Origin of the sequence: Halomonas saccharevitans, from assembly GCF_032333995.1 — a bacterium.
Taxonomy (GTDB): Bacteria; Pseudomonadota; Gammaproteobacteria; order Pseudomonadales; family Halomonadaceae; genus Halomonas; species Halomonas saccharevitans.
The window spans coordinates 1-53816 of the sequence record NZ_JAVXUR010000006.1 but is presented as its reverse complement, the minus strand read 5'-3'; the positions used below and the strand labels follow the sequence as shown (position 1 = coordinate 53816).

The window sequence follows — 53816 nt, the reverse complement described above, 5'->3', positions numbered from 1 at the left end:
ATGGCGACGTCCGGCTCGGCGAGCCCGGCCTCCTCGAGCAGCGAGCGTGCCTCGTCGTCCTCCAGCTCGCCGCGCCACAGCGCGCGCCACTCCTCGAGGCTCGCGACGCCGGTGGCCTCGGGCGCGTCGGCCTCCTCGACCTCCTCCTCGGGCTCGGCGATGACGGCGTCGAAGTGGCGGCGCACCCGTTCGCGCACCTCGTCGAGCCGCGCCATCAGCGCCGGCCAGTCCTCCATGTCCAGCGCCAGGGCCGCCCGCTCGCGGTCGATGTCGCCGTCGGGCAGTGTCTGGGTCTGGCGATCCTCCAGGGCCTGCAGCGCGTGCTCCAGGTCGCGCAGGAAGACGTAGTCCGGGGTCAGCTCGTCGACCACCTCGCCGGGCAGCAGGCCGAGCTCGGGCAGGCGCTCTAGGGCGGTCTTGAGCGATGTGACCTGCAGCTCGGTGTCGCGACCGCCGCGGATCAGCTGGAAGGCCTGGACCACGAACTCCACCTCGCGGATGCCGCCGGGGCCGAGCTTGATGTTGCCCTGCATGCTGCGGCGGCGCACCTCGCGGTTGATCATCGCCTTGAGCTCGCGCAGCGACTCGATGGCGCCGAAGTCGAGGTACTTGCGATAGACGAAGGGGCGCAGGCTCGCCAGCAGCTCGGCGCCGGCCTCCAGGTCGCCGGCCACCGGGCGCGCCTTGAGCATGGCGTAGCGCTCCCACTCGCGGCCCTGATCCTGATAGTAGCCGGCCAGCGAGGCGAAGCCGCCCACCAGCGGCCCGCCGTCGCCCAGCGGGCGCAGCCGCATGTCGACGCGGAAGGCGAAGCCCTCGGCGGTCACGGCGTCCAGGGCGCCGATCAGCTTCTGGCCGAGCTTGGTGAAGTACTCCTGGTGCTCCAGAGACTTGCGCCCGCCCTCGGTCTCGCCCTTCTCGGGGAAGGCGAAGATCAGGTCGATGTCAGAGGAGAGGTTGAGCTCGCCGGCGCCGAGCTTGCCCATGCCCAGCACCACCAGGCGCTGCTCGCTGCCGTCGCGGCGTGGGGCGGGCCGCCCCCAGCGCGGCGCGAAGTGCGCCTCCAGCCAGCCGAGCGCGCCTTCCAGGCAGGTCTCGGCGAGCCGCGACACGGCCGCCGCGGTGCCCCACATGTCGAGGCCCGGCGGGCGCGTCAGGTCCCGCCAGACGATGCCCAGCATGCGCGCGCGGCGAAAACGGCGGATGGCGGCGTGCAGGGCCGCCTCGTCCTCGGCGGCCTCGAGCCGCTCGTCGAGCCACTGGCGCAGCGCCTCCGCCGAGGGGGGCTCCTCCAGCTCGCCGCTGGCGTCCAGGTGCAGCAGCCACTCGGGATCGCGCACCAGGGTCTCGGCGACGAACGACGAGATGGCGAGCACCCGAGCGAGCTGCCGGCGACGCTCGTCCGACAGCGACAGCCAGTCCTCCAGCGGGGAGTCGTTGCCGGTCATCTCGGCCAGATTCTCGGCCTCGCCGAGCGAGCTCGCCAGCCGGTCGCGGGTGTGCGCCAGGGGAGCCTTCAGCGGCTCGGGAATGTCATCCAGCGGCAGGAAGTCGTCGGGCAGGGCCATGTGCATCTCGCATCCGGTTCTCGAATGCCTTCAGCATAAGCGAAGCCGGCCCCGCCCCATAACCCGGCCGGGCGCCTCAGGCGAGGAATTTCTGCCAGGCCAGCAGGCCCCAGGCCAGCCCGGCGAGGGCGAGCGCCAGCATCACCGCCGCCGAGCCGATGTCCTTGGCCCGGCCGGCGAGCTCGTGACGCTCGGGGCCGATGCGATCCACCGCGCACTCGATGGCGCTGTTGAGCAGTTCGACGATCAGCACCAGCAGGCAGCTGCCCGCCAGCAGGATCCACTCCACCGGGCCCTCGCCGATCCAAAGCGCCAGCGGCAGCAGCAGCAGGCAGGCCACGACCTCCTGGCGAAACGCCGCCTCGTGGCGGAAGGCCGCGCGCAGCCCCAACAGCGAGTAGCGGGTCGAGTGAATCAGGTGGCGCCATCCTGTGTATCCGGGCTTCATCTCGGGCGCTCCGGTGGATTCAGTGGGCATCGATCATCTCCTCCAGGTCGGCGGCCAGCGGGTCGAGCACCTGTCGCCAGTTGAGCCAGGGCGTGGTGGCGGTGCCGTTGACCAGCGCGCTGAACACGCCCCACTGCCCTGAGCGGGTGCGGAAGTAGCCGCCCACGGCACGCACCGCCACCGGCTGGTTGAGGGTGCCGGTCTTGAGCATGACGTGGTGCTGGAAGGTGGCCGAGCCACGCCGCATGAAGCGCATTACGCCGTTGCCCGGCGACTGCAGGGCGGCGACGAAGCTGGGGAACAGCGCCGGACGATGGTACATGCGCTCCAGCAGGGCATTCACCCCGGCGGCCGAGGTGCGGTTCTCGGGCGTCAGGCCACTGCCGCTGCGCAGCGTCACGGGACCGTGGCCGGACGTCTCGGCCGCGAAGGCTTCCAGCGCCGCCCCGCCCTGTTCCAGGCTGGCCCGCGGCGCCTCGACCAGGTTCAGGGCCAGCACATCGGCCATGAAGTTGTTGGAGTAGTTCAGGGTGCGCAACAGAAGCTCCTGCAGCGGCTCGCCCTCCACGGCGGCCAGCCGCCGGGCTGCGGCCGGCGGTTCGCTGGCCGACACCGAGACGCCGTCGCCAAGCGTGATGCCGGCCTGCTCGAGCATCGCTTGCAGGGTGTGGGCGGTCTGTTGCGCCGGGTCGGAGCTCGCCCGGTAGACCCGGCGCGGCCGGGCATTGGTGGAGATCTGCCCGCGCAGCACCATGACGTCGCCGCTGTCGCGCAGTACCCGCTCGGCGTTGAGCTTGGTGCCGCTGTCATCCGGCTTGGTCTCGACGCGGTTGTCGATCTCGACAATCGGCGCCTGGCTGTCGCAGCTGTTGATGCGCGCCGGCTGGCCGGCCGAGGCGGCGGGCACCACGGAGACGCACCAGCTGCCGAAGTTGACCCCGGCCGAGGAGAGCAGCGCGCTGTAGGCGTTGGCCACCCGGGAATGCGCCTGGCAGCGATCGGTGGTCAGGCACTCGACCGGCCCGTAGCGCCACTGGCTGATCACTAGTCGGCCGTCGACGCGTCGCACCCCGGCCTGATGCAGGCGCTGCACCAGGCGCCACAGGTCCTCGCTGGTCAGGGCGGGGTCACCGCCGCCATCGAAGACCAGGTCGCCCGCCAGCACGCCCTCGGCGTCGGGCTCGACCGTGCTCACCAGGCGGCTGGTGAACCGGTACTGGGGACCCCAGCGATCCAGCGCCGCCGCCGCCACGTAGACCTTGGAGACCGAGGCCGGCGAGAGCTGACGCTCGGGATCGATGCTCCCCAGACGCTCGCCGCCGCCGAGCAGCCGCGCCTCGGCGCCGACCAGAAAGCCCTCGTCGGTGAGCTCGGCAAGGCGCGAGAAACCGCTCGCCTCGACGAGCAGTGGCAGCAGCGTCAAAAGCACGCAGAAGAGCGGTCGACGGAACATGGGACCTCCAGGCATCACCGAAGGCCCAAGCTTAATGGGACGCAACCGAAGAGAACACCTGAATTACCACCACGCCGCCAACGATCATCGCAAGGCCCAGCAGCGCCGGCAGGTCAGGCTTCTCGCCGTAGACCAGGATGCCCACCAGGGTCACCAGCACGATGCCGAGCCCCGCCCAGAAGGCGTAGGCAATGCCCACCGGCAGGGATTTCAGCACCAGGGCGAGCAGGTAGAAGGCCAGCCCGTAGCCAACCAGCACCAATACGCTGGGCCACAGGCGCGTGAAGCCGACCGAGGACTTCAGCGCGCTGGTGGCGACCACCTCGGCGATGATGGCGAGCGCCAGATAGAGATAGGTCATACGGCCTCCTGCCGCGCCAGACGGCGGCGCATCAAGCGATCGAACGCCGTGTTGAAGAACAGGGCATAGACCAGGAAGAACAACATGAAGCCGAGATCCAGCCAGAAGGCCTCGACCAGGCCGATCTCAAGCCACCAGGCCACCACCGGCAGGGTGGCGATGAGCAGGCCCAGCTCGAAGCCCAGCGCCTGGGCGATGCGCTGGGCCAGGCTGCGCCGCCGGGTCGGCACCCAGATATCGAACAGCCGATTCCAGACCAGATTCCAGAGCATCGCGGCGCTGGCGAGCCCCACTGCCATGACGCCGATGGCCCCGGCGTCGTGGCCGCTGAGCACGCTGCTCAGTGGAATCACGATGGCCAGGCCGATCGCCTCGAACAGCACCATGTGGGTCACGCGCTCTTTCCAGGAACGCATCATGCACCTCCTCACCCGTGAACGGTCGAGGCGCGAAGCCTCGACGATGGCCCCCATTCTCGCCATCATGGCGATGGATACGAGTTGGAAACCATCAGAAAAACAGATAGGTCACGCCCATGCGCTGGAGCCTCGATCAGCTGGAGATCCTCATCGCCTGCGCCGAGCGAGGCTCCTTCTCCTCGGCCGCACGCCACCTGGGTCGCGCCCAGTCGGCGGTCAGCACCGCCATCGCCCACCTGGAGGCCGACCTCGACTGCCCGCTGTTCGACCGCAGCGCCCGGCTGCCGCGCCTGACCCGGGCCGGCGAGGCCCTGCTCCACGAGGCCCGGGCGGTGATTCGCCAGTGCCAGCGGCTGGACGCTCGCGCCCGGGCCATCGCCCAGGGCGAGGAGGCCCGGCTGGTGCTGGCCATCGACGAGGCCCTGGTGGAGATGCCGCCGGTGGACGAGACCCTGGAGGCGCTGGCGCGCCACTATCCCGCCCTGCAGCTGACCCTGCTCTACGGCGCCCAGGGCGACATCGCCGGCTGGGTGGAGGATCGCACCGCCGATCTCGGCATCCTGCTGCGCCAGCAAGGCCAGGGCCCGGTGCTGGAGGGCATCCGCATCGCCCACCTGCAGCAGGCGCTGGTGGTCGCCCGCCACCATCCGCTGGCCGCGCTCTCCTCGCCGAGCGTCGGCGACCTCGCCGCCCATCGCCAGCTGCTGATCGCCTCGCGCGGCGCAAGCGACAGCCAGGCGCCACTCGCGACGCAGTTTTGGCGTCTCAACAGCTTCTACTCCATGGCCGAGCTCGCCACCCGGGGGCTTGGCTGGGCGCTGGTGCCGCGCCATATCGCCCTCTACCCGCCCTTTCGCGACGACCTGGTGGAGCTCAGGGGCGAAGGGCTCGGCATGGCGCCGGTCATCGAGGTGGAGACGGTCTCGCGGCGCGACGCCGACCGCGGACCCATCGCCCGCTGGCTACGCCACACCCTCGGCGAGCGCTTCCGAGACCGCCGGGGGCGCTGACGCCGTCAGCCGTCGGGCACCAGCCCGGGGGCGTGGGGCAGTTCGACCACCAGCCGCCACAGCGCCTGGCCGCTGGCATGGTACTTCTGTTCGAAGGGGGTCAGGTAGTCGGGGCCCGGCGCGAAGGGCTCGGCCGCAGCGGCCACCCCGGTGGCCTGGGTCACCGCCAGGGCGAACTCCTCGACATAGATCCGCCAGTTGGAGCGCAGTTGCAGCCGACCGCCCAGCGCCAGGATCGCCGGCAGCACCGGGTGGCCCTGCCAGCGCATCTTGAGGTGCGCGGCCTTGGGGTAGGGGTTCGGGTAGAGCAGGTAGTGGCGCCGCAGGCGCCAGTCGGCTTCCAGGGCCAGGCGCCAGAAGTCCACCAGGTCGGCGCGCACCAGCAGGGCGTTGTCCGGCAGCCGGCCGTGGTCCCGGGAGAGACGATCGGCGCTGCGATCCACGCCGAGCACCGAGCAATCGGGAAAACGCTCGGCCAGCCGGCGGGTCGAGAGCCCCACCCCGCAGCCCGCATCAAGGATCAGGGGCGCCTCGCCGCGCCGCTCGCGCCACGCCTGTGCCTCGACGAAGGCCTCGCGGGTATGGGCGGCCAGGGGCTTGCGCAGGGGATGCGCCAGGGCACGGGCCACGCGGCGGGGCAGGTCCTCATGGGGGCCGGTCTGGCGGCTGACGATGGATCGCGAACGGGCAGTCATGGCAGCGGGCTCGGGGGCGAAAAGGGCGAAGTATTCTACCAGCCGCGTGCGACAGATCCATGCTCGATCGCCCCGGGCGCACGGGCGCCGGCATGACGCCACCGCGGGCCGGGTGCTATGATCGATGGCCTAACATTGCAGCCACGACATCAACCGCACAACGAGGAATCCGGCTTGCCACACTTACCGGTGATCGTCGGCATGGGCGGCGTGAATCCCGCCGGCCGAACCTCGGGCCACCAGGCATTTCGCCGTACCGTGCTCGATGCCCTGCCCGACGACGTTCAGGCCCGTACCCTGCTCGGCCTCGCGGCCATGATGCGCCTGGCCGACGGCCAGGCCGATGGCGCCTGGCATGACGCCGAAGGCCGCTCCCTGGATGCCGCCGGAATCGTCGAGCAGACCCGTCAGCAGGTGCTCGACCATACCCTGATTCGACGCATCGAGGATGCCCGCTTCAACGAGGAGGGCCTGCCGGCCAACCGCAAGGCGAGCCTTGCCCTCGACGCGCCGCTGACCTTCCGCATCCGCCGCCGCCAGCTGCCCGACGTCCTGCCGGCCACCTGGCAGGTGCGCGAATTGGACCGCCAGAACCTGGAAGTCACCGTGCCCGCCGGCAGCATGGACGTGATGCTGCCCGAGACGCGCCAGGCCCAGGTGCGCGCCGGCGGCCAGCTGCCGACCGGTTTCGAGCCCAGCCGCCTCTATCGCAGCGTGCACCACCCCCGCGGCCTCGCCATGACGATCTTCGCCGCCAGCGACTGCCTGGGCGACAGCGGCCTGGAGTGGGACAGCCTGCGCGACCGCCTGGATCCCGACGAGGTCGCCGTCTACGCCGGCAACTCCATCGGCCAGCTCGACGACGAGGGCTGGGGCGGCCTGCTCAAGAGCTTCAGCTCCGGCAAGCGTGCCACCTCCAAGCAGATGCCGCTGGGCTATGGCCAGATGCCCGCCGACTTCATCAACGCCTATGTGCTCGGCAGCGTGGGCGGCACCGGAGCGGCGCTGGGCGCCTGCGCCAGCTTCCTCTACAACCTGCGCCTGGGCGTGGACGACATCCGTGCCGGCCGGCGGCGGGTGGTGATGGTCGGTACCGCCGACGCCCCGATCACCCCCGAGGTCATCGAGGGCTTTCGCAGCATGGGGGCGCTGGCCGACGACGACGGCCTAAAGGCCCTGGATGCTCTCGAGCTGCTCACCGATGCGGACTACCAGCGCGCCTGCCGCCCCTTCGCCCGCAACTGCGGCTTCACCATGGGCGAGTCCAGCCAGTTCGTGATGCTGATGGACGACGCCCTCGCGCTGGAGTCCGGCGCCGAGATCCTCGGCAGCGTGCCGGCGGTGTTCGTCAATGCCGACGGCTGGAAGCGCTCGATCTCGGCGCCGGGCATCGGCAACTACATCTCGCTGGCCAAGTCGGCTGCGCTGGTGCGCGACATGCTCGGCGAGAAGGCCCTGCGCGAGCGCACCTTCCTGCATGCCCACGGCACCAGCACGCCCAAGAACCGCATCACCGAGTCCCACGTCTTCGACCGGGTGGCCCGCGCCCACGGCATCAGCGACTGGCCGGTGGTGGCGGTGAAGGCCTTCGTCGGTCACTCCCAGGGCAGCGCCGCCGGCGATCAGCTGACCAGCGCACTGGGCAGCTTCGCCCACGGACTGCTGCCCGGCATCTTCACCCTGGACGCCGTGGCCGACGACGTGCATGCCGAGCACCTGCGACTTTTCCGCGACCCGCAGCCCTTCACCGCGGACGCCGCCTTCATCAACGCCAAGGGCTTCGGCGGCAACAACGCCACCGGCGTGGTGCTCTCCCCCGCGGTCACCGAGCGGCTGCTGACCAAGCGCCACGGCGAGGCCGCGATGAGCGACTGGCGGGTGCGCCGCGAGGCCACCCGCGAGGTGGCCGCGGCCTATCATCAGGCCGCCGACCGAGGCCACTTCCAGGCCCGCTATCGCTTCGGCGAGGGCGTGCTGGAGGGCCCGGAACTCGAGGTCGGCAGGGACCGGATTCACATCCCCGGCTATGCCCAACCGGTCTCGCTGGCCGTCGACAACCCCTTCGGACGCCTGGAGGACGAGGGCGACTCATGAATACCGCCGTCTACCCGGGGACCTTCGATCCCATCACCAACGGCCATCTCGACCTGATCGAGCGCGCCTCGATGCTCTTCGACCGAGTCGTGGTGGCCATCGCCACCAGCCCCGGCAAGGGGCCGGCGCTAGATCTCGATACCCGCATCGCCCTGACCCGGGAAGTCGTCGCCGGGCTCGACAACGTCGAGGTGGTGGGCTTCTCGGGGCTGATGACCGAGTTCATGAAGCAGCAGCAGGCACGCGTGCTGGTGCGCGGCCTGCGCGCGGTGTCCGACTTCGAGTACGAGCTGCAGCTGGCCAACATGAACCGTGCCCAGATGCCGGAGCTCGAGACGGTCTTCCTGACGCCGGAGGTCGAGAACTCCTACATCTCCTCCACGCTGGTCCGCGAGATCGCCCGCCTCGGCGGCGACGTCTCCAAACACGTGCACCCCAGGGTCGCCGAGACGCTCAACAGCCATTACAATACCTGACTCTGACGCTCGGGATTATCCCCGAGCTCGCTTGCCGGCCAGCGACTTCCATGAGGTACCCCATGGCCCTGATGATCACCGACGAGTGCATCAACTGCGACGTCTGCGAACCCGAATGCCCCAACGGCGCCATCTCGCCGGGGGAAGAGATCTACATCATCGACCCGAACCTGTGCACCGAGTGCGTCGGCCACTACGACGAGCCGCAGTGCCAGCAGGTCTGCCCGGTGGACTGCATCCCGCTCGACCCGGAGCGCGCGGAGAGCCGCGACGAGCTGATGGAGAAGTACCACCGCATCACCGCGGCTTGATCCCGCTCCCCACCCTCCGGCAGTCATCAACCTCCCAGGCACAAATCCGGTGCCCCGCTCATCGAGCGGGGGCCGTCTCGTTGTGGGGCAGCTGACACTGCCTGGCCCGTAGGGTCTACATCTCGTCGGCGCGACGGCTCACCTTGCACCCCAGGCAGCGCCGAAAGGTCGCCTCGGCCGGGGTCTTGATCAGGGTATCGGCGGCCGTATCGACGTTGCCACCCAGGGCCGAAAACGGCAGCGACACCAGAAAGATTGCCGTGCCGCCAAGCGTAGCGGCCGCCAGCAGCGGCCGGGCGACGACCGCATCGACGATCATCGCACCGCCACTCGGTTGGATCGTCTCGTCATTACCGATGGCCATGGCCGACTGCCCCGCCACCGACATGGCCAGCACGAGGGCAAGCCCCGTCCCAACACCGCTCATTCGCTTCATGTCGCTCCCTCCCTCGTGCGTTCCAATCAGGGCGCCGTCGACGCCCTCGCTACCTCGTTCAAGCGTAGCTGGGTTTTAGCGCGATCAAGCGGTTGCACCTTCTCACGACTCCGCCCATCCTGCCGCCTTCGCGTCTCGACCGGAGCCATCGTGACCTCTGCTTCTACCACCGCCACCACGCCCGCTCCTCAGCGTATTTGGGCGCTGGCCTGGCCGATCATCCTCTCCAATATCACCGTGCCGCTGCTCGGGCTGGTCGATACCGCCGTGGTCGGCCACCTGCCCGACTCGCGCTATCTCGCCGGGGTGACCCTCGGCGCCACGCTGTTCAGCTTCCTCTACTGGGGCTTCGGCTTCCTGCGCATGGGCACCACCGGCCTCACCTCCCAGGCGGTGGGACGCGAGGCCGATGGCGAGGTGCGCAACCTGCTCGGCCAGTCGCTGCTGCTCGCCCTGGTGATCGGCCTGGGGCTGATACTGGCCGGCGGCCCCTTGGTGAGGCTGGGGCTGTGGCTGCTCGACGGCAGCGAGGTAGCCACCGAGCTCGCCGCGGAGTATGCCCGCATCCGCCTGCTCTCGGCGCCGGCGGTGCTGGCCAACTACGCCATCCTCGGCTGGTTCCTCGGCCAGCAGAACTCGCGGGTCACGCTGGCCATCCTGGTGCTGACCAACGGCGTCAACATCGCGCTGGACCTGCTGTTCGTGGTGGGGCTGGGCATGACCAGCGACGGCGTGGCCTGGGCCACGGTGATCGCCGACTATACGGCACTAGCCTTCGGCCTGTGGCTGGTAGCACGCCAGCTCAGATGGCTCTCGGGGCACTTCCTGCGCAGTCAGGTCCTGAGGCTTTCCGCCTACGGCGAGCTCTTCCGGGTCAACGCCAACCTCTTCGTGCGCACCCTGGGCCTGCTGTTCGCCATGGCCTTCTTTACCTCCCGCGGCGCCGCCCAGGGCGATACCGTGCTGGCCGCCAACGCCGTGCTGCTGCAGTTCATCATGCTGACCAGCTACGCCCTGGACGGCTTCGCCCATGCTGCCGAGGCGCTGGCCGGCCGCGCCGTGGGTCGCCGGCGCTTCGACGAGTTCGGCAAGGTCGTCGGCAGCGCCGCGCGCTTCTCGCTGGTCACCGCGGGCGTCGCCGCGCTGGCCTTCGCCCTGGGCGGCAAGGGGCTGATCGCGCTGCTCACCGGCCTGCCGGAGGTGCGGGAGACGGCCGGCGCCTACCTGCCCTGGATGATCGTCATGCCGCTGATCGCGGTTTGGAGCTACCTGCTGGACGGCGTCTTCATCGGCGCGACGGCGATCCGCGAGATGCGCAACAGCATCTATGCCGGCCTCACCGTCTACCTGCCGCTCTGGTGGCTCACCCAGGGGCTGGGCAACCACGGCCTGTGGCTCTCCTTCCTGGCCTTCGCCCTGGTGCGCTCGGGGGTGCTCGCGGCCTACTACCTGCATCATCGCCGCACCCGCTGGCGCCATGACGTGACGGCCGCCCGGGTTGATGACGCGCCCCGACCCGGGTAGCACAAGCCGCTGAGATTGCGCTACTTTCTGTCAGGTACGCCACACAAGACAACAGAACAAGGGAACCCTCATGCTCAAGGCTCTATCACGGCCGGCCGTCAAGCTGGTCGAACGGTACCTGCCCGACCCCTACATCTTCGTGCTGCTGCTGACGGTCATCGCCGCCGCCGCGGCCATCGCCGTGGAGCGCCAGACCCCGCTGGCGGTGCTGCGCTTCTGGGGCGACGGCTTCTGGAACCTGCTGACCTTCTCAATGCAGATGCTGCTGGTGCTGGTCACCGGCTTCATGCTGGCAAGCTCGCCCCCCGTCAGCCGCCTGCTGCAGAAACTGGCCGGCATGGCCAACAACGCCGGCGCCGCCATCCTGCTGGTGACCCTGGTCTCGCTGGCCGCCAGCTGGATCAACTGGGGCTTCGGCCTGGTGGTCGGCGCCCTGTTCGCCAAGGAGCTGGCCCGCCAGATCAAGGTGGACTATCGCCTGCTGGTGGCCAGCGCCTACTCCGGCTTCGTCGTCTGGCACGGCGGGCTGGCCGGCTCCGTGCCGCTGGTGATCGCCACCGAGGGGCACTTCGCCGTCGAACAGATCGGCGTGATCGGCACCGGCGAGACCATCTTCTCGCTGTTCAACATCGCCATCGTGCTCTGTCTGTTCGTGGCGGTGCCGCTGGTCAACCGCATGATGCTCCCGGACGAGAAGGACAGTGTCTACATCGACCCCAAGCTGCTCGGCGAGACCGAGACGAAGCGGCCGCGCATCACCCGCCCGGCGGAGCGCCTCGAGAACAGCACCACGCTCGCCTGGCTGGTCGGCATCCCCGGCCTGCTGTTCCTGGTCGACCACTTCATGCTGCGCGACGGCGGCCTCAACCTGAACGTGGTGAACCTGCTGTTCCTGTTCCTCGCCATCGTGCTCCACCGCACGCCCCAGAGCCTGCTCAACAGCCTGCACGAGGCGATCAAGGGCGGCGCCGGCATCGTCATCCAGTTCCCCTTCTACGCCGGCATCATGGCGATCATGGTGCAGTCCGGGCTCGCCGAATCCCTGTCCGGGGCGCTGATCTCCTTCGCCACCGAGGCGACCCTGCCCTTCTGGTCCTTCATCAGTGCCGGCATCGTCAACATCTTCGTGCCCTCCGGCGGCGGCCAGTGGGCCGTGCAGGCCCCGGTGATGCTGCCGGCCGCCCAGGCCCTGGGCGTGGATATCCCCCGCGTGGCCATGGCCGTGGCCTGGGGCGACGCCTGGACCAACCTGCTGCAGCCCTTCTGGGCGCTGCCGGTGCTCGGGATCGCCGGCCTCAAGGCCAAGGACATCATGGGCTTCTGCCTGATCCAGCTGCTGATCACAGGCATCATCATCGCCATCGGCCTGACCTGGTTCTGAACCGACGTCGCGCCTAGCGTGATCCGACGACGCCTCGCTCCCCCCTTCCGGGGGCGAGGCGTTATGCTTGAACAAACCGCGTGACACAACCTGACGAGACCCCTTAGATGGATGACCAGACCCTCCCCGGCCAGCACGAGCTCTCGATGACCGTGCTGATGACGCCGGACATGGCCAACTTCAGCGGCAAGGTGCACGGCGGCGCCATCCTCAAGAAGCTCGACGAGGTGGCCTATGCCTGTGCCAGCCGCTACGCCGGCCACTACGTGGTGACACTCTCCGTCGATCAGGTGCTGTTCAAGCAACCGATCCACGTCGGCGAGCTGGTCACCTTCCTGGCCTGCGTCAACCACGTGGGCAGCTCCTCCATGGAGATCGGCATCAAGGTGGTGGCCGAGGACATCCGCCACAAGATGATCCGCCACACCAACAGCTGCTACCTGACCATGGTCGCCGTGGACGACAACGGCAAGCCGGCGCGGGTGCCGCCGCTACGACTGGACACCCGCCTGCAGAAACTGCGCTTCGAGAAGGCGGCCCTGCGCAAGAAGCTGCGCAAGCAGGCCGAGGAGGAGGAGCGCCGCACCCAGGCGGAGCATGGCGAGCTTTAAAACGGCAAGGACGCGCTCAGCCGCAGTCGATGGCGGCGATGAGGTCGCGCTCGTCCAGGCGCACGGTGAGGCGATTCTGGCGATAGTCGAGGGTGGCGGCCATACCGGGACGCAGCACTCTCAGGGTGGTGGCGCCGCTCTCGACCTGCAGCCGCTCCCCGAGGGTGGCGGTAAAGCGCTGCCCGACGCGGCCCTGCAGCGCTTCGGCGTCGCAGGCATCACCGGCGTCCACGCCGGGCGGAGGCGGCGCGGGCGCCGGGGCAGGTGTGGTCGACGAGCCGGCACAGCCGGCCAGCAGCAGGCCGACGAGAAGCGGCGCTAGCGCCTTGAGGGGCATGGTCTTCTCCTCTTCCATGATGAAGGGCCCGTCCATGGTGAAGGGCCCGGAACGGCCGGTCGCCGCTCCGGCAGGTAGCGGCCCGGTACGCTGACTCAGTAACTGGATTCCTGGATGGCCTCGCCGCCCTCCTCGATATCCTGCCCGGCGCCGCGGATGGTGTTGCAGCCACCGAGCAGCGACACGCTGAACAGCGCGACGAGTATCAGTGCGAGTGTCCGTTTCATGCTTGCCTCCTCGGCCTATCCGATGTGCAGTGAAGGATGATTCCTCTTCAAGCTAGCACGCGACTGCCGCCGCCGCAGATCGCCTACCCCAGCAGCAGTCGCAGGATGATCGCCGCGATGACCGTGAGGGTCAGCCACTTGACGATCAGGGCCCCACGCGGGCTCATGTTGACCTTCACCGCCAGCCAGGCGCCCAGCATGCTGCCCGCCGCTAGCATCAAGCCATAGCCCCAGCGTACCTGATCGTTGACCAGGAAGATCGCCAGGGCCGGCAGAGTATAGACCAGCACGATCAGCACCTTGAAGACGTTCACCTGGGCCAGGTCGATCTTCAGCATGCGGTAGAGCACCACGATGAAGAGGATCCCCACCCCGATCTGGATGAAGCCCCCATAGAGGCCGATGGCGAACATCGCCAGGTAGACGGCGGGCGTGAGGCGCTCGACGGTGAGCGGTCGAGTCTCCACCCGCGGCTGGGGCAGCAGCATCAGCACCGCCGAGCCCGCCATCACCGCGATCAGGATCGCCTCGAACAGGGCATCATCGGTCTGCAGGGCCAGCCAGGCGCCGATCAGCGAGCCGATAACCGCCGGCACCGACAGCCGCAGGGAGAGCCCCAGGTGCGAGGCCCCGGCGCGCAGGAAGCTGACCACCGCCGAGACGCTCTGCAGGGCCACGGACACCCGGTTGGTGCCGTTGGCTGCCTGGGGCGGCAGCCCCAGGAACATCAGCAGCGGCAGGGTGAGCATCGAGCCCCCGGCGGCGAGCACGTTGATGAAACCGGCCAGGGTCCCGATGGTCAGCAGGGCGAGGGCCTCGAGCAGCGTCATGATGGCATCCGTGCGTAGCGAGTCGAAGGGCGCCCAGCATACCGGCCCCGTCCGGCCGGGGGAATCTGCTCGCCCTCGCTCCGCTGTGCCATCATGGGCCCTGAAGGGATGCCCTAGCGAAAGGAGACGAACGATGCAGGATTTCGAGCCCGATGCCCGCCTGGTGGCGGATACCTACCCGATCACCGAGCTGCCGCTGTGCCAGCTGCGGCTGATGGATGACGCCCGCTTCCCCTGGCTGGTGCTGGTGCCGCGCCGCCACGAGGTCAGCGAGGTCTTCGAACTCGACGAGCGGGCCCAGCGGCAGCTGTGGCAGGAGGCCACGCGGGTCGGTCGGGCCCTGCTCGAGGCCCTCGGGGGCGACAAGCTCAATATCGCCAGCCTCGGCAACGTGGTCGCGCAGCTGCATGTGCACGCCGTGGTGCGTCGCCGCGAGGACGCCGCCTGGCCGGCGCCGGTGTGGGGCCACGGCGGGGCCGAGCCCTACGAACCGGACGCCCTGGCCGACATGCGCGCGCGCATCCTGGCCGAGCTTGACCGGCTGGACCTGGACTCTGGCGATCAGGGCACTGTCGATCAGGGCTGAGGGGCGTCGCCCTCAGGGAAGTAGTCCCAGCCGTGCCCGCAGGTCGGTGAGAAAAGGGTCCAGCAGGCCCGGCGACAGCGCCCGGCCGCCCCGGGTGGCGATGGCCTCGACACGGGTGCTGCCCTCGGCGTCTGCGAAGACGCGCAGCGAGACGCCATAGCCCGGCATGCGAGCCAGGGCGGCGTCCAGCCGCCCCAAGTCGTCATCGGCATGGCGAATCACATAGCCGCGCGCCATCAGCAGCTGCATGGCCTCGCGCAGGGTGGCCTCGGGAGTTGCCGCCAGGCGCAGCTCGCGCGGTGCGCTGGCAGGCGGCGCGGCACAGCCGGCGAGCCACGTAGCCAGCAGCAGGATCAGCAGCGTGCGCGTCATGACGCCTCCCCGGCCGGCACGGCCCGGATGGCGCGACGCAGATCGCGGCAGAAGTCGGCGTCGCTGGCGCTGCGCGATTCGCGCAGGTCGCCTCGCCAGTCGATCAGGCGAATGTCGCGGCTCACCCGCAGCGCTCGCCCATCGACCACCACCGAGACCCGCTCGGCGCGGGTGGCCTCGTCGATGCCCGGCCCGGCGCCGCCGCCGAAGCCGAGCACCACGCCCGTACCAATGTGGCCGCCGCTGCCGCCGCGCACGAAGCCGCCGATGCGCGGCAGGCGCTCGATGCCGTTGTCGTGGTAGATGGTGGTGCGGGCCCGGTCGGCGCTGACCAGCCCCAGCGAGGCGTCGGTGTGGCGCACCACGAAGCCCTCCGCCTCCAGGGCCGTGATCACGCGGTCCAGGTCATCGCCGGGCCCCGCGGGCCATCGGCACTCGGCGGAGGGGGCGGGCTCGGCCTCCGGCAGAGTCGTCGGCGTCATCTGGCATCCGGCCAGCACGCCCGACAGCAGCCACAGCAGCCATGTGCGCATGGTGTCGTCTCCAGAAACGGGTAATTTCAGTCTAGTCCGGATGACGGTGGCCACGATACGCGCAGGGGTCTGTTGGCCGCGTGCGGCACAAGACCTTGAATCACACCCCCGGCGCCCGCAGGTCATCGGCATCGGCTATGGTGGCCATGGAGAGAATTGGCTTAGCCGCGACCAGCGAGCCACCGTACCCTGTAAACAAGCGATCAAGGAGGCATTGCATGAGCGACACCAACACCATCGGCCTGCACGAGGCCAGCGCCAGCCAGCTCGCCGAGAAACTCAACGAGCTGCTGGCCAACTACCAGATCTTCTACATGAACGTGCGCGGCTATCACTGGAACGTGAAGGGCCGGCAGTTCTTCCAGCTCCATGAGAAGTTCGAGGAGTTCTACACCGACCTGCTGACCAAGGTCGACGAGGTCGCCGAGCGCATCCTGACCCTGGGCCACATCCCGGTGCACGCCTACAGCGACTACGTGAAGATCGCCCGGATCGAGGAGGATAAGAACGTCCACGATGGCGAGGCCTGCGTGCGCGGCGTGCTCCAGGGGTACCAGACGCTGATCGAGCTGCAGCGCGAGCTGCTCTCGCTGGCCTCCGACGCCGACGACGAGGGTACCGCCGCCCAGGCTGGCGACTACATCCGCGAGCAGGAAAAGACCGTGTGGATGCTGGGCGCCTATCTCGGCTGATCGCCTCCCGTGAGCCCGTATGAGAACGAGCCCGAATGAGAACGACGCCGCCTCCGGGCGGCGTCGTTGCGTGGTGTGGTCGATGCCGTCCGGCTCAGGCACGCTCCGGGGAAGACCGGTCGCCCGGGTCTCTCTCGTCCTCCTCAGCTCTCTCCTTAGCTCTCTCATCCGCCTCGCCGCTCTCGCCGTCGGCGGCGCGCACCAGCTCCGCGGGCAGCGGCTTCTTCATGCGCACGCCCAGGCGCTGCAGCTCAGTGGCCTGAGCCACCAGGCTGCCCTGGCCGCTGGAGAGCCGGCCCATGGCCCGGCGATGGCTGTCGCTCGCCCGCTCCAGGTGGCGCCCCACCTCCTCGAGGCTCTCGACGAAGCCGCCGAACTTGGCCAGCAGCTTCTCGGCCCGCTCGCCGATCAGGCGCGCGTTCTCGTTCTGGCGCTCCAGGCTCCACAGGCCGGCCACGGTGCGCAGGCTCGCCAGCAGGGTGGTCGGGGTGACCACCACCACCTGGCGGTCGAAGGCCTCCTGGAAGAGCGAGGGGTCGCGCTCGAAGGCCGCGGCGAAGGCCGGCTCCACCGGCACGAATAGGAACACGAAGTCCGGCGAATTGAGCCCCGGCAGGGCCGGGTAGTCCTTGCCGGAGAGGCCGGCCACGTGGCTACGCAGCGACTGCAGGTGCGCCTTCATGGCCGCCTCGCGCTCGGCCTCCTGCTCGGCATTGACCACCCGTGTCCAGGCGACCAGCGACACCTTGGCATCGACGATCAGGTGGCGGTCGTCGGGCAGGTAGATGATCGCGTCGGGGCGCTGGCGCCCCTGTTCGCCCTGCAGCGAGACCTCACGGCGGTATTCGATGTCCCGGCGCAGGCCGCTGCGTTCGAGCACGGTCTCGAGCATCAGCTCGCCCCAGTGGCCCTGAGCCTTCTGGTCACCCTTGAGCGCCCGCGCAAGCCCCGCGGCCTCCTCGCCGAGGCGAGCGTTGAGCCCGGCCAGCTGCTCGAGCTGGGCCTTGAGCGAGCCGCTGTCGCGACTCTGCTGGCCGTGGAGCTCCTCGACCTGGCGGCGAAACTGGTCGACCTGCTCGCGGAAGGGCTTGAGCGTCGCCTCGAGGCCGTCGCGGCTCTGCGCCGAGAAGGCCTGTTGACGCTCCTCGAAGATGCGCCCGGCCAGCTGGCGAAACTCCTCCTTGAGCCGCTCTCGCGCCTCCTCCAGCAGGGCCAGCTGCTCGCGATGACGCAGCGCCATCTGCTCGCGCTCGGTCTCCAGTCGGGTGGCCCGCTCGCGCTGCTCGGCGAGTCGGTCGCGTGTTCCCGATAGCTCGGCCTCGAGGGCCGCCAGGCGCTCGCGGCTGGCATCCAGCTGGGCGTCGCTCTGGGCCAGCTCCTGCTCGAGGCGCCGCACACCGGCCTCGAGATCGGAGCGCGCCTGATCGCCGGCGGCGAGCCGCGTCTCGGCGGCCGCCAGGCGGCGCCGCCAGCCGAGCGCCAGGGCGGTGGTCACCGCCAGCAGCCCCGCCAGGCCTCCTGCCAACCCCCAGGCCAGCCAGGCCGGGGCGGTGGCTTGCAGCCATTCGTTCATCACAAGCTCGAAGAGGGTAAGGATCGGCCAGCGCCCTCAGCGCTCACGGTGGCGCGATCCTCCTCTTTCACCGTGGCCAGATCCTCCACCAGGACGCGCAGCAGCGACCAGAACTCCTCCACCGAGGAAAGCTCGACCCGCTCGTCCGGCGAGTGGGCGCCGCGGATCAGCGGTCCGAAGGAGATCATGTCAAGCTGTGGGTACTTGCCGCCGAGGATGCCGCACTCCAGGCCAGCATGGATCACCTTCACCTCCGGGTCGCTCCCCAGCCGCTCCTGATGCAGGCGCCGAAAGCGCGCCAGCAGCGGGCTTCCCGGGTCAGGCGTCCAGCCCGGATAGGCGTTCTCGACCCGAGTGCGGGCACCGATCAGCTCGAACAGCGCGCGAAAGCGATCGGCGATGTCCGCCGTGGCGCTGTCGTGCAGCGAGCGCACCAAGGCGCACAGGTGGAAGCGCCCGGCCTCGAGGCTGACCACCCCGAGGTTGTTGGAGGTCTCCACCACCCCGGGCACCTCGACGCTCATCCGCTCGACGCCGCAGGGCGCCACGTGCAGGGCACGCACCAGCAGGTGGCTGGCATGCGCCGTCAGGGACTCTGACGACGGAGCCGACGCGGGCTCGCAGGGCGTCAGGGCCAGCGAGAGCCCCTCGTCGACGCCGGCCAGCTCGGCGCGCAGCTCGGCCTCGAGCGCCGCCACCCGCGCCTCGGCGTGGGAGCGTGCGTCTTCCGGCAGGGCCAGGGTCGCGAAGGCCTCTCGCGGCAGGGCGTTGCGCAGGGTGCCGCCGTGGTAGTCGATGAGCCTCGCCCCGTGGGGCTCCAGGGCACGCAGCACCCGCACCAGCAGGCGGTTGGCGTTACCGCGCCCCTTGTGGATATCGATGCCGGAGTGGCCGCCCGAGAGGCCGGTGAGCGAGAGCGAGAGCGCCACCTCGCCGGCCTCCAGCGGCGCGGTGGGCAGCTGGGCATCCACGATGACGTCGGCGCCACCGGCGCAGCCGATGTAGACCTGGCCGCGATCCTCGGAGTCCAGGTTGAGCAGCACCCGGCCCTCGAGCCAACCCTCGGCCAGATTCAGGGCACCGCCCATGGAGGACTCCTCCTCCAGGGTGAAGAGCGCCTCCAGTGGGCCGTGGATCAGGGCGTCATCTTCTAGGATCGCCAGCGCCGCGGCCACGCCGAGACCGTTGTCCGCGCCCAGGGTGGTCTGTCGAGCGTGCAGCCAGCCGTCGACCTCGTGCGTCTCGATGGGGTCGCGGGTGAAGTCGTGGGGATGGCCGGCATTGGCCTGGGCGACCATGTCCAGGTGCCCCTGCAGGATCACCCCAGGCGCCTGCTCGTACCCGGGCGTGGCGGGCTTGAGGATGCGCAGGTTGCCAAAGGCGTCGCGGTCGTGGGCCAGGCCCAGGCCCTCGGCCCAGCGCTCGAGGGTCGCCACCAGGGCGGCCTCATGGCCGGAGGGCCGCGGCGTGTTGCACAGGGTGCGGAAATGGCGCCACAGGGGCCGGGGGGAGAGCTGCTCGAGATGTGCGTTCATGGGGCATCTGTCCGACGGTGAATTCGGGCACTCTACCGCCCGGCCTGATCGGGGGAAAGTCCACCGTCGCGATAGTGCAGGCGCGCCACGGCCTCGCGCAGCCAGGCCTGGACGTCCTTCTTGCCCGCCACGCCCAGGCGCGGCGCCAGCCAGTTCGCGCCGCGCCCCTGGAAGGCCCAGGCCGCCAGCAGCGCCGGCTCCTCGTCGCGTTCATCGTCGTCCCCTTGGTCGACCCCCTCGGATCCGCCGCCTGCGCAGCGCCGCACCAGCGCCTGGATCGCCGGGCGCGCCAGGGCCGGCTCGCGATGACCGAAGGCCACGTCCTCAATATCGCGGCGATCGGCGGCGTCGAGGGCTGTCGCCGGGCCCTCGGCGAGCAGGGCCAGTGCCACAGCGGGCTCGAGCTCGGCCAGTTCGAAGGCCAGCAGGCCCGGTAGCTGGCGGTGAAAGCGCGCCTGAAGGCGCTCGGCCAGCGCCTCGCCGGCCACGCTGGTGGGGCGCACCACCATCAGCGCATGCTCACCGGTGGCGGTCTCGCGGGTCAGCCCCAGGCGCACCGCGCGAAAGCCCGCCGAACGCCAGAAGGCCTGCAGGCCTGGCTCGGCGCCGAAGCTCGCCCCCAGCAGGTCGATACCCTCGTCGCGGGCCCGCTCGACCTCGGCGGAAAGCAGGTGCAGCCCCAGCCTCTCGCGGCGCCGGCCGGCGGGCACGGCGATGCGCAGCACCCGCCGCAGGCGGGCGGTCAGCGCCGCGCGCTCCCCGGCATGGGCGGCCAGCGACTGGGCCAGCAGGTGGCCACGCGGGCGCCGCTCGCCCCGCGCCACCCGCTCGGCGAGATCGGCCGCAAAGCCGCCCTCGTCGCCACACACCGCCACGCCCTGCAGGGCCGAACCCGCCTCGAGGGTCGTGATGGCCACCCCCGGGCCGTCCAGCAGCCGGCGCAGGTCGGCGGGTGTAGTGCGATAGTGAGCCTGCACCAGCAGGCCGAACAGCGCCCGCAGCCGCGGCTCTTCGGCGGCCAGGGCGTCGCGATCCAGGCGGCACGAGACGAGGGGCCCGTCGGCGGACGGGGCGGTGTCAGGCTCGCCGTCCAGCAGCAGCAGGCGTGAGGTGAGTGCCTCGAGGGGATCCCCCGGCGCCCAGCGGATCGGTTCGGCCAGGTGGCACTCGCGAAAGTCGGGCGCCTGACGCTCGAGTCGCTCGCGAAAGCGCAGCGCGAAGCCGCGGCCCGAGCCCTCGTAGCCGTGCACGGTGGTGGCGAAGGCGATGCGCGGGAAGGCCTCGAGCCAGCGCCCCAGCAGGGGAGCGGGGATCGCCGCCGCCTCATCCACCAGCAGCAGCCGACCGGGCCCGCCGACCTCGCCCTGCTCGGCCAGGCGGGCCAGCTCATCGGGGGCCAGGAAGCGCACCCGCCCCCCGGGCGCCTCGAAGGCATGGCCGTGCCGCTGCCCCTCGGGGCAGAGCGCGGTCAGTCGCTCGAAGAGCCCGGCCACCGCCGCCGGGCGCGGCGCGGTGACCAGAATCTCGGCCTCGGCCGCTCCTGACCCGGCCCCTGCTCCTTCCGCCAGCAGCCGCGCACAGGCGATGCCCAGCGCCGCCGTCTTGCCGCGGCCGCGATCGGCGGTCAGCACCAGCGGCCGGCGGCGACGCAACCGGGTCAGCCGGGAAACCGCCTCGGCCTGGTCCTCGGTCAGGCAGGCGTCGCCGCCGGCCGGCAGCGACGGGGACTCTCTCGGCGCTTCTCCCTTCGCCCCGGTCATGGCCTCGGGCACGTCCGGTAGGCGCGGCGCCTCACCCGCCGTCCAGCGGATCACCCGCGCATCGTCGCCCAGCAGGCGGGCCAGGCGCGCCAGATAGCGGGCGCTGAGCTGCTCCGCCCGCCAGGGATGCTCGGCCAGGCGGGCGTAGTCGGCATCGGGGCGCTGCCCCCAGTCGGGCGGCGTCATCAGCACCAGCAGGCCGCCGGCGGTGAGCGTGCCGGCCAGCGCCCCGAAGGCCTCGGGGTCGAAGCCGCACCCGGGCGCGACGGCATCGATCACCACCAGGTCCTGCTCGCCGCCGAGCCGCGTGCGCGCCTTCGCCGCCGGCAGCCAGGCCGACGCCGCAAGGCCCTCGGGGGGCTCGGCGGCGATCCACAGGGGCGCCCGCCACGCTCCCTGCTCCTCTCCTGCCTGCCACAGGCTGTGCGCCGCGCGCCGACAGGCCTCGGCCTCGCCGCTCAGCCACACCAGGCCGCGCCAGCGGTGTCGGGCGAGGCGTCGCGCCTGCACCAGCAGGGCGCGCGCCGCCCTCGCCTCCCGACCGTCCCTGTCCCTGCCGTGTTGCACTCTGCCGCTCATGACGCCGCCTCCCGTCGCCGCTGTCCTGCCTGAAACGCCTTTTATCGGCACGCCCCGCTACCACTTTGGTCTTATGTAAAGGCCGCGTTCAACGCAGCACGACCCACCAAACCGTCCGTTTACGTCAACGTCAACAAAAAGCAACCCCCTGATTCTCATACCAAACCTCCCTGACCGCGCGTGCACGACAGCCATCGATCGCTAGCGACGTCGCCGTCACCGAGGGCCGTCATCCCCACATCAGCACGATCGAATCCTACAGGGGTGACATGCTAGCTTGTGGCGAACGCCGCGATGCCGTCGGCTCGTGAACTGGCATGGCCAACGCGGAGCCATGGGCATCGATGCTGGTACTAACCCGTACTAACAAGGAAAAGGGATAATAAAATGACAGCACTGCGCACCTTCACCCTCACCGGGATCGCGGCCGGCGTTGCCCTCGCCGCCCTGAGCACCACCGCCCAGGCCCAGGAATCCTGGACCATGACCACCACCTGGCCGGACAACCTGGACCTGATCCAGATCGACCGCCACTGGGCGGAGCTGGTCAACACCCTGGCCGGTGACGAGCTGACCATCAACTTCCGTGCCGGCGGCACCCTGATGCCCGGCACCGAGGTCTTCGACGCCACCCAGACCGGCGCTATCCAGGCCGCCGGCGACTGGCCCGGCTACTGGGCCGGCTACAGCCCGGCCTTCTCGCCGCTGGCCACCACCACCAGCCTGTTCAACGGCGTGGATTACCTGAACTGGATCAACCAGTGGGGCGGCTTCGAGCTCTATCAGGAAGTCTACGGCGACTACAACATGGTCTACCTGCCCTACGGCATCACCAACAACGAGTCGGGCTTCCGCGGCGGCACGCCCATCGAGAGCATCGCCGACCTGGAGGGCAAGCGCCTGCGCCTCTCCGGCCGCGATCAGGGCCGGGTGCTCGAGCAGCTCGGCGGCTCCCAGGTCACTCTGGCCGGCGGCGAGATCTACCAGGCCATCGAGCGCGGCGTGGTCGACGGCGCCGAGTTCTCCACCCCGGGCGTGGACTACAAGGCCGGCTTCTCCGAAGTCGCCGACTATTGGTCCGTGCCGGGCTGGCACCAGTCCGCCAGCGTGTTCGGCGTGATGATCAACCAGGACGCCTGGGACGCGCTCTCCGAGGAGACCCAGGAGAAGCTTAAGATCGCTGCCCAGGCGACCATGGCCTGGTCGCTGGCCTGGTCCGAGCGTGAATCCACCGAGGGCACGGTGAAGTTCATCGAGGACGGCACCGAGATCAACCAGCTCGGCGAGGAGGATCTCGCCGAGATCCAGCGCATCACCAACGAAGTGATCGTCCAGGGGGCCTGCGAAGACCCGATGCACGCCAAGGTCTACCACTCCATGATCAGCTACCTGGAGCACTACGCCAACTGGCGTGACGTCTCGGTGCCCTACAACATGAGCCGCGTCACCGACGACCTGCCCTCCCTCGAGGAGATCGAGGCCTGCATGAACCAGTAAGCGCTCCGGGCCGGCCCCGTCGGGGCCGGCCTCGAAGCCGACGGTTCCGCTGAACCTCCTTCCGCACGATTCGCCCGATTCCGAGAGCTCTCATCATGAACGCCACTGCCAGGGCCATCGACGCCCTCAACGAGGGATTCGGACGCCTGATCGCTCCGCTGCTCGCCGTGATCACGCTGATCGTGATCTATGACATCGCCCTGCGCTTCTTCATCGGACGCCCCAGCGACTGGGCCTTCGACGTGACGAAGATGCTGTTCGGCGCCCATTTCATGCTGATGTCCGCCTACGGGCTGCGCCATCACGCCCACGTCGAGGTCGACGTGCTCAAGCGGCTGCTTTCGCGCCGCAAGCAGGCGGCCCTCGAACTCCTCGGCTACCTGATCTTCTTCGTGCCCTTCATCTGGATGCTGCTGAGCTTCGGCTGGGCGTTCTTCGAACGCTCCTTCAGCCGCAGTGAGACCACCTACGGCATGATGGCCATTCCGGTCTATCCGGTGAAGGCCGTGATCGTGATCGCTGCCGGGCTGCTGCTGCTGCAGGCCATCGCCATCGTCATCCGCGCCGTCCAGGCGCTCGGCAAGGAGACCCCCGCATGAGCGCCGAGATGCTCACCCTGTTCATGTTCGGCGGCCTGCTGATCGGTCTGTTCATGGGCCATCCGCTTGCCTTCGTGCTCGGCGGCGTCGCGGTGCTCGGCGCCTGGTTCGGACCCGGCGCCAATACGCTGGGTATCCTGATCAACAACATCTATGGCAACGCCATGGACAACTACGTCCTGGTCGCTATCCCGCTGTTCATCCTGATGGCACGCTTCCTCAACGACTCCGGCGTCACCGAGAAGATGTTCGAGTCGATGCGCCTGTTGCTGGCCAACCTGCGCGGCGGCCTGGCGCTGACGGTCGTCGTGGTGTCCGTGCTGCTGGCGGCCACCACCGGCATCGTCGGCGCCTCCATCGCGGTGATGGGCATGATCGCCCTGGTACCGATGCTGAACTATGGCTACAACAAGCAGCTCAGCGCGGGCGTGATCATGGCCAGCGGCTGCCTGGGCATCCTGATTCCGCCGAGCATCATGCTGATCCTGATGGCCAGCTACTCGCCGGTCTCGGTGGGCGCCCTGTTCGCCGGCGCCCTGGTGCCCGGCCTGCTGCTCGGCGCGATGTACGCCCTCTACGTGCTGGTGATCTGCCACCTCAAGCCGGAGTACGGTCCCCTGGTGCCGGCCGAGGAGCGCGCCGAGGTATCGACCGGCGAGCTTCTGAAGATGCTGGGCAAGTACGTGCTGCCGCCCATGGCGCTGATCCTCGGCGTGCTGGGGTCGCTGTTCACCGGCATCGCCACCGCCACCGAGGCCTCGGCGATCGGCGTCTTCATCGCCTTCCTGCTGTTCCTGATCTTCGGCGATCGCAAGGCCTCTACCTGCTACCGCACCCTGATCGAGGCCAGCAAGACCACCACCATGGTGATGCTGGTGCTGGTGGGGGCCACCGCCTTCACCGGAGTGTTCTCCATCGGCGGCGGCATGGAGGTGATCCACGAAGTGGTGATGGCCATGCCCGGCGGCACCACCGGGGCGCTGATCCTGATGCTCTTCCTGGTCTTCATCCTGGGCATGTTCCTCGACTGGACCGGCATTGTGCTGCTGAGCTTCCCGATCATGCTGCCGATCGTCGAGAGCATGGGCATCGACGTACTGTGGTTCGTGGTGATGGTCGCCGTGGTGCTGCAAACCTCCTTCCTCACCCCGCCCTTCGGCTATGCGCTCTTCTACCTCAAGGGGGTCGCTCCCAAGGGCGTCGAGACCCTGGATCTTTATCGGGCGGTCATCCCCTTCGTGGCACTGATCGTGCTGGCCTGCCTGCTGATGGCCTTCTTCCCGGTCCTGGTGACCGGCCTGCCGTCGCTGCTGATCGGCTACTAAGCCCTCAAGGCACGACCCTCGACGCCCGCCGCTCCTCGAGCGGCGGGCGTTTTGCTTGATCGCCGTCTGCTTGATCGGCGTCACGGAGACCGTATTCACGGCGACCGAGTTCACGGCGACCGCGGCTGCAGTGGCCCCGGCCAGCTGATACAATTCTCAGCCGCAAGTATCTCGCATCCCTGTAGCCATCCCGGCACGGAAGGAGACTCCGTTGACCAGTCCGGCCAGTTCCCGCGCCCGCACGCCTTCCCGCCTGTCGCTGCCCCTCAACGCCTGGAATGCCCTGACCATCGGCATCGCCCTGATCGTGGCGCTGCCGGTCATCGTGGTCCTGGCGCACCTGTTCATGCCTACCGATGGCATCTGGCAGCACCTGGGCAGCACCGTGCTGCCCCGCTACCTGGGCAATACGCTCTTCCTGGTGGTGACCGTGGGGCTCGGCACCTTCGTCATCGGTACCGGCACCGCCTGGCTGGTGGTGATGTGCCGCTTCCCGGGGCGTCGGCTCTTCGAGTGGGGGCTGCTGCTGCCGCTGGCGGTGCCGACCTACGTGATCGCCTACGCCTATACCGACTTCCTGCAATACGCCGGCCCACTCCAGACCTCGCTGCGCGAGACCTTCGGCTGGTCGGCCGGCGACTACTTCTTCCCGGACATCCGCTCGCTGTGGGGCGCGGCGACGCTGATCACCCTGGTGCTCTATCCCTACGTCTACATGCTGGCGCGGGCGGCCTTTCTGGAGCAGTCGGTGTGCGTGCTGGACGTGGGTCGCACCCTTGGACGCGGTCCCTGGCGGCTGTTCTCGAGCGTGGCCCTGCCGCTGGCGCGGCCGGCGATCGTCGGCGGGGTGTCGCTGGCGCTGATGGAGACCCTCAACGAGTTCGGGGCGGTGCAGTACTTCGGCGTCGACACCTTCACCACCGGCATCTATCGCACCTGGTTCGGCATGGGCGAGCAGGTGGCCGCGGCCCAGCTGGCCGCCTGCCTGCTGGCCTTCGTCATCGCCCTGGTGCTGCTCGAGCGCTGGTCCCGGGGCAAGCGGCGCTACTTCCACACTACCGGCCGCTACCAGCACCTGCCCGAGTTCGTGCTCCACGGCTGGCGCGCCTGGGCCACCACCCTGGCCTGCCTGACGCCGGTGCTGCTCGGTTTCCTGATTCCCAGCGGCCTGCTCGGCTACCTATCGTTTCAGGGCGGCGATGCGCTGTTTGGCGCCGCCTTCCTGGAGTTCGCCGGCAATAGTCTGCTGCTGGCGACGCTCGCCTCGATCGTGGCCGTGAGCCTGGCGCTGCTGCTCAGCTATGGGGCACGGCTCAATCCCGGCCGCATCACCCGGGTGGCCACGCGGGTGGCCGCCATGGGCTATGCGGTACCGGGCTCGGTGGTGGCGGTGGGCATCCTGATCCCCTTCGTGTGGCTGGATCACCAGATCAACGACGTCATCAAGGGGCAGTTCGGGGTCGTGGTGGGGCTGCTGCTCAGCGGCTCGGCGTTCATCCTGATCTACGCCTACCTGGTGCGCTTCCTGGCGGTCTCCTTCAACGCCATCGAGGCGAGCCTGGGCAAGGTGACGCCGAGCATGGACGCGGCCTCGCGGACCCTGGGTCAGACGGCGGGGGGGACGCTGCGCAAGGTGCATACGCCGATCATGCGCGGCAGCCTGATCGCCGCCGGCATCCTGGTCTTCGTCGACGTGATGAAGGAGCTGCCGGCCACGGTGATCCTGCGCCCCTTCAACTTCGACACCCTGGCCATCCGCGCCCACAGCCTGGCCGCCGACGAACGCTTGGCCGAAGCCTCGACCTCGTCACTGGCCATCGTGGCAGTAGGCATCATCCCGGTGATCCTGCTCAGCGTCGCCATGCGCCGTTCCCGCCCCGGCAGCTGAGGCCTCGAGGGGGAAGACGAACACCTGGGAGTCGTCCAGGCCGATCATGATCGGCTGGCCCTCGCGGGGCAGGAAGACCCCCGGGGCCCGGGCGTGCAGGTGGGCCTCTTCCCCGTCGGGGGTATGGGCGCAGATGTGCAGCAGGCTGGTACGACCCAGCAGCTTGGCCATGATGATGTGGCTGTGGTGATACTCGGGCGGCTCGTTGAGCGGCACGACCCTGAGCGCCTCGGGGCGAATCATCACCCGCACCAGGCTGCCCTCGGGCAGCCCGCCCGCGGAGACCTCGCCCACCGGGGTCGCCACCTGGCCATCCTGCACCCGCCCCTCGAGCTCGTTGACCTCGCCGAAGAAGGTGACCACGAAGGGATCGGCCGGAGTGCAGTAGAGCTCCAGCGGGGTGCCGGCCTGCACCACCCGCCCCTCGCGCATCAGCACGATGCGATCGGCCATGAACATGGCCTCCTCGGGGTCGTGGGTGACCAGCAGCACGCCGGTGCCCACCTTCTTGAGCACGTGCAGGGTATCGTCGCGGATGCGGTCGCGCAGGCGGGCATCGAGGCTCGAGAACGGCTCGTCGAGCAGCATCAGCTGCGGCGCGGGCGCCAGGGCACGCGCCAGGGCGATGCGCTGCTGCTGCCCCCCCGACAGCATGTGCGGGAAGACTCGCGCATAGCGCTCCATGCCCAGCAGCTCGAGCAGCTCGTAGGCCCGCCGCCGGCGCTGCTGGGCGGGCAACGCCTCGAGGCCGAAGGCCACGTTGTCGAGAACCGAGAGGTGCGGGAACAGCGCCGAGTCCTGGAAGGCCAGGCCGACGTTGCGCTTCTCCGGCGGCACGTGGCTGCGCCCCTCACCCATCGGCTCGCCGCCCAGCGCCACGCGCCCCTGCTGCACCCGCTCGAGCCCCGCGGCGATCCGCAGCAGGGTGGACTTGCCACAGCCCGAGGGCCCCAGCAGGCAGACGATCTCCCCGGGCTTGACGTCGAGGGAGACGTCCTCGACGGCCGGGTGCTGCTCGTAGGCGTGGCGGATCTGGTGCATGGCGAGCACCGGCGCGGAGGTCGCCGGTGCATCTGGCGTCAGGGTCGGTTGGCTGGTCATGGGGTCTCGACTGCCGGTTGAGAGTGTCTAAACAACATGGTAACGCGAAAGCCTACCGAATGCGTTGTACTATCGCTCGCATTTCAGCGGTGCTCCTCGAGGCGCGCCGCCAGCTGATCTGGATCAGATCCGTCGCGCAACGGGCTTGACGGCGATGCCGCGAGGGGCTTCAATAGCGAAAGATTAATGTTAAGCATTATCATTTCTTATCAGCACCCACGAGGTACCTCCATGCTGCAGCATCGTCGCTTCGCCCTGCCCCTCGCCGCCCTGGTGGCCGGCTCCGCCATGGCTTCCCAGGCCTCCGCCGCCGAGGAGCTCAACGTCTACTCGGCCCGTCACTACGACTCCGACGCGGCGCTCTACGCCGCCTTCACCGAAGAGACCGGCATCGAGGTCAACATCCTCGAAGGCGACTCCGACCAGCTGATCCAGCGCCTCAAGCTGGAAGGCGAAGCGGGTCCCGCCGACGTGCTGATCACCGTGGACGCCGGCCGCCTGTGGCGCGGCGAGCAGGAGGACGTCTTCGAAAGCGTCGACTCCGATGTGCTCAACGAGCGCCTTCCGGCCCACATGCGTCACCCCGAAGGCAAGTGGTTCGGCTTCAGCCAGCGCGTGCGAGCGATCTTCATCGATCCCACCGAGGTGAATGCCGAGGACATCAGCCGCTACGAGGACCTGGCCGATCCGGCGCTCAAGGGCGAGGTCTGCATCCGCTCCTCGAACAACATCTACAACCAGTCGCTGCTGGCCTCGATGATCGCCCATCACGGCGAGGAAGACGCCGAGGCGTGGGCCGAGGGCGTGGTCGAGAACTTCGCGCGTGATCCCGAGGGCGGCGACACCGACCAGATCCGCGGCGTCGCCAGCGGCGAGTGCAACATCGCCGTGGCCAACCACTACTACTACGTGCGCCTGGCCAACTCCGACAACGAGGCCGATCGCGAGGTCGCCGAGAAGGTCCAGATCGTCTTCCCCAACCAGGACGATCGCGGCGCGCACATCAACGTGGGCGGCGCCGGCATGGTGAAGGGCGCGCCCAACGAGGAGAACGCCGTGCGCTTTCTCGAGTTCCTGGCCTCCGACGAGGCTCAGGCGCTGTTCGCCTCCGGCAACTACGAGTTCCCGGCCGTCGAGAGCGTGGAGATCGACGGCGTCATCGACTCCTGGGGCGACTTCAAGAAGGACGACCTGAACGTCAGCGTGCTGGGCGAGAACAACCCGGAAGCGGTGCGCATCTTCGACCGGGCCGGCTGGCGCTAAGCCTCTCCGTCACGCCACGATGAAAGCGGCATGACGAGCACGGAAAGACAAAAGGCCCGCGGCGCTGCCGCGGGCCTTTTGTTATGTCGGGGAAAAGCCGCACTCAGCTACCGCCGGGACGCGGCTCGGCGTCACGGGCGTTTTGATAGACGCCCAGTGTGCCCATGCGCCGACCGCGGTCGTTGAGGAAGGTCTCCAGGGTCACCACCGGGGCCTGACCCTCGCGGGTGAACGCGATGCGATCGGCCGAGGTGCGCCGCGACTGCCAGCCCTCGCCGAGGCACTGGGCGACCGCCTCGCCGCCCTTGAGCAGGGCGCTACGCGGATCGTCGTTCGCCAGGGGGCCGAAGCACAGGTAGTGATCGGGCCGGCGAGCCGAGGTGATCACGCAGGCGTCGTGAAAGGCCTGGGTATCGGTCTGCCAGGTGCGCGTCAGGCGAGTGGTCTCCAGGCGACCCTTGATATCGGCGAAGCCGGTTTCGGCGCTCGCCACCGCCCGGTTCAGGGCCTGGCAGTCGAACAGCTCGGCCACTGGCGGCGTCGCCTGGCTCGCGCACCCCGAGAGCAGGATCACCCCCGCGCCCGCCAGCCATGTCCTCATCGTCCTTCGCATCCTCGTCTCCTTGATGGACTCGGGCCGTGCCGACCCGGATAAGAGCACCATAGCACTCCATGGCCGCGCCATCTCACCGCCGCTGATCGGCGCAGCATAGCGCGTTGTTGTGAGCCCAAGCTCAGTGCGCCTCGTCCCAGTTGATGCCGCTCTCGGCCTCGACGGTCAACGCCACGTCGAGCTCGGCGGCGCCCTGCATGCGCGCCTTCACCTCGGCAATGAAGGCGTCGACCTGCGCTTCGGCCACCTCGAAGACCAGCTCGTCGTGGACCTGCATCACCATCACCGCATCGAAGGCCTCGTCGGCGAGCCAGGCGTCCACGTCGATCATGGCGCGCTTGATGATGTCCGCCGCGGTGCCCTGCATGGGCGCGTTGATGGCAGTGCGCTCGGCGCCCTGGCGGCGCGCACGGTTCTGGGAGTGGATCTCCGGCAGGTAGAGGCGCCGGCCGAACACCGTCTCGACGAAGCCGTCCTCGGCGGCCTGGGCGCGGATGCGCTCCATGTAGCGGGCCACGCCGGGATAGCGGTCGAAGTAGCGATCGATGTAGGTCTTGGCCTGGCTCTGCTCGATGTTGAGCTGGCGGCCGAGCCCCCAGGCGCTCATGCCGTAGATCAGCCCGAAGTTGATCGCCTTGGCGCTGCGGCGCTGATCGCCGGTGACCTTGTCGAGCGCCACGCCGAACACCTCGGCGGCGGTGGCGGCGTGAATGTCGCGACCCTCGGCGAAGGCCTCGAGCAGCCCCTTGTCGCCCGAGAGGTGCGCCATGATGCGCAGCTCGATCTGGGAGTAGTCGGCGGCGACGATGCGATAGCCGGGGCGGGCCACGAAGGCCTGGCGGATGCGCCGCCCCTCCTCGGTGCGGATGGGGATGTTCTGCAGGTTGGGATCACTGGAGGAGAGCCGCCCGGTGGCCGTGACCGCCTGGTGATAGCTGGTGTGCAGGCGCCCGGTGGCCTTGTTGACCAGCCGCGGCAGCTTGTCGGTGTAGGTGGACTTCAGCTTGGCGAGCCCGCGATGCTCGATGATCACCTTGGGCAGCGGGTAATCCAGCGCCAGCTCCTCGAGCACCGCCTCGGCGGTCGAGGGCGCCCCCTTGGGCGTCTTCTTGATCACCGGGATCTTCTGCTCCTCGAAGAGGATCTGACCGAGCTGCTTGGGCGAGCCGAGGTTGAACTCGCGACCGGCGAGCTCATGGGCGCGGCTCTCCAGCTCGCGGATGCGGGTCTCGAGCTCCTGGCTCTGGGCGTGCAGCCGCTCGGGGTCGAGCGCCACCCCGGTGCGCTCCATGCGCGAGAGCACCGGTACCAGTGGCAGCTCGAGGGTATCGAGGACCTCGGCCAGGCGACCCTCGGCCTCGAGGCGCGGCCGCAGCAGCCGGTGCAGGCGCAGGGTGATGTCGACGTCCTCGCAGGCGTAGGGTGCGGCCTGCTCCAGGGCGATCTGGTTGAATGTGAGCTGCTTGGCGCCCTTGCCGGCGATCTCCTCGAAGGAGACCGTCTTCTCGCCCAGGTACTTCAACGCCAGCGAGTCCATGTCGTGGCGGGTGGCGGTGGAGTCGAGCACGTAGGAGGCCAGCATGGTGTCCTCCAGCGGCCCGGCCACCGTGATGCCGACATTTGCCAGCACCGAGATGTCGTACTTGAGGTTCTGACCGATCTTGGTGCGCCGATCGTCTTCCCAGAGCGGGCGCAGGGCCTCGAGCACGGCGTCGCGGTCGAGCTGCGCCGGGGCATCGAGGTAGTCGTGGGCCAGCGGGATGTAAGCCGCCTCGCCCGGTTCGAGCGCAAGCCCCACGCCGACCACCTGGGCCTCCATGTAATTCAGGCTGGTGGTCTCCAAGTCAAAGCAGAAGGCGTCGCTGGCCCTCAGGCGCTCGAGCCAGGCGTCCAGCTCGGCCTGCTCGAGGATGACGTGATCCTCGCGCTGGGCGCTGTCGCTCGCCGCACTGCCACTCCCGTCGGCCTCGGCCGGCGCCGGCGTGCCGCCGGCGACATCGTCGACGCCCTCGTGCCTGCCCTCCAGAAGCTCCGAGAGCCAGGCCTGGAACTCCAGGCGGCGATAGAGCTCGACCAGCGCCTCGCGGTCGGGATGGGCGATGTCCAGGTCGTCGAGGCCCACCGGCAGCTCGCAGTCGGTCTTGATGGTCGCCAGCTGGTAGGAGAGGAAGGCCTGGTCGCGATGCGCCTCGAGCTTCTTGGGCAGCGTCTTGGCGCCGCGAAAGCCCAGCGTCTTGATCTTCTCGGGGTCGGCGTAGAGGGTCTCGAGCCCGCCCTGCATGCCCTGCAACAGGCCCAGCGCGGTCTTCTCGCCCACGCCCGGCACGCCGGGGATGTTGTCGACCTTGTCGCCCATCAGCGCCAGGAAGTCGATGATCAGCTCCGGGGGCAGGCCGAACTTCTCCTTCACGCCTTCGACGTCCAGGGCCTCGTCCTTCATGGTGTTGACCAGCGTGATATGGGCATTGACCAGCTGGGCCATGTCCTTGTCGCCGGTGGAGATCACCGCATCGCGGCCGGCCTCGGTGGCCCGGCGAGCCAGGGTGCCGATGACGTCGTCGGCCTCCACGCCCTCGATGCACAGCAGCGGCAGCCCGAGCGCACGCACGCAGTCGTGCAGCGGCTGCACCTGGGAGCGCAAGTCATCGGGCATCGGCGGGCGATGGGCCTTGTACTCCTCGAACAGCTCGTCGCGGAAGGTCTTGCCGGGGGCGTCGAAGACCACCGCCATGGGGCTGTCGGGATAGTCCTTGATCAGCCGCTTGAGCATGTTGAGCACCCCCTTGATCGCCCCGGTGGGCTGTCCCTCGGAGGTGGTCAGCGGCGGCAGGGCGTGGAAGGCGCGGTAGAGATAGGAAGAACCGTCGACGAGAACGATGGGCGTGTCGGCCATGTATCGGCATCCATTGAGGCGTGGCGTGGTGAGTTGCTGGTCGTCCATGATACGCATTGCCGCCGCGTTTTGCCGCGGATGGTAGGCCGAGCGGCGACGAGGTCTTACACTGAAGTTATGATCACTTAAGTTATCACCGGGGCGGCCGTGGAGGATTCGTCACGCATGCTGCCCTGTCCCTGCGGCACTGGAGGCCATCATGAAGAAGATCCTGCGCAGCGACGCGCCCGCCCTGGGGCTAGCCTTGGCCCTGGTCATCGCCCTGGCCCTCTCCGCCAGCGCCGGCGCGCTGGCCCAGTCGTCCGGCGACCTCGAGCCGGACATCACCATCCGCGAGGAGGAGGATCGCACCATCCGCGAGTACCGGGTCAACGGCGAGCTCTACGCCATCGAGATCCGCCCCTTCGCCGGCCCCTCCTACTATCTCGTCGACCACGACGGCGACGGCGACTTCGAGCGCCGCGAGGGGGATCGCATCGCCGTGCCCCAGTGGGTGCTGAAGACCTTCTGATCCATCGGCCGCCTCGCCGCGCCAGCATGGCCTCGCCAGTGCCACCACCGCGGCCGGGGCGCGTGCATCGAAGGGCCAAGTCGCTACAATAGGCGGCTTGGCATTTCCCGGGCGAGAGAGACATGGCCGTATTTACACCGCTTACCGACCCTCAGGTCGCCGAGTTCCTCAGCCGCTTCGACGCCGGCTCGCTGGTCTCGGTCGAGGGCGTGCCCGCCGGCACCGAGAACAGCACCTTCTTCGTCACCACCGATCGACGCGAGCTGGTGCTGACCCTGTTCGAGCAGGGCGAGCACGAGGAGCTGCCGTTCTTCGTCGACCTGCTCGACTACCTGGACGAGCACCGCCTGCCGGTCCCCGGTCCGCTGCACGATCGCAACGGCGTGGCCCTGCACACCCTGGCCGACAAGCCGGCCCTGCTGTTTCCCCGGCTGCCCGGCAAGCATCCCAAGGCGCCGAACCTCGCCCAGTGCCACGAGCTGGGCGACGCCCTGGGGCGCATGCACGCGGTCTCCCGGCACTTCCCCGGCCATCGCCCCAACCCGCGGGACCTGCACTGGCTGCTGCCCATGCACCACAAGGTGCTGGTCTATCTGTCGCCTGAGGATCAGGCGCTGATGAAGGACGAGGTGGAGACCTACCAGGGCTTCTTCGGCGACGCGCCGGACCTGCCCCAGGGCGCGCTGCACGGTGACCTGTTCCGCGACAACACCCTGTTCGACGGCGATCGCCTCGGCGGGCTGATCGACTTCTACAACGGCTGCACCGGCGACCTGCTGTTCGACCTGGCCATCGTCATCAACGACTGGGCCACCGGGCCCGACGGCCGCCTGGACCAGGCGCGCCACGACGCCCTGCTTAGCGCCTACCAGGCGCGCCGGCTGCTCACCGCCGCCGAGCGCGAGGCCTGGCCGATGATGCTGCGCCTGACCGCGCTGCGCTACTGGCTGTCCCGGCTGCTGGTGGTTTACGTCGATCCGCCGGCCCACGATCTCACGCCCCACGACCCCGACCAGTTTCGCACCGTGCTCAAGGCGCGCCTGGAGCACGGCGCCCTGCCGCTACCCGAGGGAGATGAATGAGTCAGTCCAAGAGCAAGGCCGGTCCCGCCCAGCGCGCGCGCCGCACCTGGAACATCGATCAGTGGGGCAGCGGCTACTTCGACGTCAACGACAGCGGCCAGGCCCTGGTGCGTCCGCTGGGCAGCGACGACGACGGTCCGGCCCTGCCCTTGCAGCCGCTGGTCAACAAGCTGCGCGAGGCCGGCCTGCGCCTGCCGGTGCTAGTGCGCTTCACCGACATCCTGCATGACCGGGTCGAGCAGCTGTGCGCCGCCTTCGACACCGCCATGCGGGAGGAGGCCTTCTCGGGCGGCTACACCGCCGTCTATCCGATCAAGGTCAACCAGCAGCGCCGGGTGGTCGAGTCGATCCTCGGCACCCATGAGCGTGGCCGCGGCCGCGTGGGCCTCGAGGCCGGCAGCAAGCCGGAGCTGCTGGCGGTGCTCGCGCTCTCGGCCGACGGCTCCTCGCTGATCGTCTGCAACGGCTACAAGGATCGCGAGTACATCCGCCTGGCGCTGATGGGCGAGAAGATAGGCCACCGGGTCTATCTAGTGGTGGAGAAACTCTCGGAGCTGCCGCTGATCCTCGAGGAGGCGCGCCGCCTCGGCGTCACCCCGCGGATCGGCCTGCGCGCCCGGCTCTCCTCGGTGGGCCGCGGCCGCTGGCAGAATACCGGCGGCGAGAAGTCCAAATTCGGCCTCACCGCCAGCCAGATCCTCTCCGTGGTAGAGCAGCTGCGCGAGGCCGAGGCCCTGGAGAGCCTGCAGCTGGTGCACTTCCACCTCGGCTCGCAGATCGCCAACATCCGCGACATCCAGCGCGGCCTGCGCGAGTGCGCGCGCTTCTACCAGAGCCTGGTGGCGCTGGGCGCGCCGGTGGACACCGTGGACGTCGGCGGGGGCCTCGGGATCGATTACGAGGGCACCCGCTCGCGCAGCTTCTGCTCGGCCAACTACTCGATGCTCGAGTACGCCCGCAACGTGGTGGCGGCCTTCGCCCAGGCCTGCGCGGAGCAGGAGCTGCCCCAGCCGCACATCATCAGCGAGTCTGGCCGCGCCCTCACCGCCCATCACGCGGTGCTGATCTCCAACGTGATCGGCGAGGAGCGGGTCAGCCACCTCTCCCCCGAGCGCCGGGTCAAGGACGACCCCCAGGTCGACGAGCTGTGGCGGGTCCACGACCTGCTGCACGAGCGCGCCGAGCCGCGCGGCCTCGTCGAGGCCTGGCACGACCTGGTGCATGCCATGGGCGAGCTTCATGAGCGCTTCGTGATCGGCATGACCGACATCGACGCCCGCGCCGAGGGCGAGAGCGTCTACTTCGCCGCCTGTGCGAGGCTGCGCGGCCTGCTCGACAACCGCAACCGCGCCCACCGCGAGATCACCGACGAGCTGGCCGAGAAGCTCGCCGACAAGCTGTTCGTCAACTTCTCGCTGTTCCAGTCGGTGCCCGACGTCTGGGGCATCCAGCAGATCTTCCCGGTGCTGCCGCTGGAGGGGCTGCACCGCGGCCCCGAGCGGCGCGGCGTGATCCAGGACATCACCTGCGACTCCGACGGCCGCATCGACGGCTACGTCGACGGCCAGGGCGTCGAGACCACCCTGCCGCTGCCCGAGTGGCGTGAGGGCGAGGAGAAACTGCTGGGCTTCTTCCTGGTGGGCGCCTACCAGGAGATCCTCGGCGACCTGCACAACCTGTTCGGCGACACCGACTCCGCGGACGCTGCCCTGACCGCCGACGGCGACTGGTCGATCAGCCAGGTCCAGCAGGGCGACCGGGTGGCCGACGTGCTGGGCTACGTCAACTTCGACGTCTCGACCCTGCGCGAGCACCTCGCCGAGCAGCTCTCCCGCAGCGGGCTCGACCAGGCCCAGCAGCAGGCCTTCCTTGACGACCTCTCGGATGGGCTCGAGGGCTACACCTATCTGGAGTAGCGAGACTCGGCGCGGCGCTGACCGCCTGGAAACGACAACGCCACACGGTCGAGCCCGCGAGGCGTTGTCGTTGGTGGTGGCGCCGGGCTCACCTACTCCGTCACGCGGGTCGTGACCGCAAGTCCCCCTGAGAGCGTGAAGGCGAGCGTGGCGCCGCGGGGCAGCGGGCCGACGCCGGCCGGTGTGCCGGTGAGCACCACGTCGCCGTGCTGCAGGGTGAAGTGGCGGCTCATCTCCGCCAGCAGCGCCGGCACCGGGAAGAGCATGTCCGCGCCGCGGCCCTGCTGGCGGACCTCGCCGTCGACCTCGAGGGTAAAGGAGAGCGTCGCCCAGTCCGGCACCTCGGTAAGCGGCAGGAAGGCCGAGAGCGGGCAGGCGCCGTCGAAAGCCTTGGCGGCCTCCCAGGGATGCCCCTTCTCCTTCAGGCGCGCCTGCACGTCGCGCAGGGTCAGGTCCAGCGCCAGCCCGATGCCGGCCACGCCCCGCTCGGCCTGCTCCGGCGTGGCGTTGGAAAGCGGCTCGCCGATCAGCAGCGCCAGCTCGGTCTCGTAGTGTACCTCGCCCCGCGCGAAAGGCGCCGCGATCGGCTGCTCCAGCGCCACGGCGGCGGTCGCCGGCTTGATGAACAGCAGCGGCTCGCTGGGCACGGGATTGTCCAGCTCCCGGGCGTGCTCGGCGTAGTTGCGGCCGACGCAGACGATCTTGCCGAGCGGTTCGGCGAACGGCCGGCCGTCGGTGAAACGGGGCACGAAGCGCATGTGGGGTCTTCTCCTTCACGTGGGGAACGTCGCGGTCGAGCGACCGGCGTTTCAGTCTACCGAAGCCGGCCTCGCGGTCCAGCACCCCGGTACCGGCTCATGATGTGCCACCATTGCCCTGACGCGATGATCGCCGGGAAAGGATGTGGTCAACGGCAGGCAAATAGTGCGAATACCCGAGGGAGGCTTCTTGCCGCGTGACGCCAGCGGCGAGGGAATGCGAGGGTCATGCCGAGGAGAGCCGTTCGTCCAGACAAAAAAAAGCCGCCTCAATAGGGCGGCCTTCTTATGTGCTGCGACTCATTTCATCCCGATGCTTCAATGGTGCCGGCACCAGGAGTCGAACCCGGGACCTACTGATTACAAGTCAGTTGCTCTACCAACTGAGCTATGCCGGCGCGGGAACCGACTCGAGTCACAGAATCGGAAACAGGGTTGACGTGGCTGGGGTAGCAGGATTCGAACCTGCGCATGCCGATACCAAAAACCGGTGCCTTACCGCTTGGCTATACCCCAGCATTGTGGTGGCCAGAGACGGAATCGAACCGCCGACACGGGGATTTTCAATCCCCTGCTCTACCAACTGAGCTATCTGGCCCCTCGCCAACGGTGCGTATTAAACCGCACTGGCCCGCCGCCGTCAACTCTTTTCGATTCAGAAAGTTGGAAGACGATGGCGGGCCCCGTCGCGCCTACTGCTCGCGGGGCACATAGCCCTCGGCCTGGTCGGTTTCCTGGTTGTCGAAGAAGCGCTCCATCTGCTCCATCAGGTACTCCCGCGAGGCGGCGTCGAGCATGTTGAGATGCTTCTCGTTGATCAGGCGGGTCTGCAGCGCCTGCCACTCCTCCCAGGCCTGCTTCGAGACGTTAGCTTGGATCTCCTGGCCCTTCTTGCCCGGCAGCGGCGGGAACGGCAGGGCCTCCATCTCCTTCTGGTACTTGCGGCAGAACACGGTGTGGCTCATCGGGATTTCTCCTCGTGCGGGCTCATGGCCCGGCGGTGGTGGTCAATGCAAAGGGCTCGAGCGAGGCCAGCAGCGCCTTGACCGGCGCCGCCAGGCCAACGCTGGCAGGGTCACGGGGATCGTACCAGCGGCGCGCCTCGCCCACCGAATCCAGCCGGGCGATGCGCGCCGGCTGCGGCGTGATCTCGAGACGAAAGTGGCTGAAGACATGGGTGAAGGGCGTCCAGGCCGGCTCGAGCTCGCTGCCCGGGGCATGAACGGCCAGCCACGCCGCCAACGCCTCGCGATCGTCGAACTGCGGCAGGCTCCAGAGCCCACCCCACAGGCCGCTGGAGGGGCGTTGCTCGAGCAGCACGCGTCCGTCGCGATCCTGCAGCAGCAGCATGATGGTGGTGCGTGTCGGCACGGCCTTCTTCGGCTTCGATTCGGGGAAGCGCTTCTCCTCACCGCGGGCGTGGGCGACGCACTCCGCCTCGAAGGGGCAGCGCGCGCAGTAAGGCTGCCCGCGCCGGCATAGCGTCGCCCCCAGATCCATCATCGCCTGGGTGAAGTCGACGACGCGCGCCTCGGGCGTGTAATGCTCGGCCAGGGCCCAGAGGCGGCGCTCCACCGCCGGCCGCCCCGGCCAGCCCTCCACCGCGTGCAGGCGCGTCAGCACCCGCTTGACATTGCCGTCGAGGATCACCGCCCGCCGCCCGGTGCTCTGGGCGATGATCGCACCGGCCGTGGAGCGGCCGATGCCGGGCAGCGCCGCCATCGCCTCGAGGCTCTCCACGGGAAACTCTCCGCCGTGCTCCTCGACGACGACGCGCGCGGCCTTGTGCAGGTTGCGGCCACGGGCGTAGTAGCCAAGCCCGGTCCACAGGTGCAGCACCTCGTCCTGCTCTGCCGCCGCCAGGGCGACCACGTCGGGAAAGCGCGCCATGAAGCGCTCGAAGTAGGGGATCACCGTGGTGACCTGAGTCTGCTGCAGCATGATCTCAGAGACCCACACCCGGTAGGGATTACGATCCTGCTGCCAGGGCAGGTCGTGGCGGCCGTGCTCGTCGAACCACTCAAGCAGGCGCTGCTGGAAGCGTTCGGGTGGCAGGATCGCAGGCGGCATGTCCGTCATGAGGGGCTCCCGTCACACAACTCTCGACACGAAAAAAAGCGCCGACTGGGGAAGTCGGCGCAGGGACTGGTCATGCATATTGCTCAGTTGAAGAGACCTTCCAGGGCGTTGCGAAGTTCCCGGCCGGCCTGCTCGCCGAGGCGCTCGTCGAGCTTCTCGACGGCGCCTTCCAGGCGCTCCTCGACCTTTTCGCCGGCGCGCTGAGTGGCCTCGTCGCGCAGCAGTCCGGCGAGGGTGCCTTGGAAGGCCTCGCGATCGAAGCGGCACCACTCCGAGCTCACGCCGCTCAAGGCGCCGTTGCAGCGCACGGGCAGCGGTACGCGCGCCAGGCGCGGATTGACCTCACAGGGGGCGTTATCGGCACTCACCAGGCGCACCGCAGCGCGCAGGTCGAACTGTTCGCTGACCAGATCGATACGGCCTTGGCCGTCCACCCGCATGCCGGGCAGCGTGACCAGCAGGTTGTCGCTCTGCACCTCGCCCTCGTCCAGGGTCAGGCCGGCGCGGATCTGTTCGAAGCGCGTCTCCTCGGCCCAGTCGCGGTCGAGCCGCTTGCCCTGCAGGGTGGCGGCCGTGGTGCACAGCTCCTCGGCGACATTGAGTTCCTTGAAGGCGCCCTCGTCGATGCGCGCATCGAGGCGGCCGCTCAGGTGGCGCCTGAGCTCCAGCAGGGAATTGCCGCGGCTGGTCAGCTCGCCCTCACCGCTGAAACGCCCGCTCAGGGGAGCCGGCTCCTCCGAGCGAGCCTCGAGCAGCGACTCGAGGCGCACCCGCTCGGCGCTGGGCGACAGCTGCCAGCGAACCGGGCTCTCGCGCAGGTCAAGGCCGCCCTCGGCGGCCAGGGCCCCCTCGTAGAAGCTGGATTCGAAGTTGACCAGGCGATGGCGTCCATCTCGCCCTTCGAGGGTCAGGTCGACGTCCTGGAAGTCGAGTCCCGCCAGGCGCAGCTGGCCCAGCTCGAGATGAGCGTCGAGGGTGAGTTCGGAGAGCCACGACGCGGAGACCAGCGCGTCCGTCGCCTCGGCGTGGGCCCGGCGGATGCCCGGCAACTGCCTGGACGAAGCGGTATCTTTACCGGCGCCCGACGGCGGCAGGTAGCCGTCAAGGTCCAGGCGATCCCCCTGCAGGTCGGCGGCGAGCTGGCCGCCGTCGAAGCGGCCCGCCAAGCGGCCGGTGAAGGTGGCGTCGTCCAGAACCAGGGTCAGGCCGGCGAGCTCGAAGCGCGTGAGGTCGCCGCTGACCGGGCTGGTCAGCGCCACATCGGTGAGCGCCTGGCCATTGGCCATGGCGGGCATCGCTTCGAGGCGCGTCAGCCAGGGGCGCAGCGACAGCGGCGTCAGGCGCAGCTGGCCGGTATAGGTCGGCGCCTCGCCGAGATCGCTGAGGTTGAGGTTGCCGTTGAGCTTCAGGGCGTCGGGCCCGGTCAGCTCGAGCTCGCGCAGGCGGGCACTCTGCTCGGCGAGATCGGCATCCAGCGAAAAGGCCAGCGTCATGGGCAGGACCTTCTCGCCCAGGCGCGGATGGTTGAGGCTGGCGTCGAGCGTGCCCGTCTCCAGCTGCAGGCTGCCCTCGCCGAGATTCATCACTAGACGCTCGCCCTGCAGGTTGAGCTTCTGCTCATTATCGAGCCCGGCCAGCCGGTTGACCGTCTCAAGGCTCAGCCCCTCCAGCACGTGGCGCCCCTCGGCCAGGCCCAGGTTTACCCGGGTGTCGAGGGAAACATCGCTGAGCAGTCGCGGCTCGCTCGCCTGCTCCTGCCAGTCGAGACCTTCATGCAGCCGCAGGCGGAAGGAGGAGGTGAGCGGAAAGGCGCTGCCGGGATTGACGTTGCTGCCGCTGACCTCGAGCTTCTCGAGGCGCAGCTCGCGATCCGCGAGGGCATCGCGGAAGTGCACCTCGCCACGATTCACCTGCACGCTGGCGATATTGAGGGCCACCGAGAGGCCGTTGCCCGCGGTGGGGGCGGGGCCTGCACTGGCCGGCGCCAGGGCGGCCTCGGCCTGTTCACCGCGCTCACCCAGTCGCTCGCTCAGCACCTCCCAATTGCCCCTGCCCTGGGCGTCGCGCTCGAGGTCGAGGTAGAGGTCATCGAGGGTCAGGCCGTCGATGGCGATCTCTCCGCGCAGCAGCGGCGCGAAGGCGAGGCTGACCTCGGCGTGGGAGAGCGCGGCGAAGGGCGCCGAGTCGTCGCCTTGATCGGGCAGGCGGGCCTCGGCCTGCTGCACGCCGACCCCCAGTCGGGGATAGAAGGACCAGGAGAGCGGGCCGTCGAGCGTCAGTTCTAGGCCGCTGTGCTCGCGCACGACCTCGATCAGGCGCGGCTTGAGATCATTGGGGTCGAAGAAGGTCGTCACATAGACCACGGCACCGACCATCACCAGGCCGAGGACGCCGATCGCGGCGAGCAGGGTGCGCAACAGGCGCTTCATTGATGACCTCGCGGTGGCAAGAGATTGAGCTCGAAGTAGTCGCCGTCCTGGGTCAGCCGATAGCCGAGCCGCGAGAGCAGCAGCTGGTCGGCCACGGGCAGCTGAGAGGAGGCGGCATAGAGACGACACCCCTCGGCATGGGCGGCCTCGCTGACCAGCCCCAGCAGGCGCGAGCCGACCCCTCGGCGGCGCGTGGTCTTGCGCACGCAGAGGTTCGAAAGGCACCAGGCATCTTGATCGAGCTTTACCGCCACGGCGCCCAGCAGGCGATCGTTGAAGCGGGCACAGCTGAACCGGTGGCCGCCCGCCAGGTGCTCACGGATGAAATCGTCCACGGGCAGGGGCAGGCGTTCGGGGGGCGCGTCAGTGAAGATGCGTACGAGGTCGAGGCGTATCTGGGCATCCGCGTCCCAGGCGTCCTGATCGACCTGTTGAAGGGTCACCGGCATGCGAGGATCTCCTGGAGGCCGGGGCGGCAGGCGTGCCGCCACTGTCATGGGCCGCATTGTAGCGGATGGGGTGAGCGATTCACTATAATGGCAGGCTCTCGGCGTCAGGCACAGCACCCGACGCCCCTTCGTATTGCTGGCCGGCAGGCACTCCCGGCCCCCTCGACACGCGCCCAGGCGCTGGAGATCCGACATGTCCGAGCGTATCGCCACGGTCACCCGGAACACCCGGGAAACCCAGATCACGGTGACCATCAATCTCGACGGCGAGGGGCGTCTGACCTGCGAGACCGGCGTGCCCTTCCTCGATCACATGCTCGATCAGGTAGCGCGCCACGGCCTGATCGACCTCGACATCGAGGCGATGGGCGACCTGCACATCGACGATCACCACACCGTCGAGGACCTGGGCATCACCCTGGGCCAGGCCTTCCACCAGGCGATCGGCGACAAGCGCGGCATCTACCGCTACGGCCATGCCTACGTGCCCCTGGACGAGGCGCTGTCCCGCGTGGTGGTAGACTTCTCTGGCCGCCCTGGGCTCAGCATGGACGTGGAGTTCACCCGCGCCAGCATCGGTCGCCTGGATACCCAGCTGTTCTGGGAGTTCTTCCAGGGCTTCGTCAATCACGCCCGGGTGACCCTGCACATCGACAACCTGAAGGGCTTCAACGCCCACCATCAGGCGGAAACCATCTTCAAGGCCTTCGGCCGCGCACTGCGCATGGCCGTGGCGCAGGACCCGCGCATGGCGGGTCAGATGCCGTCCACCAAGGGCAGCCTCTGAGGCCGCCGCACGATCACACGAGGAGCGCCCCATGACCATTGCCGTCATCGACTACGGAATGGGTAACCTGCATTCCGTCGCCAAGGCACTGGAGCACGTCACTCACGAAAACGTGGTCGTGACGCGGGATGCCCGCCGCATTCGCGGCGCCACCCGCCTGGTACTGCCCGGCCAGGGCGCCATCCGCGACTGCATGGGCGAGCTCGAGAAGACCGAGCTGCGCGGCCTGGTCGAGGAGCTGCTCGCCTCCCAGGACAAGCCGCTGCTGGGCATCTGCGTCGGCCAGCAGATGCTGCTCGACCACAGCGAGGAGAACGGCGGCATCGGCTGCCTGGGCTTCCTGCCCGGCGAGGTGCGAAAGTTCCCGGCCGACATGCGCGATGAGCGCAACGAGCGCCTGAAGGTCCCGCACATGGGCTGGAACCTGGTCAATCAGCACCACGACCACCCGCTGTGGGCGGGCATCGACCAGGACGAGCACTTCTACTTCGTGCACAGCTACTACGTCGAGGCCGCCGACGATGCCACGGTGTTCGGCACCACCGACTACGGACGGGTGAATGCCCACGTGGCCATCGGCCGCGACGCCACCTTCGCGGTGCAGTTCCATCCGGAGAAGAGCTCCCGGGCCGGCCTCAAGCTGCTGGAAAATTTCGTTCAGTGGATGCCCTGAGCGGCACCGCCGCCATGCCCCGGGGTGCCAAAGACGCGCCCCTGCCAGCCGCACTCATGACCGCCGCATTTATGACAACAAGGGCGCCCAAGAGCGCGCCGAATGGAGATCCGACATGCTGGTAATTCCCGCCATCGACCTCAAGGACGGCCAGTGCGTACGCCTCAAGCAGGGCCGCATGGACGATGCCACCACCTACGGCGATGATCCGGTCGCCATGGCCGCCCGCTGGGTCGAGGCCGGTGCCCGCCGCCTGCACCTGGTCGACCTCAACGGCGCCTTCGAGGGCGCGCCGGTCAATGGCGAGGCGGTCACCGCCATCGCCCGGGCCTATCCGAATCTGCCGATCCAGATCGGTGGCGGCATCCGCTCGGCCGCGACCATCGAACACTACCTCGCGGCCGGGGTCTCCTACGTGATCATCGGCACCAAGGCGGTCAAGGAACCGGCCTTCGTCGGCGAGATGTGCCGCGCCTTCCCCGGCCACGTGATCGTCGGCCTGGACGCCCGGGACGGTTTCGTTGCCACCGACGGCTGGGCCGAGGTCTCCACGGTCAAGGCCACCGAGCTCGCCAAGCGCTTCGCCGACGACGGCGTCTCCTCCATCGTCTACACCGACATCGCCCGCGACGGCATGATGCAGGGCGTCAACGTCGAGGCCACCGCCGAGCTCGCCCGTGAGGGTGGCCTGCCGGTGATCGCCTCGGGCGGGGTCACCGACCTCGAGGACCTGCGGGCCCTTGCCAAGGTCGCCGACGACGGCATCCTCGGTGCCATCACCGGCCGAGCCATCTACGAGGGCAGCCTCGATGTCGCCGAGGCCCAGCGGCTGTGCGACGCACTCAGCCACAAGGGGAGCTGATCCATGGGACTCGCCAAGCGCATCATCCCGTGCCTGGACGTCGACGCCGGCCGCGTGGTCAAGGGCGTCAACTTCATCGGCATCCGTGACGCCGGTGACCCGGTGGAGATCGCCCAGCGCTACAACCAGCAGGGCGCCGACGAGATCACCTTCCTCGACATCACCGCCAGCCACGAGGACCGCGACACCACGGTGGAGATGGTCGAGCGCATCGCTGGCGAGGTGTTCATCCCGCTCACGGTGGGCGGCGGCATCCGCAGCTGCGACGACATCCGCACCATGCTCAACGCCGGCGCCGACAAGGTGTCGATCAACACCGCCGCGGTGACCAACCCCGATTTCGTGCACGAGGCCTCCGAGCGCTTCGGCAGCCAGTGCATCGTGGTGGCCATCGATGCCAAGAAGGTCTCGGCCGAGGGCGAGCCCGAGCGCTGGGAGATCTTCACTCACGGCGGGCGCCGCCCCACCGGCCTCGATGCCGTGGAGTGGGCCAGGAAGATGGTGGCCTACGGGGCCGGCGAGCTGCTGCTGACCAGCATGGATCGCGACGGCACCAAGGTCGGCTTCGATCTCGGCGTGACCCGCGCCATCGCCGATGCCGTGAGCGTGCCGGTGATCGCCTCCGGCGGCGTGGGCAACCTCGACCATCTGGTCGATGGCGTCATCGACGGCGGCGCCGACGCGGTGCTGGCGGCCAGCATCTTCCACTTCGGCGAGTACACCATCCCCGAGGCCAAGCGGTACATGGCGGAGCGCGGGATCGAGATGCGGCTGTAGTGATCGAATGAGATGAGCGCCGGGGGCAAGGCGGCGCGAGGGTCTTTTGACCAGGGACGTCAAAAGTAGCGCCCAAGGACGGGTTCACAGCGCCCTCGCGAAGGCTTGACGCCAGATAAGCTCATCGTCTCTCGCTTGCTACCGACTCGAGACGACAAAGGGCCCGCCAACTGGCGGGCCCTTTGTCGTTCCAGCCGGCGTGCGGGCGGCTACTCCTCGACGGAGAGCCCCAGGTTGCTGACGCCGTCGTTGCGGCCGAGCCGGCGCAGCGCCTTGAGCGCCTCGCGATCCAGCGGCCCTGCCTCCAGGGCCTCGAGCACCGCATCCTGAAAGTCGTTCTCGTCCGCCATCAGCGGGTGGTCGCGCACCAGGGCGGCGAGCCGCTCGGCGTCCTCCTCGCCCTCGGTGAGCTCGATATAGGCCCGCACCCCGCTGCGCGAGGCGCGGCTGACCTCGAGCACCGCCTCGCTCGCCTCGCCGCGCAGGGTGTCGAGGATCGCCGAGAGCGCGACCACCGCCTCCAGTGCCCGCCGGGCGCCGAAGCTGTCGTCCTCGGCGGGGGGCTCCAGCTCGGCGAGCTTCTCGGCCTGGCGGTCGAAGTCGATGCGCGCCTCCTTCACCGCCAGCTGCTCCCAGACGAGATCCAGGATCACCCGCAGGCCGTGGGGGTTCCCCTCACCGCTGTTCTCGGCGTAGAGGCCATAGTTGGGCAACAGCCGTTCGCACAGCGCCGCCATGAAGGCCTGCTGGCGACGCGGGTCGAGCTGCTGAAGGCGCTGGAAGAAGCCGTTCATGGAGTCTCCTTGGAGGTTAGGTTGTCTCAGGGCCAGAGGCGCTCGACCGACACCCGCCCGCGGGGATCGAACAGCACGCCCTCGGCCACCAGGCGCCGGCGCTGTTCGTCGGCACCGCCGTGATCGGCTAGCTTGCGCGACGCGGTGATCACCCGGAACCAGGGCAGGCCGTGGCCGGCGGGCAGGTCGCGCAGGGCGCGGGCCACCAGCCGCGGCGTGGCACCCTCGGTCATCGCGGCGATGCGCCCGTAGGTCGTCACCCGGCCCGCGGGAATCTCGGCCAGAATGGTCAGAATCTGCTCTCTCAGCTCGGGCTTCATGTACCCTGGCGCTCCGTCCGTCACCTGCGCATTGCTAATATGGCGAGGCTCGCATGCATGTTCACCTTCTCCAGCACAGCCCCCACCAGGGACCGGCCCGAATCGCCGACTGGCTCGCCAGCATGGGGCACAGCTTCACCGTCTTCCACCTCGATGCGGGCGAGCTGCCGCCGCGGCTGGCCGACGGCGATGCCCTGATCGTGCTCGATGGCCCCGAGGGCAGCGCCGATGACGGCGCGCGCCCCTGGCTCAGGGCCGAGCGCAAGCTCATCGCCCAGGCGCTGGACGGCAACAAGCCGCTGCTGGGGATCGGCTACGGTGCCAGGCGGATCGCCGAGGCGCTGGGAGCGATCGTCGCTCGCGGCACCGTGGCCGAAACCGGCTGGCACCGGGTGAGCCTCGCCCCGCTCAGCCCCGCCGACCTGCCCGAGGACTTCGAGGCCTTCATGTGGCACCGCGAGGTGTTCGCCCTGCCCGACTACGCCCTGGCGCTGGGCTGCAGCACGGCAAGCCCACTGCAGGGCTTCACCTGGGACGACGGGCGAGTGGTGGCCCTGCTCTGCCACCTGGAGGCGACCGCGGCCAGCGTCACCGCCCTGCTCGATCATCTGCCGCCGCCCGAGGGCAGCGAGGCGAGCCCACACGCCCAGGAACGCGCCACGATGCTCGACGACCCGAGGCGCTTCGACCGGCTCGCCCCCTTGCTCGACCGGCTGCTGTCACAGTGGCTGCGACACGCCGCGCGCTGAGGCTCAGGCCGGCTGCGGCACGGGCCGGCCTTGTTTCCTGGCTTGGGCCGACCACTCGCGGGCGACCTCCAGGCAGCTCTCCCAGTCGCCCACGTGGAGGAAGTGGCGCTCGGGGTGCTTCTCCAGCTGGTGGCGGTAGAGCGGATCGTAGTATTCGGTGAGCAGCGGCGCCAGCCAGGCCTCGTGGGCGCTGGTGTTGCCGCGCTCGTGCTCGCGGAAGGCCAGCGCCTGGAGGCGCTGCAGGCGCGCCAGGCGCGCCTGGCCCAGGCGCTTTCTCAGGCGCCCGAGGGCCGCGGCGAGCTGCTTGCGCATCAGCGCCCAGCCCAGCCAGTCGCCGAACTGCCGGCGATGGACCTCCCAGAGATCGTCGATGTAGTCCTTACGGATCTGCTCCAGGCGCCAGTCCAGCGGCATCTCGATGCGAATGCGCGGCGCCTGGACCATGCCCTCCCAGAAGGTCAGCGGGATATTGGCGGTGCCGATGCGCCGCGACTCGTCCTCCAGCACCAGCGGCCCGGGCAGGTCCAGCAGGCGCAGCCCCATGGCGTGCTCGAAGTCGATCTGGCTCGGCGCCGGCAGCGGATGGCGGCCGAAGGCAGAGCCCTTGTGGCGGGCACAGCCCTCGAGGTCGAGGCCCTCCTCCAGCGCCAGGATCAGCGATGTCTTGGCGCAGCCGGTCAGCCCGCCCACCACCAGCTGCGGCTGCTCGGCGGCGCCGTCGATGCGCGCGCAGAGCGCCTGGCGCATCGCCTTCCAGCCCCCGCGGATGCGCGGGCGCGTGATGCCGGCGTCAACCAGCCACTGCTGGGCGGTGCGCGAGCGCAACCCGCCGCGAAAGCAATAGATGATGGCGTCGGGGTGGGCCTCGACGAGCCGCCGCCAGGCGGCGACCCTTGAGGCCTTGAGGCCGCCGCGCACCAGCCGCTCGCCCAGGGCGATGGCCGCGTCCTGGCCGCGCTCCTTGTACTCGATGCCGACGAGGTGGCGCTCCTCGTCGTCCATCAGCGGCAGGTTGACGGCGCCGGGCAGCGCGCCCTGGGCGAACTCCACGGGCGCGCGCACGTCGATCAGCACGCGCCCTTCACGCAAGAGTTCGAGGTCCGGTTCGACCAGCGGCAGACTCATCCGCGCACCTCGATCAGCGCCGGCCCGCTGGCCTTGACCACTTCGCCGAAGGGCGTGAGCTCGATGCCATGATCGCGCCCGATGCGCTGCACGTCGTCCTCCCAGGAGGGGTGCACCGAGAGCAGCAGGCCGCCGGAGGTCTGCGGGTCGCAGAGCCACTGCCAGTGCGCCTCGTCCATGCCGGGCAGGCTCGCACCCAGCGCCTCGCGGTTGCGCCGGGTGCCCCCGGGCACCGCGCCCTGGCGGCGGTAGGCCTCGGCCTCGGCGAGCCGCGGCAGGCGTCGGAAGTCGACCCGCGCGGCGACGCCGCTGGCCGTGCAGATTTCGGCGAGGTGGCCGGCCAGGCCGAAACCGGTGACGTCGGTCATGGCGTGCACGCCCTTGACCTTCGCCAGCGCCATGCCGATAGCGTTGGACTTGAGCATGGTCGAGCGTGCCAGCTCCTGGTGGCCGGCCTTCAGCAGCCCCTGCTTCTCGGCGGTGGTGAGCAGCCCCACCCCCAGCGGCTTGGTCAAGAACAGCAGGTCACCGGGCTTCGCACCCTTGTTGAGCTTGAGATGCTCGAGGTCGACCAGGCCATTGACCGACAGGCCGAAGATCGGCTCGGGAGACTCGATGGAGTGCCCGCCGGCGAGCGCCAGTCCCAGCTCGCGACACACCGCCTGGGCCCCGCCCACGACATCGCCGGCGACGTCCGCGCCGAGCTTGTCCAGCGGCCAGCCGAGGATGCCCAGCGCCATCACCGGCGTGCCGCCCATGGCGTAGACGTCGCTGATGGCATTGGTGGCGGCGATGCGGCCGAAGTCGAAGGGGTCATCGACGATAGGCATGAAGAAGTCGGTGGTGGCGATCATGCCGCGTCCGTCGCCCAGGTCGTAGACGGCGGCGTCCTCACGACCCTGGTTGCCGACGATCAGCCGCGAATGGCTGGCGCCGGGCCCGGCCTTGGCGAGGATCCCGTCGAGCACGTCGGGGGCGATCTTGCAGCCACAGCCCGCGCCGTGGCTGTACTGGGTCAGGCGGATGGCGCTCATCTCGTTCTCCTTGGCATTCGTTAATCGCATTCTACCTCAAGTCTGTCGGGCCTAGAGGGCGTCGAGGGCCTCGGCGAGCTTGTCCACGGCGACCACCTCCATGCCCTCGGGGCTGCGCTTGGGGGCGTTGGCCCGGGGCACGATAGCGCGGGTGAAGCCGTGCTTTGACGCCTCGACGATGCGCTCCTGGCCGTTGGGCACCGGGCGGATCTCCCCGGACAGCCCCACCTCGCCGAACACCACCAGCTCGCGCGGTAGCGGCCGGTTCTGCAGGCTGGAGACCACCGCGACCAGCACCGCCAGGTCGGCGCTGGTCTCCAGCACCTTGACCCCGCCGACCACGTTGAGGAAGACGTCCTGATCGCCGGTGAAGAGCCCGCCGTGGCGGTGCAGCACCGCCAGCAGCATGGCCAGACGATTCTGGTCGAGCCCCACGGCGACGCGGCGCGGGTTGCCCAGCGCCGACTCGTCGAGCAGCGCCTGCACCTCGACGAGAATCGGCCGGGTGCCCTCCCAGACCACCATCACCAGGCTGCCCGATGCCTGCTCCTCGCTGCGCGAGAGGAAGATGGCGCTGGGGTTCTTCACCTCCTTCATGCCGTGCTCAAGCATGGCGAACACGCCCAGTTCGTTGACCGCGCCGAAGCGATTCTTCTGCCCGCGCAGGGTACGAAAGCGCGAGTCGGCGCCGCCCTCGAGCAGCAGCGAGGCGTCGATCATGTGCTCGAGCACCTTGGGCCCGGCCAGGCTGCCGTCCTTGGTCACATGGCCGACCAGCAGCAGCACGGTATTGGACTGCTTGGCGAAGCGGGTCAGCGCGGCGGCGGATTCGCGCACCTGAGCCACGCCTCCCGGCGCCGAGGCGATGTCCTCCAGGTGCATGGTCTGGATGGAGTCGATGATCAACACCTCGGGGCGCTCGCGCTCGGCCACCCCGAGGATGGTCTCGACGCTGGTCTCGGCGAGCATCTTCAGCCCCTGGGTGGGCAGCTGCAAACGATGAGCGCGCATCGCCACCTGGGAGAGCGACTCCTCGCCGGTGACATAAATCGAGGAGCGCTCCTGAGCGAGCTTGCAGGCGGTCTGCAGCAGCAGGGTCGACTTGCCCGCACCGGGGTGGCCGCCGAGCAGCACCGCGGAACCGGGCACCAGCCCGCCGCCCAGCACCCGGTCGAACTCCTCGAAGGTCGAGGAGAGCCTCGGCACCTCGCTCAGATCGACGCTGCCCAGGTCGACCACCTCGCGGGAGAGGCTGCCGGCGTAGCCGCCGCGCCCGGGGCCGCCGCCCGCCCCGGCACCGGGACGCGCGGGCGCCAGGCGCACCTCACTCAGGGTGTTCCACTCCTGACAGCTGGTGCACTGCCCCTGCCACTTGCGGTATTCGGCACCGCACTCGGTGCAGACGAAGGCGCTCTTCACTTTGGCCATGGGGCACTCTCTCGCTCGCTGACGGGGCTGTCGATGACGGCCCGGATATCAATCGCGCCATTCTAGCAGCCAGGGGCCGTCGGCTGCGGAGCCCCGCGCGATTAGCGAGCCCGCAACGACACGGGGCGGCCCTGAGGCCGCCCCGGTACTGCTCGTTCACAGGATCAGAGACGCTTGAGCTGCAACATCTCGCTGTTCTGGAAACGGCGCAGGTTGGGATCGATCAGCTCCAGCGTCTGGGGATCGACGCGCAGGAAGTAGTAGGTCTGCCCCTCGCCGTCGGGCACCAGCTCGTAGACGGTGGCGGCGGGATCCTGCTCCGTACCCTGAAGCGTCTCCCAGTTGCCGGCATAGTTCTCGTCCGGCGGGTTCTGCGGGTGTGCCCGATAGGAGGCGTCCAGGTCGAAGGTCCGCTCCGCGGCCATCCCCTGCTCCTCGCCGTTCAGGGTCACGTTGAGGTCGATGCCCTCGCAGTTGCGGCACGGTAAGGTGCCCTGGTAGGTCACCGTCGTCGCTTCCATCTCGGTGGCGGCCTGATCGGTGGGGCCGGCGGCACAGCCGGCCAACAGCGCGGCCAGGGCAGAGCCGACCAGCAAGGTCCTGATTTGCATTTATGTCCTCCTAACCAATGGGCATGACGCCGTGAGGCACGGCAACCTGAATCACAGCATAACCTCTAGCGTGCCCAGCGGACAGCCTCGCCCGGGACCGCGTTGCTCAACCCGGCGGGTAGACCCGAGTAAAGACCAGTATCAGCACCAGTGGCATGACCACCAGGCTGCCCAGGTTGCCGATCAACACCAGGGAGGCCACCTTGTGGGGTTCCTGACGATACTGTTCGGCCACGAGGTAGTTCAACACGGCCGGCGGCAGGGCCGCGAATACCCAAAGGGCCGCCGCCTGAAGCCCCGACAGTTCGAGCCAGATGATCAGCGGCGCGGCGAGCACCAGCCCCGAGAGCGGACAGAGCAGCGCGCCGAGCAGGCCCGTCCGCCAGTCGCCGAAATCGATGTCCAGCATGCGCACGCCCAGGGCGAAGAGCATCAGCGGGATGGAGACGCCCCCCAGCATGTGCATCGCCTCCAGCCCCCAGCCCGGCAGCGGCACCCCGCCCAGGTTGACGGCGAGGCCCGCCAGGCTCGCCAGCACGATGGGCATGCGCAGCAGCCGCCACAGCGGCGTGTGCGGGCTGAGCATGTAGAGCCCCACCGAGAAGTGCAGCAGCATCTCGACGATGAACAGCACCACCGCCGCCGGCAGGGCCTGCTCGCCGAAGGCCAGCACCAGCAGCGGGATGCCCATGTTGCCGGAGTTGTTGAACATCATCGGCGGCAGGAAGGTCTTCACCTCGAGCTTCAGCCACTTCGCCACCGGCCAGAGCACCAGCCCCGAGCCCAGCACCACCACGGCCGCCGCCAGGGCCAGCCTGGCATAGTCCGCCAGCGGTGCCTGGCGGTCGGCCAGCACGGCGAACACCAGCATGGGCACGAAGAGCTCCATGTTGAGGGTGTTCAGCCCGCGGATATCCGGCGTTCGCAAGCGACCGTAGACGGCGCCGCATCCCGCAATCAGGAAAACGGGCAGCAGGGTGGCGATGATCTGGGCGGTCATTGCAGGGATCCGTCGACAGTAAAGGAGAGAATGAGCGCCTCGAGACTAGCATGGGCACGGCTTGCGCGGGCGGGACGCTCGGGTCACCATGAGTTCATCCCCCCTTCCCTCGAGCGAGTAATCATGAGCAAGTTCTGGAGCCCTGAGGTTCGCGAGCTGACTCCCTATGTGCCGGGAGAGCAGCCCCGCGAGCGGCTGATCAAGCTGAACACCAACGAGAACCCCTATCCGCCGGCCCCCGCCGTCGAGGCCGCCCTGCGCGACTTCTCCGCCGACCACCTGCGGCGCTATCCGGACCCGACCTCCTTCGCCTTGCGCGAGGCCCTGGCCGAAGAGCTCGGGGTGGATACCGCCCAGGTCTTCGTCGGCAACGGCTCTGACGAGGTGCTGGCCTTGTCCTTCCAGGCCTTCTTCCGCCAGCCGCGGCCGCTGTCGATGCCGAGCATCTCCTACAGCTTCTATCCGGTCTACTGCCGGCTCTACGGCGTCGAGCGCCGCACCCACCCGCTGGACGACCAGTGGCGCGTCGACCTCGATGCCTTCCCCGCAGATGCCGGCGGCGTGATCTTCGCCAACCCCAACGCCCCCACCGGCCATGGCCACGGGCGAGAGGCCGTGGCCGGGCTGCTCGAACGGATCACCGACTCGGTAGTGCTGGTCGACGAGGCCTACGTGGATTTCGGCGGCGAGAGCGCGGCGCCGCTGATCGAGCGCTTTCCGAACCTGCTGGTCACCGGCACCTTCTCCAAGTCGCGCAGCCTCGCCGGCCTGCGCCTGGGCTATGCCGTGGGCTCACGGGAGCTGATCGAGGGCCTGGAGCGGGTCAAAGACTCCTTCAACTCCTATCCCGTCGATAGCCTGGCCAGTGCGCTGGGCATCGCCTCGCTTGGCGATCACGAGCATTTCGATGCCTGCCGCGAGGCGGTGATCACCACCCGCGAGCGGACCCGGGTGCGTCTCGAGACCCTGGACTTTCAGGTACTGCCCTCGCAGACCAACTTCCTGCTGGTCAGTCACTCCGAGCTCGACGCCGCCCAGCTCTTCGTGGGCCTGCGCGAGCGCGGCGTGCTGGTGCGCCACTTCAACACCGACGCGCTGCGCGACCACCTGCGCATCTCCATCGGCACCGATGACGAGATGGATAGCCTCATCGAGGCCCTGGAGAGTCTGTGCCGCTAGCGCAGCACGCGCCTGCCTGGATGGACCTTCTCCCTTAACGAAAACGCCCCCGCCTCGAAGGAGGCGGGGGCGTTTGGTTAGGAAGGCGCGCATCCAGGGAGGGGCCTCTGGGACGGCGCCTTTATGGAACGACGCAGCGTAACTGGCAGGGGCGGGATTGCCCTGTTGTCCGGCCAACCACCGTGCGCCCACATGAAAAAACCCCGAGCTCTTATGAGCTCGGGGTTTTCTCGGAATAGGTGCCTGACGATGACCTACTCTCG

53 protein-coding genes and 3 tRNA genes (1 of these 56 running past the window's edge) are annotated in these 53816 nt (G+C 69.0%); 23 read left to right on the top strand and 33 right to left on the bottom strand.

Going from position 1 to position 53816, the window contains the following annotated elements:
* From glnE to RSO68_RS14175, 5 genes are all read right to left on the bottom strand, one after another.
* Window positions 1-1568: the 5' portion of a bifunctional [glutamate--ammonia ligase]-adenylyl-L-tyrosine phosphorylase/[glutamate--ammonia-ligase] adenylyltransferase gene (glnE, locus tag RSO68_RS14195; RefSeq protein ID WP_315587055.1), read on the bottom strand. 1438 nt of this gene lie to the left of the window's left edge; the window shows 1568 of its 3006 coding nt (coding positions 1-1568); the start codon lies at window positions 1566-1568; its stop codon lies off the left edge, out of view.
* Window positions 1569-1644: 76 nt separating this feature from the next.
* Window positions 1645-2016 carry a diacylglycerol kinase gene (locus RSO68_RS14190; RefSeq protein ID WP_315587135.1) on the bottom strand — a complete coding sequence of 124 codons (372 nt, stop codon included), beginning with the start codon at window positions 2014-2016 and terminating at the stop codon, window positions 1645-1647.
* A gap of 19 nt (window positions 2017-2035) precedes the next feature.
* A complete protein-coding gene (gene dacB, locus RSO68_RS14185) occupies window positions 2036-3469 on the bottom strand; it encodes a D-alanyl-D-alanine carboxypeptidase/D-alanyl-D-alanine endopeptidase (protein ID WP_315587054.1) in 1434 nt (477 codons plus the stop codon).
* Between the two features lie 31 nt (window positions 3470-3500).
* On the bottom strand, window positions 3501-3830 hold the full coding sequence (locus RSO68_RS14180) for a DMT family transporter (protein ID WP_315587052.1): 330 nt from the start codon (window positions 3828-3830) through the stop codon (window positions 3501-3503).
* The gene (locus RSO68_RS14175; RefSeq protein WP_315587050.1) at window positions 3827-4246 is read right to left on the bottom strand and encodes a PACE efflux transporter; all 420 of its coding nucleotides are present in this window, start codon (window positions 4244-4246) and stop codon (window positions 3827-3829) included. The genes RSO68_RS14180 and RSO68_RS14175 overlap by 4 nt, the downstream gene beginning before the upstream one ends.
* Before the next feature lie 119 nt (window positions 4247-4365).
* Between RSO68_RS14175 and RSO68_RS14170 the strand changes: the two genes are divergently transcribed.
* Window positions 4366-5259 (top strand): LysR family transcriptional regulator, encoded by an 894-nt coding sequence (locus tag RSO68_RS14170; protein ID WP_315587049.1) that lies wholly within the window; start codon window positions 4366-4368, stop codon window positions 5257-5259.
* Window positions 5260-5264: 5 nt separating this feature from the next.
* On the opposite strand, the gene trmB is transcribed toward RSO68_RS14170, so the two are convergent.
* Window positions 5265-5954, bottom strand: a complete 690-nt coding sequence (trmB, locus tag RSO68_RS14165) for a tRNA (guanine(46)-N(7))-methyltransferase TrmB (protein ID WP_315587048.1) — start codon at window positions 5952-5954, stop codon at window positions 5265-5267.
* Window positions 5955-6155: 201 nt separating this feature from the next.
* Here trmB and RSO68_RS14160 point away from each other — a divergent pair, with 201 nt between their 5' ends.
* The 3 genes from RSO68_RS14160 (at window position 6156) to RSO68_RS14150 (ending at window position 8835) form a co-directional block, all read left to right on the top strand.
* Window positions 6156-8048: a beta-ketoacyl synthase gene (locus tag RSO68_RS14160; RefSeq protein ID WP_315587134.1), complete on the top strand. Its 1893-nt coding sequence runs from the start codon at window positions 6156-6158 to the stop codon at window positions 8046-8048.
* Window positions 8045-8524 carry a pantetheine-phosphate adenylyltransferase gene (coaD, locus tag RSO68_RS14155; RefSeq protein WP_315587047.1) on the top strand — a complete coding sequence of 160 codons (480 nt, stop codon included), beginning with the start codon at window positions 8045-8047 and terminating at the stop codon, window positions 8522-8524. Before RSO68_RS14160 ends, coaD begins: the two co-directional genes overlap by 4 nt.
* 62 nt (window positions 8525-8586) lie before the next feature.
* Window positions 8587-8835, top strand: a complete 249-nt coding sequence (locus tag RSO68_RS14150) for a YfhL family 4Fe-4S dicluster ferredoxin (RefSeq protein WP_138182366.1) — start codon at window positions 8587-8589, stop codon at window positions 8833-8835.
* 115 nt (window positions 8836-8950) lie between these two features.
* Here the strand turns inward: RSO68_RS14150 and RSO68_RS14145 are convergent, their stop codons facing one another.
* Window positions 8951-9271 (bottom strand): hypothetical protein, encoded by a 321-nt coding sequence (locus tag RSO68_RS14145; protein ID WP_315587046.1) that lies wholly within the window; start codon window positions 9269-9271, stop codon window positions 8951-8953.
* Between the two features lie 150 nt (window positions 9272-9421).
* Between RSO68_RS14145 and RSO68_RS14140 the strand changes: the two genes are divergently transcribed.
* The 3 genes from RSO68_RS14140 to RSO68_RS14130 all read left to right on the top strand — a co-directional run bounded on the left by RSO68_RS14140 (window position 9422) and on the right by RSO68_RS14130 (window position 12787).
* Window positions 9422-10795: an MATE family efflux transporter gene (locus RSO68_RS14140; RefSeq protein WP_315587045.1), complete on the top strand. Its 1374-nt coding sequence runs from the start codon at window positions 9422-9424 to the stop codon at window positions 10793-10795.
* 70 nt (window positions 10796-10865) lie between these two features.
* Entirely contained in the window at window positions 10866-12176 is a 1311-nt protein-coding gene (locus RSO68_RS14135) for a short-chain fatty acid transporter (RefSeq protein ID WP_315587044.1), read from the top strand.
* Between the two features lie 107 nt (window positions 12177-12283).
* Window positions 12284-12787 carry an acyl-CoA thioesterase gene (locus tag RSO68_RS14130; protein ID WP_315587043.1) on the top strand — a complete coding sequence of 168 codons (504 nt, stop codon included), beginning with the start codon at window positions 12284-12286 and terminating at the stop codon, window positions 12785-12787.
* Window positions 12788-12803: 16 nt separating this feature from the next.
* On the opposite strand, the gene RSO68_RS14125 is transcribed toward RSO68_RS14130, so the two are convergent.
* From RSO68_RS14125 to RSO68_RS14115, 3 genes are all read right to left on the bottom strand, one after another.
* Window positions 12804-13124 carry an I78 family peptidase inhibitor gene (locus tag RSO68_RS14125; RefSeq protein WP_315587042.1) on the bottom strand — a complete coding sequence of 107 codons (321 nt, stop codon included), beginning with the start codon at window positions 13122-13124 and terminating at the stop codon, window positions 12804-12806.
* Between the two features lie 95 nt (window positions 13125-13219).
* The gene (locus RSO68_RS14120; protein ID WP_315587041.1) at window positions 13220-13351 is read right to left on the bottom strand and encodes an entericidin A/B family lipoprotein; all 132 of its coding nucleotides are present in this window, start codon (window positions 13349-13351) and stop codon (window positions 13220-13222) included.
* An 83-nt stretch (window positions 13352-13434) separates the two neighbouring features.
* Entirely contained in the window at window positions 13435-14181 is a 747-nt protein-coding gene (locus RSO68_RS14115; RefSeq protein WP_315587040.1) for a sulfite exporter TauE/SafE family protein, read from the bottom strand.
* Between the two features lie 133 nt (window positions 14182-14314).
* Here RSO68_RS14115 and RSO68_RS14110 point away from each other — a divergent pair, with 133 nt between their 5' ends.
* Window positions 14315-14767 (top strand): HIT family protein, encoded by a 453-nt coding sequence (locus RSO68_RS14110; protein ID WP_315587039.1) that lies wholly within the window; start codon window positions 14315-14317, stop codon window positions 14765-14767.
* A gap of 12 nt (window positions 14768-14779) precedes the next feature.
* Here the strand turns inward: RSO68_RS14110 and RSO68_RS14105 are convergent, their stop codons facing one another.
* Window positions 14780-15139 (bottom strand): hypothetical protein, encoded by a 360-nt coding sequence (locus RSO68_RS14105; protein ID WP_315587038.1) that lies wholly within the window; start codon window positions 15137-15139, stop codon window positions 14780-14782.
* On the bottom strand, window positions 15136-15672 hold the full coding sequence (locus tag RSO68_RS14100) for a hypothetical protein (protein WP_315587037.1): 537 nt from the start codon (window positions 15670-15672) through the stop codon (window positions 15136-15138). The genes RSO68_RS14105 and RSO68_RS14100 overlap by 4 nt, the downstream gene beginning before the upstream one ends.
* A gap of 218 nt (window positions 15673-15890) precedes the next feature.
* Between RSO68_RS14100 and RSO68_RS14095 the strand changes: the two genes are divergently transcribed.
* A complete protein-coding gene (locus tag RSO68_RS14095; protein WP_315587036.1) occupies window positions 15891-16364 on the top strand; it encodes a Dps family protein in 474 nt (157 codons plus the stop codon).
* A 94-nt stretch (window positions 16365-16458) separates the two neighbouring features.
* Here the strand turns inward: RSO68_RS14095 and rmuC are convergent, their stop codons facing one another.
* Genes rmuC through RSO68_RS14080 form a run of 3 tightly spaced genes read right to left on the bottom strand, consistent with a single transcriptional unit; the run spans window position 16459 to window position 21811 of the window.
* Complete coding sequence (gene rmuC, locus RSO68_RS14090) at window positions 16459-17937, bottom strand: DNA recombination protein RmuC (RefSeq protein WP_315587035.1); 1479 nt, start codon at window positions 17935-17937, stop codon at window positions 16459-16461.
* A complete protein-coding gene (locus RSO68_RS14085) occupies window positions 17937-19472 on the bottom strand; it encodes an aminoacyl-histidine dipeptidase (RefSeq protein WP_315587034.1) in 1536 nt (511 codons plus the stop codon). Before RSO68_RS14085 ends, rmuC begins: the two co-directional genes overlap by 1 nt.
* A gap of 32 nt (window positions 19473-19504) precedes the next feature.
* Window positions 19505-21811 carry a tRNA(Met) cytidine acetyltransferase TmcA gene (locus RSO68_RS14080; protein ID WP_315587033.1) on the bottom strand — a complete coding sequence of 769 codons (2307 nt, stop codon included), beginning with the start codon at window positions 21809-21811 and terminating at the stop codon, window positions 19505-19507.
* Window positions 21812-22198: 387 nt separating this feature from the next.
* On the opposite strand from RSO68_RS14080, the gene dctP reads away from it, so the two are divergent.
* The 4 genes from dctP to RSO68_RS14060 all read left to right on the top strand — a co-directional run bounded on the left by dctP (window position 22199) and on the right by RSO68_RS14060 (window position 27120).
* Complete coding sequence (dctP, locus tag RSO68_RS14075) at window positions 22199-23308, top strand: TRAP transporter substrate-binding protein DctP (protein WP_089850705.1); 1110 nt, start codon at window positions 22199-22201, stop codon at window positions 23306-23308.
* A 95-nt stretch (window positions 23309-23403) separates the two neighbouring features.
* Window positions 23404-23907 carry a TRAP transporter small permease subunit gene (locus RSO68_RS14070; RefSeq protein ID WP_089850703.1) on the top strand — a complete coding sequence of 168 codons (504 nt, stop codon included), beginning with the start codon at window positions 23404-23406 and terminating at the stop codon, window positions 23905-23907.
* Window positions 23904-25232: a TRAP transporter large permease gene (locus RSO68_RS14065; protein ID WP_089850700.1), complete on the top strand. Its 1329-nt coding sequence runs from the start codon at window positions 23904-23906 to the stop codon at window positions 25230-25232. The genes RSO68_RS14070 and RSO68_RS14065 overlap by 4 nt, the downstream gene beginning before the upstream one ends.
* 211 nt (window positions 25233-25443) lie before the next feature.
* Complete coding sequence (locus tag RSO68_RS14060) at window positions 25444-27120, top strand: ABC transporter permease (RefSeq protein WP_089850698.1); 1677 nt, start codon at window positions 25444-25446, stop codon at window positions 27118-27120.
* On the opposite strand, the gene RSO68_RS14055 is transcribed toward RSO68_RS14060, so the two are convergent.
* Window positions 27040-28221: an ABC transporter ATP-binding protein gene (locus tag RSO68_RS14055; protein ID WP_089850696.1), complete on the bottom strand. Its 1182-nt coding sequence runs from the start codon at window positions 28219-28221 to the stop codon at window positions 27040-27042. The genes RSO68_RS14060 and RSO68_RS14055 overlap by 81 nt on opposite strands.
* Window positions 28222-28452: 231 nt before the next feature.
* Here RSO68_RS14055 and RSO68_RS14050 point away from each other — a divergent pair, with 231 nt between their 5' ends.
* Window positions 28453-29484, top strand: a complete 1032-nt coding sequence (locus RSO68_RS14050; RefSeq protein ID WP_315587032.1) for a Fe(3+) ABC transporter substrate-binding protein — start codon at window positions 28453-28455, stop codon at window positions 29482-29484.
* A gap of 103 nt (window positions 29485-29587) precedes the next feature.
* On the opposite strand, the gene RSO68_RS14045 is transcribed toward RSO68_RS14050, so the two are convergent.
* Complete coding sequence (locus RSO68_RS14045) at window positions 29588-30097, bottom strand: hypothetical protein (RefSeq protein WP_315587031.1); 510 nt, start codon at window positions 30095-30097, stop codon at window positions 29588-29590.
* Between the two features lie 121 nt (window positions 30098-30218).
* Window positions 30219-32990 carry a DNA polymerase I gene (gene polA, locus RSO68_RS14040; RefSeq protein WP_315587030.1) on the bottom strand — a complete coding sequence of 924 codons (2772 nt, stop codon included), beginning with the start codon at window positions 32988-32990 and terminating at the stop codon, window positions 30219-30221.
* A gap of 199 nt (window positions 32991-33189) precedes the next feature.
* Here polA and RSO68_RS14035 point away from each other — a divergent pair, with 199 nt between their 5' ends.
* The 3 genes from RSO68_RS14035 (at window position 33190) to speA (ending at window position 36499) form a co-directional block, all read left to right on the top strand.
* Entirely contained in the window at window positions 33190-33501 is a 312-nt protein-coding gene (locus RSO68_RS14035) for a DUF2782 domain-containing protein (RefSeq protein WP_089850688.1), read from the top strand.
* Window positions 33502-33623: 122 nt separating this feature from the next.
* A complete protein-coding gene (locus RSO68_RS14030; RefSeq protein WP_315587029.1) occupies window positions 33624-34583 on the top strand; it encodes a homoserine kinase in 960 nt (319 codons plus the stop codon).
* Window positions 34580-36499, top strand: coding sequence for a biosynthetic arginine decarboxylase (gene speA, locus RSO68_RS14025; RefSeq protein ID WP_315587028.1), 1920 nt, complete (start codon window positions 34580-34582; stop codon window positions 36497-36499). Before RSO68_RS14030 ends, speA begins: the two co-directional genes overlap by 4 nt.
* Before the next feature lie 92 nt (window positions 36500-36591).
* Here the strand turns inward: speA and RSO68_RS14020 are convergent, their stop codons facing one another.
* From RSO68_RS14020 to RSO68_RS13985, 8 genes are all read right to left on the bottom strand, one after another.
* Complete coding sequence (locus RSO68_RS14020) at window positions 36592-37257, bottom strand: fumarylacetoacetate hydrolase family protein (protein ID WP_315587027.1); 666 nt, start codon at window positions 37255-37257, stop codon at window positions 36592-36594.
* 322 nt (window positions 37258-37579) lie between these two features.
* Window positions 37580-37655: transfer RNA gene (locus tag RSO68_RS14015), tRNA-Thr, on the bottom strand.
* Between the two features lie 43 nt (window positions 37656-37698).
* A tRNA-Gln gene (locus RSO68_RS14010) sits at window positions 37699-37773 on the bottom strand.
* A gap of 6 nt (window positions 37774-37779) precedes the next feature.
* Window positions 37780-37855 (bottom strand) — tRNA-Phe (locus RSO68_RS14005).
* Window positions 37856-37949: 94 nt separating this feature from the next.
* Entirely contained in the window at window positions 37950-38222 is a 273-nt protein-coding gene (locus RSO68_RS14000; protein ID WP_315587026.1) for an oxidative damage protection protein, read from the bottom strand.
* A gap of 22 nt (window positions 38223-38244) precedes the next feature.
* Window positions 38245-39336, bottom strand: coding sequence for an A/G-specific adenine glycosylase (gene mutY, locus RSO68_RS13995; RefSeq protein ID WP_315587025.1), 1092 nt, complete (start codon window positions 39334-39336; stop codon window positions 38245-38247).
* 83 nt (window positions 39337-39419) lie between these two features.
* Window positions 39420-41765, bottom strand: a complete 2346-nt coding sequence (locus RSO68_RS13990; RefSeq protein ID WP_315587024.1) for an AsmA family protein — start codon at window positions 41763-41765, stop codon at window positions 39420-39422.
* Entirely contained in the window at window positions 41762-42214 is a 453-nt protein-coding gene (locus RSO68_RS13985) for an acetyl-CoA sensor PanZ family protein (protein WP_089850675.1), read from the bottom strand. The genes RSO68_RS13990 and RSO68_RS13985 overlap by 4 nt, the downstream gene beginning before the upstream one ends.
* A 193-nt stretch (window positions 42215-42407) precedes the next feature.
* Here RSO68_RS13985 and hisB point away from each other — a divergent pair, with 193 nt between their 5' ends.
* The 4 genes from hisB (at window position 42408) to hisF (ending at window position 45313) form a co-directional block, all read left to right on the top strand.
* Window positions 42408-43001: an imidazoleglycerol-phosphate dehydratase HisB gene (gene hisB / locus RSO68_RS13980; protein WP_315587023.1), complete on the top strand. Its 594-nt coding sequence runs from the start codon at window positions 42408-42410 to the stop codon at window positions 42999-43001.
* Window positions 43002-43032: 31 nt separating this feature from the next.
* Complete coding sequence (gene hisH / locus RSO68_RS13975) at window positions 43033-43674, top strand: imidazole glycerol phosphate synthase subunit HisH (RefSeq protein ID WP_315587022.1); 642 nt, start codon at window positions 43033-43035, stop codon at window positions 43672-43674.
* A 115-nt stretch (window positions 43675-43789) separates the two neighbouring features.
* Window positions 43790-44536, top strand: a complete 747-nt coding sequence (hisA, locus tag RSO68_RS13970; RefSeq protein WP_315587021.1) for a 1-(5-phosphoribosyl)-5-[(5-phosphoribosylamino)methylideneamino]imidazole-4-carboxamide isomerase — start codon at window positions 43790-43792, stop codon at window positions 44534-44536.
* A 3-nt stretch (window positions 44537-44539) separates the two neighbouring features.
* A complete protein-coding gene (gene hisF, locus RSO68_RS13965; protein WP_089850667.1) occupies window positions 44540-45313 on the top strand; it encodes an imidazole glycerol phosphate synthase subunit HisF in 774 nt (257 codons plus the stop codon).
* A gap of 209 nt (window positions 45314-45522) precedes the next feature.
* On the opposite strand, the gene RSO68_RS13960 is transcribed toward hisF, so the two are convergent.
* Both RSO68_RS13960 and RSO68_RS13955 read right to left on the bottom strand, forming a co-directional pair.
* Entirely contained in the window at window positions 45523-46107 is a 585-nt protein-coding gene (locus tag RSO68_RS13960; protein WP_315587020.1) for a YjaG family protein, read from the bottom strand.
* 26 nt (window positions 46108-46133) lie between these two features.
* A complete protein-coding gene (locus tag RSO68_RS13955) occupies window positions 46134-46427 on the bottom strand; it encodes an MGMT family protein (RefSeq protein ID WP_089850663.1) in 294 nt (97 codons plus the stop codon).
* Between the two features lie 53 nt (window positions 46428-46480).
* Here RSO68_RS13955 and RSO68_RS13950 point away from each other — a divergent pair, with 53 nt between their 5' ends.
* Window positions 46481-47176, top strand: coding sequence for a type 1 glutamine amidotransferase (locus tag RSO68_RS13950; RefSeq protein WP_315587019.1), 696 nt, complete (start codon window positions 46481-46483; stop codon window positions 47174-47176).
* 3 nt (window positions 47177-47179) lie between these two features.
* Here the strand turns inward: RSO68_RS13950 and mnmH are convergent, their stop codons facing one another.
* From mnmH to RSO68_RS13925, 5 genes are all read right to left on the bottom strand, one after another.
* On the bottom strand, window positions 47180-48301 hold the full coding sequence (gene mnmH / locus RSO68_RS13945) for a tRNA 2-selenouridine(34) synthase MnmH (protein WP_089850659.1): 1122 nt from the start codon (window positions 48299-48301) through the stop codon (window positions 47180-47182).
* A complete protein-coding gene (gene selD, locus RSO68_RS13940; protein ID WP_315587018.1) occupies window positions 48298-49335 on the bottom strand; it encodes a selenide, water dikinase SelD in 1038 nt (345 codons plus the stop codon). The genes mnmH and selD overlap by 4 nt, the downstream gene beginning before the upstream one ends.
* A 51-nt stretch (window positions 49336-49386) precedes the next feature.
* Window positions 49387-50763: a DNA repair protein RadA gene (radA, locus tag RSO68_RS13935; RefSeq protein WP_315587017.1), complete on the bottom strand. Its 1377-nt coding sequence runs from the start codon at window positions 50761-50763 to the stop codon at window positions 49387-49389.
* Window positions 50764-50927: 164 nt separating this feature from the next.
* A complete protein-coding gene (locus RSO68_RS13930; protein WP_089850654.1) occupies window positions 50928-51374 on the bottom strand; it encodes a copper resistance protein NlpE N-terminal domain-containing protein in 447 nt (148 codons plus the stop codon).
* A gap of 106 nt (window positions 51375-51480) precedes the next feature.
* A complete protein-coding gene (locus RSO68_RS13925) occupies window positions 51481-52374 on the bottom strand; it encodes an AEC family transporter (RefSeq protein WP_089850652.1) in 894 nt (297 codons plus the stop codon).
* Window positions 52375-52497: 123 nt separating this feature from the next.
* Here RSO68_RS13925 and hisC point away from each other — a divergent pair, with 123 nt between their 5' ends.
* Window positions 52498-53553 carry a histidinol-phosphate transaminase gene (hisC, locus tag RSO68_RS13920; protein ID WP_315587016.1) on the top strand — a complete coding sequence of 352 codons (1056 nt, stop codon included), beginning with the start codon at window positions 52498-52500 and terminating at the stop codon, window positions 53551-53553.
* Window positions 53554-53816: the final 263 nt, after the last annotated feature.

What these genes read in the sequence shown, in the direction of transcription:
- RSO68_RS14190 (WP_315587135.1), bottom strand. Translation starts at nt 2,016, where the DNA reads ATGAAGCCCGGATACACAGGATGGCGCCACCTGATTCACTCGACCCGC.
- dacB (WP_315587054.1), bottom strand. Translation starts at nt 3,469, where the DNA reads ATGTTCCGTCGACCGCTCTTCTGCGTGCTTTTGACGCTGCTGCCACTG.
- RSO68_RS14180 (WP_315587052.1), bottom strand. Translation starts at nt 3,830, where the DNA reads ATGACCTATCTCTATCTGGCGCTCGCCATCATCGCCGAGGTGGTCGCC.
- RSO68_RS14175 (WP_315587050.1), bottom strand. Translation starts at nt 4,246, where the DNA reads ATGCGTTCCTGGAAAGAGCGCGTGACCCACATGGTGCTGTTCGAGGCG.
- RSO68_RS14170 (WP_315587049.1), top strand. Translation starts at nt 4,366, where the DNA reads ATGCGCTGGAGCCTCGATCAGCTGGAGATCCTCATCGCCTGCGCCGAG.
- trmB (WP_315587048.1), bottom strand. Translation starts at nt 5,954, where the DNA reads ATGACTGCCCGTTCGCGATCCATCGTCAGCCGCCAGACCGGCCCCCAT.
- RSO68_RS14160 (WP_315587134.1), top strand. Translation starts at nt 6,156, where the DNA reads ATGGGCGGCGTGAATCCCGCCGGCCGAACCTCGGGCCACCAGGCATTT.
- coaD (WP_315587047.1), top strand. Translation starts at nt 8,045, where the DNA reads ATGAATACCGCCGTCTACCCGGGGACCTTCGATCCCATCACCAACGGC.
- RSO68_RS14150 (WP_138182366.1), top strand. Translation starts at nt 8,587, where the DNA reads ATGGCCCTGATGATCACCGACGAGTGCATCAACTGCGACGTCTGCGAA.
- RSO68_RS14145 (WP_315587046.1), bottom strand. Translation starts at nt 9,271, where the DNA reads ATGAAGCGAATGAGCGGTGTTGGGACGGGGCTTGCCCTCGTGCTGGCC.
- RSO68_RS14135 (WP_315587044.1), top strand. Translation starts at nt 10,866, where the DNA reads ATGCTCAAGGCTCTATCACGGCCGGCCGTCAAGCTGGTCGAACGGTAC.
- RSO68_RS14130 (WP_315587043.1), top strand. Translation starts at nt 12,284, where the DNA reads ATGGATGACCAGACCCTCCCCGGCCAGCACGAGCTCTCGATGACCGTG.
- RSO68_RS14125 (WP_315587042.1), bottom strand. Translation starts at nt 13,124, where the DNA reads ATGCCCCTCAAGGCGCTAGCGCCGCTTCTCGTCGGCCTGCTGCTGGCC.
- RSO68_RS14120 (WP_315587041.1), bottom strand. Translation starts at nt 13,351, where the DNA reads ATGAAACGGACACTCGCACTGATACTCGTCGCGCTGTTCAGCGTGTCG.
- RSO68_RS14115 (WP_315587040.1), bottom strand. Translation starts at nt 14,181, where the DNA reads ATGACGCTGCTCGAGGCCCTCGCCCTGCTGACCATCGGGACCCTGGCC.
- RSO68_RS14110 (WP_315587039.1), top strand. Translation starts at nt 14,315, where the DNA reads ATGCAGGATTTCGAGCCCGATGCCCGCCTGGTGGCGGATACCTACCCG.
- RSO68_RS14105 (WP_315587038.1), bottom strand. Translation starts at nt 15,139, where the DNA reads ATGACGCGCACGCTGCTGATCCTGCTGCTGGCTACGTGGCTCGCCGGC.
- RSO68_RS14100 (WP_315587037.1), bottom strand. Translation starts at nt 15,672, where the DNA reads ATGCGCACATGGCTGCTGTGGCTGCTGTCGGGCGTGCTGGCCGGATGC.
- RSO68_RS14095 (WP_315587036.1), top strand. Translation starts at nt 15,891, where the DNA reads ATGAGCGACACCAACACCATCGGCCTGCACGAGGCCAGCGCCAGCCAG.
- rmuC (WP_315587035.1), bottom strand. Translation starts at nt 17,937, where the DNA reads ATGAACGAATGGCTGCAAGCCACCGCCCCGGCCTGGCTGGCCTGGGGG.
- RSO68_RS14085 (WP_315587034.1), bottom strand. Translation starts at nt 19,472, where the DNA reads ATGAACGCACATCTCGAGCAGCTCTCCCCCCGGCCCCTGTGGCGCCAT.
- RSO68_RS14080 (WP_315587033.1), bottom strand. Translation starts at nt 21,811, where the DNA reads ATGAGCGGCAGAGTGCAACACGGCAGGGACAGGGACGGTCGGGAGGCG.
- dctP (WP_089850705.1), top strand. Translation starts at nt 22,199, where the DNA reads ATGACAGCACTGCGCACCTTCACCCTCACCGGGATCGCGGCCGGCGTT.
- RSO68_RS14070 (WP_089850703.1), top strand. Translation starts at nt 23,404, where the DNA reads ATGAACGCCACTGCCAGGGCCATCGACGCCCTCAACGAGGGATTCGGA.
- RSO68_RS14065 (WP_089850700.1), top strand. Translation starts at nt 23,904, where the DNA reads ATGAGCGCCGAGATGCTCACCCTGTTCATGTTCGGCGGCCTGCTGATC.
- RSO68_RS14055 (WP_089850696.1), bottom strand. Translation starts at nt 28,221, where the DNA reads ATGACCAGCCAACCGACCCTGACGCCAGATGCACCGGCGACCTCCGCG.
- RSO68_RS14050 (WP_315587032.1), top strand. Translation starts at nt 28,453, where the DNA reads ATGCTGCAGCATCGTCGCTTCGCCCTGCCCCTCGCCGCCCTGGTGGCC.
- RSO68_RS14045 (WP_315587031.1), bottom strand. Translation starts at nt 30,097, where the DNA reads ATGCGAAGGACGATGAGGACATGGCTGGCGGGCGCGGGGGTGATCCTG.
- polA (WP_315587030.1), bottom strand. Translation starts at nt 32,990, where the DNA reads ATGGCCGACACGCCCATCGTTCTCGTCGACGGTTCTTCCTATCTCTAC.
- RSO68_RS14035 (WP_089850688.1), top strand. Translation starts at nt 33,190, where the DNA reads ATGAAGAAGATCCTGCGCAGCGACGCGCCCGCCCTGGGGCTAGCCTTG.
- RSO68_RS14030 (WP_315587029.1), top strand. Translation starts at nt 33,624, where the DNA reads ATGGCCGTATTTACACCGCTTACCGACCCTCAGGTCGCCGAGTTCCTC.
- speA (WP_315587028.1), top strand. Translation starts at nt 34,580, where the DNA reads ATGAGTCAGTCCAAGAGCAAGGCCGGTCCCGCCCAGCGCGCGCGCCGC.
- RSO68_RS14020 (WP_315587027.1), bottom strand. Translation starts at nt 37,257, where the DNA reads ATGCGCTTCGTGCCCCGTTTCACCGACGGCCGGCCGTTCGCCGAACCG.
- RSO68_RS14000 (WP_315587026.1), bottom strand. Translation starts at nt 38,222, where the DNA reads ATGAGCCACACCGTGTTCTGCCGCAAGTACCAGAAGGAGATGGAGGCC.
- mutY (WP_315587025.1), bottom strand. Translation starts at nt 39,336, where the DNA reads ATGACGGACATGCCGCCTGCGATCCTGCCACCCGAACGCTTCCAGCAG.
- RSO68_RS13990 (WP_315587024.1), bottom strand. Translation starts at nt 41,765, where the DNA reads ATGAAGCGCCTGTTGCGCACCCTGCTCGCCGCGATCGGCGTCCTCGGC.
- RSO68_RS13985 (WP_089850675.1), bottom strand. Translation starts at nt 42,214, where the DNA reads ATGCCGGTGACCCTTCAACAGGTCGATCAGGACGCCTGGGACGCGGAT.
- hisB (WP_315587023.1), top strand. Translation starts at nt 42,408, where the DNA reads ATGTCCGAGCGTATCGCCACGGTCACCCGGAACACCCGGGAAACCCAG.
- hisH (WP_315587022.1), top strand. Translation starts at nt 43,033, where the DNA reads ATGACCATTGCCGTCATCGACTACGGAATGGGTAACCTGCATTCCGTC.
- hisA (WP_315587021.1), top strand. Translation starts at nt 43,790, where the DNA reads ATGCTGGTAATTCCCGCCATCGACCTCAAGGACGGCCAGTGCGTACGC.
- hisF (WP_089850667.1), top strand. Translation starts at nt 44,540, where the DNA reads ATGGGACTCGCCAAGCGCATCATCCCGTGCCTGGACGTCGACGCCGGC.
- RSO68_RS13960 (WP_315587020.1), bottom strand. Translation starts at nt 46,107, where the DNA reads ATGAACGGCTTCTTCCAGCGCCTTCAGCAGCTCGACCCGCGTCGCCAG.
- RSO68_RS13955 (WP_089850663.1), bottom strand. Translation starts at nt 46,427, where the DNA reads ATGAAGCCCGAGCTGAGAGAGCAGATTCTGACCATTCTGGCCGAGATT.
- RSO68_RS13950 (WP_315587019.1), top strand. Translation starts at nt 46,481, where the DNA reads ATGCATGTTCACCTTCTCCAGCACAGCCCCCACCAGGGACCGGCCCGA.
- mnmH (WP_089850659.1), bottom strand. Translation starts at nt 48,301, where the DNA reads ATGAGTCTGCCGCTGGTCGAACCGGACCTCGAACTCTTGCGTGAAGGG.
- selD (WP_315587018.1), bottom strand. Translation starts at nt 49,335, where the DNA reads ATGAGCGCCATCCGCCTGACCCAGTACAGCCACGGCGCGGGCTGTGGC.
- radA (WP_315587017.1), bottom strand. Translation starts at nt 50,763, where the DNA reads ATGGCCAAAGTGAAGAGCGCCTTCGTCTGCACCGAGTGCGGTGCCGAA.
- RSO68_RS13930 (WP_089850654.1), bottom strand. Translation starts at nt 51,374, where the DNA reads ATGCAAATCAGGACCTTGCTGGTCGGCTCTGCCCTGGCCGCGCTGTTG.
- RSO68_RS13925 (WP_089850652.1), bottom strand. Translation starts at nt 52,374, where the DNA reads ATGACCGCCCAGATCATCGCCACCCTGCTGCCCGTTTTCCTGATTGCG.
- hisC (WP_315587016.1), top strand. Translation starts at nt 52,498, where the DNA reads ATGAGCAAGTTCTGGAGCCCTGAGGTTCGCGAGCTGACTCCCTATGTG.